We start from the raw sequence: 56309 nt of genomic DNA, 5'->3' as shown, positions 1-56309 counted from the left end.
ATGATCGTCTGCCCGCGAATCATCTCGGCTGCATCCGAGAGCAAAAACAAAACCGCGTTGACGATATCATCGGGTTTGACCGGGCGGCCAGCCGGCGTGTTCGCAGCCGCGTCGGCGAGCAGCTCTTCACGGTTCGGGAAGTGCTTCAGCGCATCGGTATCGACCGCCCCGCCGGAGACGGCGTTGACGGCGATGTTTTTCGGCGCCAGCTCGACAGCCAAGTAGCGGGTCAACGCTTCAAGCGCGGCCTTCGAGACGCCGACCGCCGTATAGTTTTCCAAATAGCGGATCGACCCGAGCGAGCTGATGCTCACAATTTTCCCGCCGCCGACCCGCTCCATTCTTTTGGCCGCTTCCTGGGCGCAAAACAAAAGCGCTTTGCTGTTGATGTTCATCGTCCAGTTCCAATGCGTTTCTTCCAATTCCACCGCCGGGCGCAAGACGCCGGATGCGGCGTTGTTCACGAGCACGTCGACCCGCCCGAACACCTCATCGATTTGGGCAAACATGGCGTGAATTTTCTCAACGTCGCCGACGTTCGCTTTGACGACGAGCGCTTTTCTCCCGAGCGCTTCAATTTCGCGCGCCGTTTCTTCGGCGGCTGTTTTGCTGCGGGCGTAATTGACGACAATATCATATCCTTCCTTGGCCAGCCGCAAAGCGATCGCTTTGCCAATGCCGCGGCTGCTTCCAGTCACCACCGCTACTTTTCCACTCATGTTTTTCTGCTCCTTTACATATAATATAGCCGAATTCCGCAAACGAGGGAGGCGCTGCCTATGTACGTCGGCCGCGATATGACTGAGCTGTCCATGATTCCGAAAACGGAATGGACCGATGACGAGCTCTCTTATTTTCATCATTCGTTCCAACAAATCGCTCCGTATTTAAACTCCGAAGGACAGACGATCCACCGTGAAATCATCGAGGAAATCGAAGCGCGCGGCGGCCTTGGGCGCCGTGAAGCAACGTATACACACGGCACGATGCCGGTGCCTGATTAATCGGGGCGGCGTACTCCGCCCGCCCATTCTTTATATTCGCGCCAAACACGTTGATGGGACACCGGAAAGGCGTACGCTTCGAGCTCATCTTCAGACACAAGCCGAAAAGGCTCCTTGGTGGACTCGCTGCTGATCAGGCGGCCGGGAAACACCGTCAACTGCCAGACTAAATGGGAAAACGCATGCTCAAACGAAGCAATCGGTTCTGTAAGCTCCACTTGCAAACCGTATTGCTCCCCAAACATTTTCTCGAGTTTCTCTTTTCCATCTGCGCCGTCCATTTCGCAGCTGGGGAACTCCCATAAGTTCGCAAGCAAACCGGTGCTGTCGCGCTTGCGGATGAGAATGCGGCCTTCATGGTCGGCCAGCACAGCGACAGCGAGCGGCACTTGTTTGACCGCTGTTTTTTTCGTTTTCACCGGCAGCTCTTCCGCCACCCCTTCGGCGAACGCTTGGCAGTAGGCTTGCACCGGACAAAGAAGGCACGACGGGCGGCGTGGCGTGCAAACAAGGGCGCCGAGCTCAATCAGCGCCTCGTTAAACGCTCCCGGGTTTTCGTACGCCATAATTTCGCGGACGATTTGTTCAAATCGTTTTCGCGTCGACGGTTTGGCAATATCGTCTGTCACGAGAAACAGACGCGACAAGACACGCATCACGTTGCCGTCAACAGCCGGCTCCGGCACGCCATAAGCGAGGCTCAACACCGCCCCGACCGTATACGGTCCGACTCCTTTCAGCTTAGAAAATTTATCCGGATCGTCCGGCACTTTGCCGCCATAGCTCGTTTTCACTTCTTTCACCGCCGCGTGCAAGTTGCGCACGCGCGAGTAATAGCCGAGCCCTTCCCACGCCTTCAGCACCTCGTCCTCATCAGCGTCAGCGAGCACCTCCAGCGTCGGAAATTGCTCGATAAACTGTTCAAAATACGGAATGACCGTCTCGACGCGCGTTTGCTGCAGCATCACTTCCGACACCCATACTTTATATGGGTCGCGGTCTTTCCGCCACGGCAGGTCGCGGCGCTCGCGGGCGAACCAGTCAAGCAAATCGCGCTGAAACTCGCGCGCTGGAAATCGCTCTGTTTCTCTTGTCATTCAACGTTTCCCCCATGATGCCTATGATCCATATCCACCTTATTATATCAAAAAACCCCCGGCGTGGCTTGCCGCACGCCGAGGGAAGACGGAAGGAAATCGTTCTCAACTTTCCTTAGCCGCCGAAACATAGGCGATTTGTTCATGCTGGGCGCGCAATCGGCGAATATCGATGCGCACGAGCAACGAGATGATGAAAGCGATGACAAACAATCCGCCAAAAAAGGCCAAACTTCCTTCATAAGAACCGGTCGTGTCTTTAATATACGCAGCAAACATCGGTCCGACGAGACCAGCCGCGGCCCAAGCGGTCAAAATATAACCATGGATGGCGCCAAGCTGCTTCGTGCCGAACAAATCGCCGATATACGCCGGGATACAGGCGAATCCGCCGCCGTAGCACGTATACACAATCGTCAGCATCACAACAAACAGCCATTTGATGGACACGTTCGGCAACAGGAAGAAAATCAAGATTTGCAAAACGAAAAACGTCGTATACGTATTCGGTCGCCCAATATAATCAGAAGCCGATGCCCAACCGATGCGCCCTAACCCGTTAAACACCCCAATGGCGCCAACTAATGCCGCCGCGGCCGTTTGGCTGATGCCGATGCTTTCCACCGCCAACGGTTTGGCCACCGCTAAAACGGCAATGCCGCACGTCACGTTAATAAACAACATGAACCATAAATACCAAAAACGTCTTGTTTTAACCGCCTCATTGGCCGTCAACTGCGCCAAATCAAGCGAAGGTTTGGCTTTTCCGGCCTTCACTTTTTCCTGAAATCCTTCCGGCAGCCATCCTTCTGGCGGTTTTTCTAAATAAAGAGAAGATAACGTCATAATGACAAAATACGTAATGCCTAAAATGAAAAACGTATTTTGGACGCCGACGGAGGCAATCAAACTGTTCATCACCGGACTCGCGATCGCTGCGGCAAAACCGAATCCCATAATCGCCAGCCCTGTAGCCAACCCGCGCCGGTCTGGAAACCATTTGACAAGCGTTGACACTGGCGCAATATACCCGACGCCGAGCCCGATCCCACCTAAAACGCCATAAAACAGATAAAGCAGATACTTGGAACCGAGAGCAACAGCTAATCCAGAACCAGTCACCCCGAGGCCAAAGAAGATGGCGGCCAATAGTCCGGATTTCCGCGGTCCGTGCTTTTCAACAAAATGGCCAAGGAACGCAGCCGACAATCCTAAAAACAAGATCGCAATGCTGAACGTGAGCGCCACTTCCTGGTCCGACCATCCAAACAATTGTTTTAATGGATTGGTAAAATTGCTCCACGCATAAACAGACCCAATCGAAATATGAATGCCGACAGCCGATAACGCAATGAGCCAACGGTTTTTCACAGCCTCTCCTCCCCTTTTACCCGATGATGATCCGACTCTCATGCGTATACACGTTAAACGCCTGCCCGCGCAAAAAGCCAACGACGGTTATGCCGAGTTCATCCGCCAAATCCAAGGCCAGCGTCGTCGGCGCCGATTTTGAGAGCAGGACGCTCACTCCCATTTTCGCCGCCTTTAACAGCACTTCCGATGAAACGCGGCCGCTGAATACAATGAGCTTGTCTTTCATCGCAACTTGATGACGCAGGCAATAGCCATACAGCTTATCGAGCGCGTTGTGACGCCCGATGTCAGAACGAATCACGACCATCTCATCCGGTGTGGCGAGCGCGGCGTTGTGAAGACCGCCCGTCGCCGCAAAGTCCGTCGACCGCTCGTGCAGCGCTTTCATGAGGCGAATGCAGTCATCCGCCTTCACCGTGATGCCGCCGACGATCGTTTTCGCCGTCTTCATGTCATTGTAAAAATAAAATTGCCGGCTTTTTCCGCAGCACGAGCCGATGAACCGCTTGGCATAAAACTGTTTGGCCGGCAGTCCGCCTGCGGCGAGTTCGACATAAGCAAAGCCCCGCTCACCATCAATGGTCATCCCTTTGATGTCGCTGCACGTCCGAATGGCTCCTTCCGAAGCCAAAAATCCGATTACCAATTCATCTAGATGCGCCGGCGTGCAAACGATCGTCGCAAACTCCTCGCCATTGACCGTTATGGTCAACGGAAACTCGAGCGCGATCTCGTCCTCTTCCTCAACAAAGCGCCCGTTCCGGTATTTCGCAATCGGTCGCCATTTCGCCGCAAACCCGCTCACCTTGCCATTCCCCCTTTCCATGCAAAATAAAACCGCCGCCTTCCGGACAAGAGGACAAACTCGCCCCTGTCAGCGAAAAGCGGCGGTAGTTTGCGCCCAGCACTTCTGCAGCGAAACCAACGCACATCCGTTTCCGAAACCTGCCTGCCAAGCGGCGAAACCGTTTAGCCGGCAAGGCTTCTACTATTTTCATCGTGCTAACTATTCATAAGCATACCACGAACAGTAACGAAAAACAATTGTTTCTGTTCACAAAATCGTCACAATTCAATCGGTTTTTCAAACACGAACACCGATACGGCCATATCTTCTTCCACTTTAATGTCGCTGAACAAATAAAGAAGCTTCGAACCGATGAGCTCTTCCATGCCGTCCGGCACATGTTGGGCGTACACGTCTTGGATCATTTTCGTTCTCGCTGCATGCACCATCTCTCGGCCTTCCGGCGTGCGGGCGATAAATTTTTCTGTCGGCGTCAAATTGCCATGCAAAATCGTAATCGCCAAGTTGTCGACAAAATACGTTTTAATCCGCTCCGGCCCTTTGCCAAACAGCTGTTTGCGCACTTTGCGCACAATATCGTTGAAAGCGGCTTCTTTTTTGGACATTTTTCTTCCCCCTTTCCGAAAGCCACCAGAAAAAGTTCCAGCCCATCCGTTGTGTTCTTCGTTTTGCCGTACTATAATAAACTATAGCAAATGTATACATAGTGGAAAAATAATAAGGCAAGAAGCGGCCTTGTTATTTTTCTACTAAATATAAAAAGTTTGGATTGGTTGTTTAGTATCGTTATGCTAAAGAACTACTCCACCCACGATGAAGCATTCGTCTCGTCGCGGGTGGAGTTTTTTATTTTAACAAAGGGGGAGCGATGATGGGAGCGCAAATGGTGACGGTAACCATCAACGGGCGTACCTACCACGCCAAGCCAGGGATGACCATTTTAGAAGTCGTCAATGAACACGGTCTTCCGCATCCGCAAGTTTGTTATACGCCGGAGCTTGGCGCCATTCAGACATGCGACACGTGCATCGCTGAAGTCAATGGAACGCTGCTTCGTGCCTGTGCGACACCGGTTGAGGACGGCATGGTCGTCGAACTCGGCTCGCCGCGGGCAAAGGCAGCGCAAAAAGAAGCGATGGACCGCCTGTTGGAAAATCATCTCTTGTACTGTACGGTGTGCGACAACAACAACGGCAACTGCAAGCTGCACAACACGGCGGAAATGATGCAAATTGAACATCAAACATATCCGTACCGGCCGAAAGTCAACCCGTCCGAGGTGGACATGTCGCATCCGTTCTACCGCTACGACCCGAATCAATGCATCGCCTGCGGGCAATGCGTCGAGGCCTGCCAAAACTTGCAAGTGAACGAAACGCTTTCGATCGATTGGGAAGCGGAACGGCCGCGCGTCGTTTGGGACGGTGGGGTGCCGATCAACGAATCGTCGTGCGTCAGCTGCGGGCATTGCGTCACCGTCTGTCCGTGCAACGCGTTAATGGAAAAATCGATGCTTGGCGAAGCGGGCTTTCTCACCGGCTTGGACAAAGACGTCCTCAACCCGATGATCGATTTTGTCAAGGAAGTCGAGCCAAACTATACGAGTATTTTCGCCATTTCTGAAATCGAGGCAGCCATGCGCGAACAACGGATCAAAAAAACGAAAACGGTTTGCACGTTCTGCGGCGTCGGCTGTTCATTTGAAGTGTGGACGAAAGGGCGGAAAATTTTAAAAGTCCAGCCGGTATCCGAAGCGCCGGTCAACGCCATTTCGACATGCGTCAAAGGAAAGTTCGGCTGGGATTTCGTCAACAGTGAAGAACGGCTGACGAAACCGCTCATCCGCAAAGGCGACGTCTTCGTCGAATCGACATGGGATGAAGCGCTCTCTTTGGTCGCGGAAAAACTCGGCGCGATCAAACAGCAATACGGCGGCAACGCCATCGGCTTTATTTCATCATCGAAAATTTCCAATGAAGAAAACTATTTAATGCAAAAGTTGGCACGGCAAGTATTTGAAACGAACAATGTCGACAACTGTTCGCGCTACTGCCAGTCGCCGGCGACGGACGGCCTGTTCCGCACGGTCGGCATGGGCGGCGACTCCGGCACGATTCACGACATCGCCACCGCGGGGCTTGTCATCATCATCGGTGCCAATCCAGCTGAGGGGCATCCGGTGCTCGCTACCCGCGTCAAACGGGCGCATAAACTATTCGGGCAAAAACTGATCGTCGCCGACTTGCGCCGCAACGAAATGGCGGAGCGCGCCGATTTGTTCATCCGCCCGAAACAAGGAACCGACCAAGTGTGGCTCATGGCGGTGACAAAATACATCATCGACCAAGGCTGGCATGATGAAGCATTCATTCGCGAGCGCGTCCATTTCTTTGAAGAGTTTAAACAATTGCTCGAAAAATATACGCTCGACTATGCTGAACAAGTGACCGGCATCGCCAAAGCCGATCTCATCCGCATCGCCGAGATGATCCACGAAGCAGACGGCACGTGCGTCCTCTGGGGCATGGGGGTCACGCAAAACACGGGCGGCAGCGATACATCGGCGGCGATTTCCAACTTGCTTTTGGCAACCGGCAACTACGGTCGTCCGGGGGCGGGCGCGTTCCCATTGCGCGGCCATAACAACGTCCAAGGCGCCTGCGACATGGGTTCGCTTCCTGCCTGGCTGCCTGGCTACCAACATGTCACCGATGATGAGGCGCGAGCGAAGTTTGAAAAAGCGTACGGCGTCCGCATCGATGCGAAACCAGGCCTTGACAACATCCAAATGCTCGAAGCGGCCGAGCGCGGCGAGCTGAAAGCGATGTATATCATCGGCGAAGATATGGCGCTTGTCGACTGCAACGCCAACCATGTGCAAGAGACGTTGGCGAAGCTTGACTTTGTTGTCGTTCAAGACATTTTCTTGTCAAAAACAGCGCAATTTGCTGATGTCATCTTGCCAGCAGCGCCAAGTTTGGAAAAGGAAGGAACTTTCACGAATACCGAGCGCCGCATCCAACGGTTTTACCAAGCGCTGGAGCCTCTTGGCGACTCCAAGCCAGACTGGTGGATCATTCAAGAAATCGCGAAGCGGCTTGGCGCCGATTGGAATTACGCCGGTCCGAAAGAAATCATGGATGAAATCGCCAGCCTCGCTCCACTGTACTCACAAGCGCATTACGACCGGCTCGAGGGCTGGAACAGCCTTTGCTGGGGCAGCCACGACGGCGCTGATACGCCGCTGTTGTACAAAGAGCGGTTCAACTTCCCGGACGGCAAAGCCCGCTTTGCGTTAGCCGATTGGGTCGAACCGGTGCAATATCCGGAAGAGTACGATTTGCTTGTGAACAACGGCCGATTGCTCGAACATTTCCATGAAGGAAACTTGACGTACAAATCCAAAGGCATCGAGCATAAATTCCCAGAAGTGTTTGTCGAAGTATCCCCTGAACTCGCCAAAGAACGCGGCATTGAAGATGGGGCGCTCGTTCGGCTCATCTCGCCGTACGGCCGCGTCAAAGTGCGCGTGCTCGTCACCGATCGAGTCAGAGGCAATGAACTGTTCTTGCCGATGCACTCCACAGCCAATGAGAGCGCCATTAACATGCTGACCGGCCCGCAAACCGACCATCGCACGAACACGCCGGCTTACAAACAAGCCCGCGTGCGCATGGAAGTCATTGAACGGTCCGGCAAGACGCCGCTGCCGCGCACAAATCCGCGCTTTAAAAAGCGGCATCCGCAAAACGGCGTCGAGGTGGAGCGGAAGTGGCGGCGAAGCGACTACGTGCCGCTCACCGAGGAAAACAAGGGGGTGACGATCGGTGGCTAAGCCGATTACCACCATTCAAAAGCGCCAAATGACGGAGGAAGAAAAACGAACTGAAGCGCTGGCCAAGCTAAAAGCCGCTGTCGGCGACAGTGAAGAGGCGGTACGCGAGCTCTTGGAGTTCATCGAGCAGCTCCATGAAAGCGGCCTGCTCGAAGCGGCCAACGCCTTGTTAAAAGCGCGGGAAGACGTGGCGAAAATCGTCGTGGGCCAGCTCAACCAAAAACCGGTGACAACGATGATCAACCATGCGTTCGCCATAGCTGGCCTTGCTGCTTCACTTGATCCGGAGAAAACGGCGAAACTGCTTGAGCACATCGCCGCCGGCGCGCTGGAGGCGTACGAACAAAACTCCGCCGAAACAAAAAAAATCGGGTTGTTTGATTTGCTTAAAGCGCTCAATGACCCGGACATCAACCGCGCGATCCGCTTTTTCCTGTCCGCTCTCAAAGCGATCGGCAAACGGTTCAGAAATGACGGCTAATCGATCGGCTGGCAGAGAAAAGGACAGTTGACCAATGAGCCGCCAAAAGAACGGATGGTGAACCGATCTTCCATCAGCATGGAATGCTCCCCACTTACACCTATATAGACGTTGAAGTGGGGAGCTTCTCGGTTCGAGATGATCAACAAAACGTCCCGCCTCATGCGGGGCGCTTTTCGTTTTTGGTTGAAGCGCTTCTTCCCTTTTCGTCTGACGAACGGCTTGCTTCCTGTTTCTTTTTCTCACTCCACTGTCTATCAATCGTTTCCTTTTTTGAATCTTTGTGAAATTGGTCGTTCCGCCTCTCGCCAACGATTGTCGCCCTATGATACACTAGCCATAACCTTGTTTGTCTCTCGCCTCCTTTCGGCCAATGCCTCAAACGGTTATTGGCTGAACACAAGGTGGGGCATACTAATAGTTGCATGAAAAAGAAAGATGTGCTCCGGCCGAGAGACAACAGACAGTTTCCATCCGAACATGCAACGATGCTGCAAGAAGGAGGCGCCTTCACGTTGGATACAGGCACACATGTTTTGATGGGGGTGGCGCTCGGCAGTCTTGCTTCACTTGACCCTGCGATCGCCCACGATCCGCTCTTATCCCACGCTGTGTTGATCGGCGCGCTCGCTGGCTCGCAAGCGCCGGATATCGACACGATTTTCAAATTGCGCAACAACGCCCAATATATTCGCAACCATCGCGGCATCACCCATTCGATTCCCGCCGTCGTTCTTTGGCCGCTGCTCATCGTCAGCGTGATGGCCGCCATCTATCCGAAAACGGATTGGCTTCGCGTTTGGCTTTGGACGTTTGTTGCCGTCGCCTTGCACGTATTTGTTGACATTTTTAACTCTTACGGAACCCAGGCGTTGCGCCCGTTTACAAAAAAATGGATCGCCCTTGGCGTGATTCATACGTTTGATCCGGTCATTTTTGGGCTTCATTTGGTTGGCGTCGGCGGCTTGTTTCTCGGCGCCCATCCCGGTTATACGTTTCTTGTCGTCTACGTGCTTATCGCTGCGTATTATGGGCTTCGCTTCCGCCAGCAGGCCAACATCAAACAGCTCGTGCACGCCTCGATCGCCGGGGTGACCGAGATCATCACCGTACCGACATGGCGGCCGCGCGAATGGCATTTAGCCATTTCAACCTGCGACGAATTTTACATCGCCCGCGTCAAACGCGGCGAGCTCATCATCCTTGACCGCTTCCAAAAGCGTGCGCTTCCCGACCATCCGGTGATGAACGCCGCCAAACGCGACGAAAATATCGCCGCTTTCTTATCTTTTTCCCCGGTTTACCGTTGGGAAATGAACGAATACGATGATTACTATGAAGTGCGCTTTACTGATTTACGCTATCGAAGCAAAGGGTATTACCCGTTTGTCGCTGTCGTCCAGCTCGACCGCGATCTCAATATTGTCAGCTCATACACCGGCTGGATTTTCAGCGAAGGCAAACTGCGCAAAAAGCTCGAACTTGCTCCAAACGGCTGATGGGCTCCGCCCCAATCATTGCCACACATAAGCGCTACAGGGTGTCCCATAATAAAAATACGTGTTGGCCATCCAACACGAGCACGCCGTTAAGGAGGGAATGTGCCGTGCGGAACAAAGCGCACAACTTCCCGAACCAAAACAACAACAAGCTCGAAGGCGAACCGCGCGCCAAGGCCGAGTACGCCTCGAAGCGGGCCGACGGCACGACCAACACCCACCCGCAAGAACGGATGCGCGCCTCCGGCGAACGAAGCGATTTCTTTTAACATGAAGGGGGAGCACGGCATCGTTCGCCGCACTCCCCCGGCACATTCCGCAGCGAGGTGAACAATCATGGGTCACCATCGGCACAAGAAATTTTATGACAACTTTTATTCGAACCCGTTTCAGCAGCCGTGGGCCAATCCAAAACACGCCCACTCGCAAGTGAACGGCGAAACGCAGCAAACGCTTGACCTCATCATTTTAGAGCGGCAGACGCGCAAGCAGTCGTAGCGGAACAACCTAGGGAGACACCCTCCCTAGGTTTTTAGGCTCTCTTTCCGTCCGACTGTGAACTTGTCCCGCCCGTCATGATTGAGGCAAATTCGGTTTACGAAGCAGTGAAATCGGCAGCGCCTCCTCCTCTCCGTTTCCTTTCAACCGCCATCCCCAGGCAAACACTCCTTTTAAATAGCGCACTTTAAAATACTCTCCGGGCGCCCCTTCAATTTCATAAATCTCCCCAGGATGAAAATCAGCTGGATTAAGCATATACGCCTTCGCCATGGCGATTTTCCGCTCGTAGACGGCGTATTCGTTCACCATCCCCATCTGCTCCGCCTTGCGTGCCTTTTCCGTCAACATGGCGATTTCTTGTTGCAGTTCTTCTTTCGTCATTTCGCTGTACCGTTTTTGTTCTCCTTTGATCATAGGCAAGCCTCCTTTTTGAGCATTCCGGATGGATCGTTTTCATCCACATGGAACTCGGCAAAAGGCTCAGAACATCTCTTGATTTATGGAACTGGAACGATTTTGTGATCAACATTCAACGACAAAACTGATAATATCCCCTAATCTTTTCAAATCCTTTCATTCGAGATCACTCGTCATTACCGTGCATGCGCAGCCATTCATTGATCAAGTCAAGTGCGAATCCTTTTCGGTACAGGGCTTGGCGCATCTTTTGCTCATAAAGCGGCCGCGGGTGGTGCGCATAACGGCGGTGCGCTTTCTCCGCCTGAACACTGAGCGCCTCCCGTTCTTCTTGTTCAGTATGAGCGCCGCCATCCGCCAAAACGGCGGCAATCACCTCATGCGGAAACCCTTTGCGCATCAGCTGCTGCCGCACCCGTTCCAAAAACGCGCGAGCCGATTCAGCCCGGCGCTGTTTTTTCGCTTTTTCGTAAAGCGAGCGGGCGATGGCCATCTGTTCATCCAACGTATACTCCGCCAAACTCTGCTCGATCAAGCAGCCCAAAACACCGAGCCGTTCCAGTTCGGCGCGGATGAGAAGCGGCCCTTTCGCCGCCGTCTTTTTTTGCGTGCGTACGTAAGCGGCGGCAAACGCCTCGTCATCGACATACCGCTCGGCGCGAAGTTTTTTGAGCACTTCATCAATCACCGAATCCGGAGCGCCTTTTTTTCGCAAGTGTGCGGCGACCTCATGCTCCGAACGCATCCGGCGCGCCAAAAAGTAAAACGCCTGTTGATACGCCTTTTTCACCTCATCGGCATACACAATATGTTGAAGCAGGTCGTCGCTGATCTCCATCCCTTTTTTCAAGCGGAATTGAAGCAATACATCTTGATCAACTGTCAATCTCAACGACGGTGCGCCGTCACGGTGCACGACAATCCAAAATCGTTCAGCATTTTGTTCGGTTACGACAATGTCGGCAATCGTTCCCATTGTTTGTCCCCCTTATCTTTTATCGTATCATAAGCAGGAACTTCTGACACCAAAAGCGAAGTCATAAAATAAACCAATGGAAGGGGAATCAAGATGCGTATCGCCATCAACGGCGGCACTGGGCTGATCGGCCAGGCGCTCGCCCGCCATTTTTCCAAGCAAGGACATGAGATTTACATTTTCACCCGCTCTCCCAAACCTTCCGAAGGCAACATTCATTACCTTTCCTTCGACGACCACCGAAAGCCGGCAGCTGTCGATGTCGCCATTAATTTAGCCGGGGAGCCGCTCAACCGAAAACGTTGGACATCGAAGCAAAAAGAGATCATCCTTGGCAGCCGTCTTCGCGCCACCGAAGCGATGGGCCGCTACATCGATTCACTGTCCCGTCCCCCGTCGTTGTTTATCAACGCCAGCGCCATCGGCATTTACGGCACTTCGGACTCCGCAACATTTACCGAGCAAACGACCGATTACGGCGGGGACTTTCTCGCCCAGACCGTCCAAGCATGGGAAGCGTCGGTCCGTCCGATCGAGCAGCTTGGCGTCCGCACCGTCTACGCTCGCTTTGGCGTCGTGTTTGCCCGACATGGCGGCGCGTTGCCGATGATGATCAAGCCGTATCGGTTGTTTGTCGGCGGCCCAATCGGCAGCGGGCGGCAATGGCTGTCGTGGATTCATCTTGAGGACGTCGTGCGCGCGGTCTCGTACATCATCGAACACGAGGAGTTGTCCGGCCCCATCAATTTCACCGCGCCCCATCCAGTGCAAATGGACGAGTTCGGCCGCACGGTCTCCCGCCTTCTTCGCCGCCCGCATTGGCTTCCGGTTCCCGTTTGGGCGCTTCGCCTTCTCCTTGGCGAAATGAGCATGCTCGTCACCGAAGGGCAGCACGTCATTCCAGAGAAGCTATTGCAAGCCGGCTTCCGCTTTTCGTTTCCAACGTTGGAAGGCTGTCTCACCGATTTGCTTTTGCCCCATGACCGACAAAAAATATCCAAAAAAAATTAACAAAAAAACAATTCCCTTTTTGCCTCCGATCGTGTATGATAAAGTAGACCTTAGGCTAGTTGTCGTCATAATCGCATACGGACAGGAACAAGGGGAAGGCAAATGGTGCGCCACCAGCGCTCGCGCTGGTCCTAGTGGGTTCGATTCCCACCCCGAAATTTTTTTAATGAAGTTTTAATAAAAAAATTTCGAGGGTGGGTTCCCGCTGGGAGGCTGCCCTCGGCATCCAAAGGAGGGATTGGCCATGTTGAAAAAACGCGAGCTGCAAGACTGCCATGCGCTGTACGAGCTGATGGTGCATCCGGACGTCTTCCCTTTCGTGCGCCAAAAAGCCAGCTCGTACGAAGAGTTTTTATTCATGACAAAACAGCTCATGGAGGCGGAAGAACGTGGCGAATTGATTTCGCGCACGATTTTGGACGAATGGGGAAACCCGATCGGCACAATCAGCCTCTTTGATATCCAAGATGGCGCCGGCTTTTTAGGCACGTGGCTCGGCAAGCCGTATCACGGGCTCGGTTACAATCGGCGCGCCAAAGAAGCGTTTTTCCATGAGCTGTTTTATGAGCTGTCGATCGAAACAGTGTTTTTGCGCATTCGCAAAGTCAACGTCCGCTCGATCAAAGCGGCGGAAAAACTGCCGTACGTCACGCCGGCCAATGAAACGCGGCGGGCGTTGCTCGAGCAAATCGGCGCGGATGTATACAATTTGTACGAAATTACAAAAGACAACTACACGCTCTATACAATGCGCCATCCCTCCTTTGCCCACAATGAAGAACAGCGCAAAGAGGCATAAGCCGCGGGAGAGCGCATCTGATGCAAAAAGAGGCTGTCCAAACGGACATCCTCTTTTTTACGCATAAAAACGGCTGATTTCGCGCAAAATGGAACTAAAGGAATATTGATGCAAAGCGAGGGAACAAGCGATGGCGGAAAAACGAAAACGCGAAAAAGCGAAGCATACGCTGACAAGCGCCCAAGAAGTAAGCTATGCCCGCGATTTTAAAATGGCGGACCAAGCGGGCGGCTATACGGCCAAAAAAGCGCGCCATTAGAAACGATTGCTATTTATACGCTGGCGCCGTCCATGCCATCCTAAATGAATGAATCGTACGATTCACACTTTTGGATAGGGGGCATGGATGATGGGCCGTTCTCGCGGACAACGGACGCGCGACAAAAACAAGGCGACTTTGCCGCAAGTGCCGAAACAGTTGAAATCTGACGGCATCGATGTGGAATACTCGGCAGAATTTGCCGACCATGAAGACCTTGAAGCACAGGCACGCGCTGCGGCAGCCGGCATCCGCCGGCAAGAGCGCAAACAGTAATCGAACATGGCGCCCGCTTTGATGGGGCGCCTTTTTCCTGTGAACCGCTTCCACTTCGCTTTGCTTGAAGTGAGAGACTTTCTTTGTTAAACGCGTCTCCCAAGCCGCGCTACACCGTCGCCTCGCCCTCTAGCTCCAACACTTGGCTGTACCGTTTGTAAAACCGCCCCAACTCCCCTTTGTAATTGTCTTTCCACGGTTTTTCCTTGCCGCAATAATGGATAAAAACGGTGTTTTCCTCAATCCAAGCTAAATCGTGTTTCGGGTTGGGCAAAAGCTGCAAAAAGTCATAATAGCGCGCGTCGTAGTTGTAGCGGTAGCAGTCGACCGGTTTAATTTTGTCCCAGTACAACCCGTTTAACACGTCTTGGTCAGGAAGAACAAGCTTGAACCGGTTGTCGCGAATGAACTGGTAAATGTCCGCAAGCCGAACGTGTTCGCGCATCATCGCAATGTTCATCATCATCACACCCGTGTTGAAATACCCTTTCGCGTTCGGCGTTTTTAACCGCAACTTGTTGAACAAGTTTGCCACCTTCGTCGAATGGGTATGCTCAGCCGCAATGAACAAGTTCCCTTCAAAATCCATGTCATACAGCTCATCCATCGGGTTGATCGCCACAATATCCGGATCAAGGTACAAGACACGGTCGACGTCTGACGGCAAAAACAAATGCGCCGCCAGACGGTAATACATCTCCACCGTATAGTGGCGGAAAACAGGCGCATCATGAAACAGTTGCGGATCAACGTAAATAGGCACCAGCTCATGCCCCTGCCGGCGAACAAACTCGCCAAGCGCCTGAATCTCTTCCTCGGCAATGCGCGAGTAAAGCAAGTAAAACGTAAACGGGCGCCGGTTGTTGCAAAACAGCGAATGCATCAAGACTCTCAGCGGCGGAAGATAATTGGCGTCTGTCGTCACTAACACATGGAACATGCACCATCACTTCCTTTTTTGCGTCATCGATTCCCCTTTCTCTACAATTATATAGAAATTTAGGTGAATGTTGCGCTCTTTTCATGCCAAATTGTCCGACCGCGCGATCGATTTCTTTTCATTACATTTGTATCGAAGAGCTATTCACGCGGCTACGTGCATCTTCTCCTCGCCAGCCGGCTTTGGCGGGCAAATTTTTATCGAACTATTTACAATTATCAAACAAAAATCTATAATAAAATTATCGAGCAGCCGTCTCCTGCCAGCTTGGCCGCTTGTGCAGACCGGACGGCCTCTACCGTCTGTCCAATAGCCCCGTTGCTTGACAGGCAGCATCAACCGTTTGCTTTCATGCACTGACCGCAAAAAGAACTGTGCGGCCTGACGGCATCTCCGCGCCGGAATGCCTTCTCAGTCCGTTCAAGCCGGTTCCTATCTTGCACGCTGTATAGGAACCGGCTTTTTGTATGTGAAACGAAAGGAGGGGAATCGATGCCAGGAGCGCTCGATGGCGTGCGTGTGCTCGACTTGTCGCGCGTGTTGGCCGGCCCGTATGCGACGATGATTTTAGGCGATTTAGGGGCTGATGTCATTAAAATCGAAGCGCCGGGCGGATCGGATGACACCCGGTTTTGGGGGCCGCCGTTCCAAAACGGCATGAGCGCCTACTATACGGCCGTCAATCGCAACAAACGAAGCATGACCGTTAATTTGAAATCCGAGGAAGGACGGGAAACGATTCGCCGCCTCGCAGAAACGGCCGATGTCCTCATCCACAATTTCAAAACCGGAACGATGGATCAATGGGGGCTTGGCTATGAAGCGTTGTCGCTCCTCAACCCACGCCTCATCTACTGTTCCATCACCGGGTTTGGCGAAACAGGACCGCTCGCTCCATTGGCCGGCTACGACTATATCATTCAGGCAATGAGCGGCTGGATGAGCATCAATGGCACCGTGGATACCGGCCCGCTCAAAGTCGGCGTCGCCGTCACGGATGTGTTCACCGGCCTGTATGCCGCCATCGCGATCGAAGCAGCGCTTTTGGCCCGCGAGAAAACGGGGCGCGGGCAAAAAATTGATCTCGCACTGTTTGACTGCGCCGTGAGTGCGCTTGTCAATGTCGCCGCCAATTATTTGTTATCCGGCGACGTCCCGAAGCCGCTCGGCAATGAACACCCGAACATCGTGCCGTACTCAACGTACATGGCAAGCGACGGTCCGATCGTCATCGCCGTCGGCAATGACCGGCAGTTTCAAGCACTTTGCACGCTGCTATCCGACCGCTCGATCGGATCCGACCCGCGTTTTCAGACAAACCCAGGCCGCGTCGCCCATCGCGATGAACTGAACCAGCGGCTGAACGAAGAAATCAAGCGGCGGACGCGGGCGGAGTGGCAGCGCCTTCTCGCTGAAAAAGGCATCCCGTGCGGGCCGGTGCAGACGCTCGATGAACTGTTCCGCCATCCGCAAACGGCGGCGCGCGAGATGACAGTCACGGTGCACCATCCAATCGTCGGTCCGTTAAAGCTTGTCGCCAGCCCGCTGAAACTGTCTGACACGCCGGTGTCTTATCGGCTGCCGCCGCCGCTGGCCGGCGAGCATAACGGCGAGGTCGAAGCTGGATGGCAAGGCAACCCGGCCGCTGAAAACGGTCCGCACGACAAAAGCCAATGAATAAACCGTTGTTCTCCTCAACCGCTTCAGCGCCCGCTGAAACAAGGGAAACGAACGTTGACACGAAAACCATTAAAAACAAACAGTTGCATAGGGGGATGGAAACGATGATGAACTTCGATTTTACACCCGAACAAGAAATGCTGCGGCAAACGGTGCGCAAATTCGTCGATAAAGAAATTATGCCTTATATCAAAGAATGGGATGAGTGCGGCGAATTTGACCGCAACATTTTCAAGCGGCTCGCTGAGCTCAATTTAATGGGCGTCTGCATTCCCGAAGAATATGGCGGCATGGGCATGGATTACAACTCGCTTGCCATCGTCTGCGAAGAGCTCGAACGCGGCGATACGGCGTTTCGCACCGCCGTATCGGTTCACACCGGGCTGAACAGTTTGACGCTGTTGCAATGGGGGACGGAAGAGCAAAAACAAAAATACCTTGTCCCGCAAGCACGCGGGGAAAAAATCGGCGCGTTCGGCCTGACCGAACCGAATGCCGGCTCGGACGTCGCTTCCATCCAAACGACAGCCGTCCGCGACGGAGATGACTACATTTTAAACGGGCAAAAAACATGGATTTCCCTCGCTGACATCGCCGACCATTTTCTTGTATTCGCCTATACGGACAAATCGAAAAAGCATCGCGGCATTTCCGCCTTTATCGTCGAACGGACGATGCCCGGCTTTTCGTCGCGCCCGATTAAAGGGAAGCTTGGCATCCGCTCCGGCAACACAGGGGAGCTGTTTTTTGACAACGTCCGCGTTCCGAAAGAAAACTTGCTCGGCGAAGAAGGGGAAGGATTCAAAATCGCCATGTCGGCGCTTGACAACGGCCGCTTCACTGTCGCCGCCGGCGCGGTCGGCCTCATTATGGCATGTCTTGAGGCGAGCGTCAAATACTGCCACGAGCGAAAAACATTCGGCAAAGAAATCGGACGCCATCAGCTCGTCCAGCAAATGATCGCCCGCATGGAAGCTGGTTTGCAAATCAGCCGCCTGCTCGTTTACAAAGTCGGCTTTCTCAAAAACGAAGGCCGGCGTTGCACGAGAGAAACATCGCTTGCCAAATGGATCGCCTGCGACTACGCGAACCAGGCGGCCGACGATGCCGTGCAAATCCATGGCGCCTACGGCTATTCGAACGAATATCCGGTCGAGCGCTACTTGCGCAACTCGAAAGCGCCGGTCATTTACGAAGGAACGCGGGAAATTCATACGATCATGCAGGCCGAATATGTGCTCGGCTACCGCCAAGACAAACCGCTGCGCAAAACGCTGCCGGCATGGCGGCCGGCTGAAAACTGAAGCACCGACGAAATCATGGGCGGCCAAACCGCTGACCCGCACAAAAACGCAGCTGCCCCCCATCAACCGATGTGGGGCAGCTGCTTATGACTCTTTCTCCTCCATTTTGCAATATTGTTTGTACAAATCTTTTAGCGCCGCGCACAGAGCAGAATGGGCTTTCCCTAAATACCCTTCGTCAAGCTCGGCGAGCAGACCGTCGATGCCATCGCGCAGCGAATGGCCGCGAAGCAGGCGGGCCACGTAATCGCGCCCATGTTCGGTGGCGAGCGTGCACGACGCCTCTACGATCACCCCGTATTTTTTATCAATTTCCGCCGTAATCGTCAGCGTATCGTAAAGGCTTTTCGCCGCCATTCCGGCCGGAAGCCGCGCATGACCAGCGATAAACTGCGTTTTCATCCGCTTTCCCTCTTTCCTCGTCTTTCCTGCTGCTGTTACACCAGCTGCTATCTTATTTCGCGGCGTGCATCCATTTTCCCTGCCTCGTTTGGCGGTCAGCGAAAAAAAGCCGCCTGCCAAACAAACCCGGCAAGCGGCATATCGTTTCTTTTTAGCGTTGCTGTACCGACGCAAGGCGTCCTGCCTCCCAGCTCACCCACGCCCCGCTGTCTGGGTCAATCGAGGCGAGACGGAGCCAGCCGTTTTGGACTTTGCGCCGAAATTCGCTGTTTTCATTGAGCAGTCGCTCGATATAGGAAGATGGCGCTTCAATAATAACAAGCAACCGAAGCGGAGAGTGGAACCACTCACGGTCAGACGCGGCGACGGACTGCCACGGCAAGCCGGCTAGCAAGTCGCTTCCGTTCCCTTGCATGACGCCGATGCCGCCGGTCACCGTCTGGATCGTTTTGTCGCCGCTTCCGTAATGATGCGGCGCCACTGTCGAAGCATAATATTGCAAGTTGATCCACTGCCCAACCGTGGCCGGCCCAGCGATGATGCCGGCCAGCGCCTCACCGGTCGGATCTTCGCGCCAATCGTAGCTGTGCAAAAACACCCGGCCGTCTAAATGAACGCCCTTTGTCAACGCCCGCCGGCCAATCAGGAAAGCGGCGTTCCCCGCCAACCCCCATTCCGGACGAATTTCACTCCAGTCAACGGCGCGGCGTCGGGCTTCGACGACCGGATCGCGCGGCATGACGCCGACATGCGGCAGCTTCGCCATCCGCTCAGCATTGGCTTGGCGGCTGACGCCGGCAAGCGCCTGTTTCAGCTGCTCAAACGACTGTTTCGCTGCTTCGGATAACGGCGGCACTTCCACCCAACGCAGCTCGTCAACGGTTGTGATATGTTCAGCAGCGACGAACACTGTCTCATCCGGTATGACGATTCCCTCTTTCGCCAACCTATCCCGCACGTGCGGCAAGTTGGCCAACGCGGCGAATACGCGGGCGTTGAACGCCCCGGCCGCGCCGCCGCACGCCCCGCAATCGAGCGCCGAGGCATACGGGTTGTTTGTCGTCTCGCTCTCATGGCCGCAGACGACGACAAGCGGGGCAAATGAGGACGTCAAGCCAATGTTGACGAGGAGTTGTTTTACGTATTGCACTTGCTCTTCTTTTGTCAACCCGATCGGCAGCCCAGTCGTTTCGTCATGCCCTTGGCGATCGAGCGACAGCGTCGTCTTCGGTTTTTGTTGCGCCGACATTTCCGCCTGATGAATGGCTTGCCCGGCCCAAGCCGGCGCCGCGCTGCGGGCGATCGTATGCAAACCGAGCCACGGCCCGCTCATTTCCGGAAGCAGCAAACCAGCCAGCAGATGCTGCTTGATTTTTTTAAACGTCCGGCCGACAAAGCGGAACAGATCGCGCCGCCGGCGGTACGGCGCCGCCGTTTCGGGAGAAGCGGTTTCGTTGATTTCGTGCTGCGGCGCGACGATCGCCGGGCAAGACGGATGGGCGTCATCGCCGTCAAGCACGCGCGTTTGAATCGGCAAGCCGAAAAAGCCAGCGCAGCCGTACGTTTCAAACGGGCCGGCCGCCTCTACATGACGGCGGAACGGCTCGGAGCGCACATCAATGCAAAACAATAGCTGCGCTGCCGCCTGCTCTTTTGGCTCCTCAGGTTGACGGGTGAGAACCGCTTCTTTCAGCTTCGCTTCATACGTATCTTCCCACGCCTCAAGCCAAAGATGGCGGCGGCCAATCCGCCAGAACCGATCAGCGAACACCAGACGAGCTTGACGGTCTTTTAGCGACAGGCGCCGCCAGTCGTCCAACGTCATGCCGCCCCAGTGGATCCAGGCGGCCAACAGCGGCCCAACCGCACGATCGTCTTCGTTTTCTTCCTCCTTCAGCGGCAGATGCGGCGCTGTGAACACCCACTCCAGCGACAAACGAACCGCCAAGTAATCAATCAATCCGCCCATTTCGTCACCTGCCTGGCGCGATTGCCAGACCATCATCCCCGCCCAGCCGGGCAGAGCTAATAAATGCGCTTCTAAATAGACCACGGCTTCCTCATCCTGCACTCCGAGCTGTTCAAGCGCCCGTTGCAGCGCCTCCTCTGGATGGTGAGGCCAATCGAAAAGCCGTTTCCGCTCCTCCTTGGACAAGGACGGATCAAGAGGCGCCAACCGGCGCCATGCCCCGTAAAAGCCGCGCTCGCGGTGCGGCAGCGCCCACGCCGCCTCCCCCGGATCGTAAAACAGCTTGCACCATTTGATCATTTGTTGATCCAACCGCTTTTCCAAACCAAGGCGCACAGACCGCGTGCGGATGGAAACAGAGCGCAGCGGCATAGCGGCGGCCAACTCGATCAGTTCCGGCACCTGAAGCGCTTCTTCGGGCACCGCATCGTTCCAAAGGAGGGCGCGGCATAGCCGTTCCGCTTCATGGCGCGGCGCAGGAAGCGGCTCGTCATCCAACCATCGTTGCAGACGCCGCTCGATGAAGGAAACGTCAATCTCCCCTTTGGATAGCGCCGCATGAAAAACGGCCATTGGCGGATACAAGTCGATGCCGTAAGCTTCTTGCAGTCGGTCAGCCGCGTCGACAAACGACTTGTCTTCCATCCCCATCCACGGATGGCGGGCGATAAACGCGGAAATCGGCCAAAGCGGAACGATCACCTTCGCCGCTTCGCTGACGATCGCCTCGAGCGGACAAGCGGCTGCTTTTTTTGCCTCCGTTGACCGTTCAAGTGATATGACGCTTCTACTCATGAACCATCCCCTCCTTTAGATAGGACGCCAAATAACGCGGGTGTGCTTCGGTCGCCGCCGGACGCGGTTCACCAAGGTGAACAAGCCACATGTACAGATGAATGGCAAGCATGGAGCTGCGCCGGTTCGCGATCCATACAGCAACCAGCGCCGCGGCAACAAACAGAGCGCAGACAAGCCATTCGAACGAAGCGGGCGGCAGAAACACGGACGGCATCCCGTTATGAAGCAGCGCCATAAATTGATGGCGCACCGTTTCGGACACCAACGCCAAAGCAACGACAACCGCAAAGCCCAGCCAACGGCCTTCGCGAAAATCCGTAAGCCGTCCCCAGGCAACCGTTGCCGAGGCCGCAAGCAAAAGCGCGCTCAACAGCCGGGCCGGTTCGTGCGGAGCCGCCTGCCAAAAGGCCCACCCAAGCAGCACGCCGAGGATGATGCCGCCCGGCCATGAACTTCCTGTTTTTCGCAATCCTACCCGACCGACTCGCGGCACGACGGACCCGGACTGCAAAAAGAGCGTCGCTTTAAACAACCCGTGCAGCACTAAATGCACTACTGCGGCCCCGTAAGCGCCCAGGGCGCATTGCACAAGCATGACGCCCATTTGCGCCATCGTCGAACCGACGAGCTGGCGCTTGTAGTCAACATGAACAAAGCTAACGCCCGTGCCAATCAAAATCGAGGCAAAAGCGATCAGAAACAGCGCCACATGCGCCCACGTTTCGTTAAAGAGCGGAGAAAAGCGCCAAAGCAAGAGCCCCCCAGCGTTGACAAGACCGGCATGCATCACCGCTGACACCGGCGTCGGCGTCACGGCTGATTCCATCAGCCAGCGATGAAACGGCCATTGCCCAGCTGGAATGACGGCAGCCAACATGAGCAATCCGCTCATCACCGTCCTTTCCCATAGAGCGAGACGAGCCAAACGTTCCGCCGACAACGCCGAGACGAGCGTCCATTCACCGACTCTCGCCCCAAGCCAAACAGCGGTGAGGGCCGCAGCGATCCAACTTGCCAAAAACAGCATGCCCATCTGCCGGGCGACGAACTGAGCCGGCTCCCATTCTTTTTTCAACGCGGTCAACGCCACAAGCCCCGCGAGCGGCAACCCCCAGCACACTGCGATCAACCGCAAGTCGCCGGTCGCCCACGTGAGCGAAGCGGCAAATGACGTCCATGTCAAGAGCGAAAAATACAGCCGATAGCGGCGGTCGCCGTGCAAATAGCGAACCGCAAACCGTTGAATCGCCCAGCTTAGAAGCGAAATATAAACGGCGGACAGCCAGCTCGTCGCATCAAACCGCCACAGGCCGATGTCGACCGCGCCGGCGCTGATCCATCCGAATAGCGCCACCGCCCCCGGCAACAACAGCAGCCAAACGTGCACATGCACATATCGTTCCGACACGCGCGGAGACAGCCACACGATCGCGCTTAGGAAAACGACCGCAACCGCCGCCAGCCATCCCCATGCGAACCATTCGTTCCCCATTGCTATCTCCTCCCCTCATCTGCTTGCACATCGTTCGAGAGAAAAGAAAAAACCGGCTATGTCAATCAGGCAAGACGGCCGAAAAAGGCCGTTCCATTGCCTATCGATTGCCCATAGCCGGTTTATCTCCAACCAATCGTCGCTCGATTGTTTGAAGATCTCCCGTTCGTTGTCGTGCGGCAGACGACGGTCAGTTTCCCTTCAACGAACCTAAGCACGCGTAGGTTTTTTGAAGGGCTCCCGACAGCATCGTCCACTATTTTATTCTATACTTACTATACAAAAGTTGTTTCAATTATACAACAACTTTGTTGATTTGTCATGGAAAAAATTTATTTTGGCAACTGTTTCTCCAAATCGTTGAACAGCTTAAAGACGATAATCCGCTCACCCGTTCGCGTGCTTAAATCGGTATGGAAGCTTTTCACCTGCTCGCCTGTAATCTCGAAAATCATCTCTTTCAAGTCATCAACACCCGATTCCACCAAACTCGTCCGCGACCGTTTCACCGCCAGCATCCCTTCCTTCGATTCACAAAGAGCGTACTCAGCAGGTGTCAGGATGCCGTGCAGGGAAACGATAATCATATCGCGCAAAATATCGGTTTTCACTGACACCGAGCCGCGGCCGAGAAAATCTTTTTCCCATTTCGTTAATGCTTTGCTGATTTCCGATTCCATCCAACCTTTTGACTTGTTCATGCCCTGATCCCCCTAACCAACCCGCGGCTTCCCGCCGCCATCCGCCACGTTGCACTGATAAACATTATTATAGCCATAATCGATGGATGGCGCTAGAGCAAAATCGGCAAGGCGTCGACAGAAAACGGTTTCATTCGTGTTTTGCCGGGGCATGAGGCATCATCTATAGGAACAAGAGCAGCGGCCCCGCACCGGTCGCGCCTAAGCCGACACCGGCATGCGGCCGCCCCTGTTGAAACAAGAGCGTCCGTTGTTCCGTTGGCTAGCAGGGAAAACAAACGTCCTTGCCGCACATCCTGCGCCCCTATTTTTTGTTGCGGTTGGGAAAAACCAAGCCATTTCTCCTCCCAAATAACACCGTAATCCAACCTGCGCGGAAACGTCGCCAAGAACAAGCAAACCGGCTTTCTCCTTTCCAAGATGGCTACTGCTGGGTACACCGGAGCGTCCGCAGCCGGTTCAGCGCCGCCGCCAGCTCGAAGCGGCGCGGGCGAGCAAGCTCACCCGGATGCCCTTTTCGGAACGAAACCGAGCCTAACCCTTGCCGGTCCCATTGTTCTTCGATCGCATCGAGTAGTTGGCGGATGGTTTTCTTCCCGTCGAGCCATCCTTTTCGTTCCATATACAACAGCGCCGCGGCAATCGCCCTCGTTTGGCTGTCATCGACCAGCTGCTCAAGCGCATAAAGCAATAGATCGGTTTGTCCGTACTGAATGACGTGCCGTCCGCGCGCGACGGCTTTTGCTTTTTTTCCTTTTTGGCTGTTCAAACTTTCGGGCAGGGGAATGCGCTCGCGAATGCGGCCGAACGACTCTCCGCCTTCCGCTTTCCGTCCCGACGGCATCTCTGCAGCGATCCGCTTCGCCTCCCCCGTCACATCAAACGGGACGTACTGCTCCATTTTGATCACGCAATCAGCGATATCCAAGTAATCCCCCAACCCGCCGACGACAAGAACCGTCGAAATGCCGTAATCGCGAAATAGTTGACGCGCCTTGTCGATATACGGCGTGATTGGTTCGGCTTCTTTCGCCACGAGCGCCTGCATGCGTCCATCGCGGATGAGCAAATTCGTCGCGCTTGTATCTTCGTCAATCAAAAACGCCGATGCCCCCGCTTCAATCATTTCGATCATGCTCGCGGCCTGTGAGGTGCTGCCGCTCGCGTTTTCCGTTGAAAACTGCGTTGTCTCTTTGCCGTACGGCAGCGTGCCAATGAGCGGCGAAATGTCAACACTGGCGACGCTCCGGCCGTCTTCGGCGCGAATTTTCACCGCCCCGCTATCGGTGATGACAAACTCCCGTCCGTCGCCGGCGATATGGTCATACACGCCGTGCTCTAACGCCTGAAGCAAGGTCGATTTGCCGTGATACCCGCCACCGACAATAAGCGTAACGCCTTTTCGGATGCCCATGCCTTTCACTGGCTCGGCGCGGTGCGGGACAGGGATCGCGATCTCCAGCTCCGGCGGGCTTTGAAACGGCACCGCCCCGCGTTGCATCGGCTTGTCACTCACTCCGCTTTCGCGCGGCAAAATCGCGCCGTTTTTGACAAACGCCACCAAACCATGCTCACGCAAATAGCGGCGAATGGCGTGCTGCTGATCGGCAAGCTCGACCGCCGCACGAATGTCCTCTTCCCGAAGGCCGTACACCGCCCGCTCGATGACGGATGGAATTTGCTCGAAAAAGATGGTCTCGGCTTCTTTCGCCAAAATGCGCCGCCCATTCGCCGGCAACCCGACCGACAAACAAACCGTAATCGTCTCGTCAGCCACTTGCACCGCCGTCCGTTCGAACACTTTTTGCCCCGGGGCATCAATCAAGACGAGTCCGCTTTTTCCCGACCCGCGCGCCCGCAGCGGCCATTGCCGCAATTCACGGTGGACGCGGCGCAAAAGCAAATCCTCACAGCGAATGCGGCGCGGTTTCGTATCGGTCCACTCCGCCGCCAGCGCCGTTTTCACCCGCGGCACGATCACCCGCACCTTGGACGGTTCGGCGAACGGATCGCCTTGCACATGGTCAATTGCGAGCGTAAACGTTGGGAACCGATACGTACCTTCGATCGCTTTATATGCCTTATAGCTTTTTTGGTCCATGGATCGCAGCCGTTGTCTGAGCGTTTCCATGAAATCAGCTCCTTTCCCTCTTCATTTGTTGCCTCAACATGCCCGAGTATGGCGAGACAACCTCTATATTGCCATTTTGAACTGTTCACTCATTGCATTGCAACAACGATCCAATCTCCGCTTCTGACACAGGCTGCCTCCAAAAATACCCTTGCCCTCCGTTGCACCCCATTTCCTTTAATATTTGAATTTGTTTCTCATTTTCAATTCCTTCTGCAACGACATCCATCGACAATTGATGAGCCATCGTGATCACAGCAGCCACAATGGCTTGGTCATCAGCGGATTGCGGTAAGTTTTTGATAAACGAACGATCGATTTTTAAACGGTCCACTTTTAACTTCTTTATATATCCTAATGAACTATACCCTACGCCAAAATCATCAATCGCCAGTTTAACGCCCGCCTCTTTTAACTGGCTTACGTTTTCGTACACGACTGCACTATCCTGCATCATAATATGTTCCGTCACTTCAAATTCCCATCGACATGGATCATCTCCATTGCTTTCAATAATGGAAAGGAGCCGTTTAGCCATGCCTGGTATTTGGAAATGGGAAGCAGACAGGTTGATGGATAAATCCACTTCGAATCCCCCTCTTTGTTTCCACATTTTCCTATGCCGGCATGCCGTAGACAGCACCCACTCATCGAGTTTTGGCATCAATCCTATTTTTTCAGCTAAAGGAATAAACTGATCAGGACGAACCCATCCAAGTTCTGAATTATACCAACGAATCAGCGCTTCTAGGCGGATCAGTTTCCCAGTAGACAGATCGTACTGCGGCTGATAATAGAGCATTAGTTCGTCTCTTTCGATGGCCCGATGCAAATGGCTTTCTAACACCGTTTCCCTAACTAGTCGCTGATTGATCGTCTGATGATAAAATTGATAAAATTTACCTTTCTCTTTCGCATGATACATGGCCATGTCCGCATTGCCGAGCAACGTATTCAAATCTTGCCCGTCAAAAGGAAAGACGCTGATTCCGATATTGGCGGAAAGAACGAACTCTCTTCCTTCAATCATCAAAGGCCGAGCTAACGTTTGTTGAATTGTCCGCAAATATGCAAGGATAGACTGATAATTCACTCGCGGCGCCACAGCGACAAACTCATCACCGCCCACGCGAGTCAAAAACAGCTTTTGATCTAATGCTGTTCGAAAACGAGCAGCCATTTGTCTCAACACTTCGTCTCCCACAGAATGCCCCAATGAATCATTAATGTTTTTAAACCGCGCTAAATCAATAAAATAAACGGCCAGCAGTCGTTCCTCCTCTTTCGTCTCTTTCAGCAACTTAGGAAACTGCTCTCTTAAAAAACGGCGATTGGGGAGACCTGTCAAATCATCATGGTTGACCATATGTTTGATTTGTTCTTCGTACTGCTTCAGGCGAGTAATATCCGTTCGAATCGACACGTATTGATACGGCTTTCCTCGTTCATCCAAAAAGGGGACAATAGTAGACTGAACCCAGTAGTAACTCCCGTCTTTCGCTTTATTTTTGATCTCTCCCCTCCATACCTTCCCTTTCCCAATGGTTTTCCACATATGTTTAAAAAATTCTCGGCTATGGTATCCTGAATTGACAATGCGATGAGTGTTTCCAATCAGTTCCTCACGGCTATATTGAGAGATGCGGCAGAAAGCCTCATTCACATATGTAATTTTTCCCGTGTGGTCGGTAATCGCAACAATCGTTGATTCATCCAACGCTTTTTGAATTGACTCGAATTCTCTTAATGTATGTAACAATTTTGACTCTAGATCTTTCAACTCTCCAGAGAAAGGAAACATAACATTCACCTCATTCTATTTTGCATCTTTATGCCCTCAATTGTAATGACAACGTATAACAATTGCAATGGCATATCGCTGGATTACGTCATCGTCCCAATTGTGTTGCATGAAGCGTTTCTGTATTGAAAACACGGCTTTCTAACCGTTGACGAGATGCCGCACAGAAAGGATTCGATGGTGCAATCTTGAGGAAGAGGCAATATTATCAAGGGCAGGCATACAAAAACACTCAGCCTGCCTTCGAACAAGGCAAGCAGCCGATCGATTAGCTGTTTTTCACCCTGCAAAATCAACCCCGAGCTCGCAGTAAAAGAGGATTTGCTGCAAAAGATCGACTTCACCGCGGCCCGTACAGCCGATACCCGGCTTCGCTCAACCGCGCCGGTTTCAACAAACCAATCTCATCATAATACCGGAGCGTCCGGCTCGTTATCCTCGCCAGTTTCGCCAGCTCATGCACCGTATATTCCATGTTCCTCACCTCCCTATTCATGACGGTATTGTCAAAAGTGTATCCTCCACACTCACGGTTTTCCCTTGAGTTTCAACGGTTGAACGAAAAAAAGCTTGCCACCCCCGTTGTTTTCGGCCATCATTGAGGTAACGACACCCAACAGCCAAAACAAAGGAGTGACAAGCTTTGTTACCTCAATTATTAGCCTATTTGCTCGAAATAATCAAGACCCAATATCAAATCATTGTGTATTTGATGGGTGTGATATTGGGAAAATCCTTGAATCTCGAGGACTTGGACGAACCCATCCAAAAGCCGTACCGGAAACTCCAGGTCGATGACCTTCCGATCATCGATGTGCCGGAAACCCTTGATTACCGGAAGCTGTTGGCAGACTATGAAGCCCAGCACGGACGTCCTTTACGGCCCATCCAGCGCCGGGCAACGGCGAAACACCGTGTTCCGGATTCGTTGACCTGCCCTCGCTGCCAGGCTCCCTCTTCTTACCTGTACGCCAATAACGGCGGAAAAGGGCAATACCAATGCAAAGTGTGCCAATGCCGGTTCAACCACCGAAACCGGTTCACCAAGCAAGCGGTCTTTCGCTGCCCGCACTGCAAAAAGACGCTGGAAAAGATCAAGGAACGCAAAGAATACAACATCTATAAGTGCAAGAACAACGATTGCCCGTTTTACCAGGCCAACCTTCGCCGGATGACCAAGAAGGAGCGCCAACAGTTTCAACAGGATCCTCAAGCCTTCAAGGTGCGGTATTTGTTTCGAGAGTTCTTGTTTGACTTTCTCCCGTTGGCTTCCTCGTCGCCCATCCAACCGAAGGTCGATTTGTCCCGGCTGGCTGCGTCGCCGCACGTATTGGGGCTCGTGTTGACGTACTACGTCAACTTTGGGATGTCCTCGAGGGAGACCGCCGCCGCCATGAAGGACATCCATGGCGTCTCGATCTCCCATCAGACGGTGCTCAACTACGCCAACAGCGCCGCGCTTTGGATCAAGCCCTTTGTCGACCGGTTCCCGTATGAGCTGTCCGGTTCGTTTTGCGGGGACGAGACGTATATTCGCGTCAAAGGGCGCTGGCATTACCTGTTCTTTATGTTTGATGCCGTCAAAAAGATCGTGCTGTCGTATCGCGTCTCGCCCAAGCGGGACACGCTCTCGGCCATCCAGGCCATCGATGATGTCCTGCGAAAGCTGCCGTCCCTCCCAGACGACTTGTCGTTTGTCGTGGATGGCAACCCGATTTACCTGCTGGCGCAACACTTCTTTGCCCAGCACGGGATTTCGTTTGACGTCCGCCAGGTGATCGGCCTGACCAACGAAGATCCGGTCTCGGAAGAGTTTCGCCCTCTCAAGCAGATCATCGAGCGATTCAACCGGACCTTTAAAGGCAACTATCGCCCGACCCATGGGTTCGGTGCGGAAGAAGGCTCGGTGTCCTTTGTGACGCTGTTTGTGGCGTATTTCAACTTTCTGCGCCCGCATGGCGCGCTCGAAGGCCGGGTGCCGGTCGTCATCTCGGAGCTCGCTGAGCTGCCGCATATGCCGGCCCGGTGGACGAAGCTGATCGCCATGGCCCAAGCGTTTCTCCTACAAGAGGAGCCCTGACTTTTTTGTCCTCCGGAGCCCGTTGAACAGAACTCCTGCCGGATTCGGCGAAGCGAACCCTTGACCAACCGAACACCGCCAAAGGTAAAATTCGGTCATGGCAAGGGCGGCTTTCCTATTGCCTTCTTTTTGTCCCCGTCGCCCTTGACGACTCTTTCCCACCTTTGGCGGGTGTTGGTCAAGGGCGAATCCGGCCCTCCGCATGCCCCACGATGCTCAATGGGATGATCTGTGTGGAGTTTTCATAGAACTTTTGACGCTACCTTCATGACGATACACCTTGACGCAACGCGAAAGTAAAGAGGAAAAAGAAAAAAGGGGCTCCTGCCCAGCCCCTTTTCCCCTGCCGCATGATCGATTTTCGGTTGTGGAAAACCATGCACGCCAATCAAGGCACCTTCATTGCGTCGACATGTGGCATTTTCGTGATTACGACCGGATCGCCCAAATCGACGTTAGGCAACGGTTGCGGCTCTCTGTTTGTTTCCATCGCCCCTGCTTGTTTCACACTAGGCAAAAGCGGCTCATCGGCCGAATTGCGGATGATGATGTGCTGGTGAAACGATGTGGATGCCTTTGGCTCTCTCGTTTTGTCTGGCTCAAACGGCTTGAGATGCAGGATGGCGGCACACACAAACAGCATCCCCGCCGCGGCGAAAAGCAGAACATTTCGCTTCATTGGCAACACCTCTATGGAAATTAGGCGATGCAAAGGAGGATTCGTTTCACCTTTGCCGCTAAACCAAAGCGCCCCAGTAAAAAAGGAGCCGCAAATCCCCCCTCTTCATCACGTCCCGCAAAACGTCCGGTACGGGCGGTCAGACGGTGGCGGCAGCTCGGCGTATTTCTCTTGCTCCGGCGAGTAGGCGTACGGGTCGGCCAACGCTTCAAGGAAACGCTCCATCACGCTGTAATCGCCGCAGTTGACCGCAGCAGCAAGCGCCTCTTCGACCCGATGGTTGCGTGGGATCACAGCCGGATTATGGCGGCGCATCCGCTCATACGCTTCTTTCTTTGACACCGGTTCGTGGCTGAGCCTTGTTTGCCAGCGCTCGTGCCACTCGCGGAACTCAGAGGAATCAAACAGCGCCATCCCCGTATACTCACCTAACGTCAACGCCCGGAACGTGTTCGTATAGTCAGCGCGGTGCACCTCCATCAGCCGCAATAAATCCGCAATAAGCTCCTGATCCCCCTCCTGCTCTTCGGCAAAGCCAAGTTTCGCTCTCATCCCGTCAAGCCAATGGCGGTGGTACCGCTTCGGATATTGGTCAAGCGCCCCTTGGGCAAGCGCGATCGCTTTTTCTTCATTCTCATCAAGCAGCGGCAACAAGCTTTCCGCAAACCTTGCCAAATTCCAGCCCCCGATGTACGGCTGGTTTCCGTACGCATACCGCCCTTCCGTATCAATCGAACTGAACACCGTCGCCAGGCTATACGTGTCCATAAACGCGCACGGCCCATAGTCGATCGTTTCCCCGCTGATCGTCATATTGTCGGTGTTCATCACCCCGTGGACAAAGCCGACAAGCTGCCATTTCGCGATCAATTCCGCTTGGCGTTCGATCACTTGTTCAAGCAAAAACAAATAGCGGTTTTCGGCCTCCTCAAAGCCAGGAAAATGGCGCCAGAGCGCATAATCGGCCAGAGCGCGCAACTCCTCTATCGTCCCCCATTGCGCCGCGTATTGAAACGTCCCGACGCGCAGATGGCTCGAGGCGACGCGGGTTAAAATCGCCCCAGGCAGCTCGGTTTCGCGCATAATGGTCTCTCCCGTTGTGACGACCGCAAGACTTCGCGTTGTCGGGATGCCAAGCGCGTGCATCGCCTCGCTCACAATGTACTCCCTCAGCATCGGCCCAAGCGCCGCCCGCCCATCGCCGCCGCGCGAATACGGCGTCCGGCCCGATCCTTTCAGCTGGATGTCCACCCGCTCGCCGCTTGGGGTGACGTGCTCGCCAAGCAACACCGCCCGTCCGTCGCCAAGCATCGTAAAATAACCGAACTGATGCCCTGCATACGCCTGCGCCAGCGGCTCAGCTCCGTCTGGAATTTGGTTTCCAGCGAACACAGCCACCCCATCTTCACTTCGCAACGCTTCCTCATTCAACCCAAGCTTGACAGCCAACGAACGATTGAACACCGCAAGCTTCGGCGCGCGCACCGGCGTGGGGAGGACTTCGCTGAAAAAGCGCTCCGGCAGCCTTGCATAACTGTTGTCGAACTTCCATCCTGCATCCAATATCGTCATCTCCTTTGCGGCCAAAACAGCCTTTTTATATGAGTTTATTGTACAGCAAAGCGGGCGACATGATAAACCGAAAACGCGCGATCCTAAACCAAAAACGAACCGTCAACGTTCGACGAAAACCACCATATTTTCTCTTTCTTTCTCGCCCCGTTTCTTTGTATAATACTTGTGAGGAGGTGAGAAAAAGTGGAAGAGAAAACAATCATTCAAGCGGTGCTTCAAGCGCTCGAACAGCATTCTGACAAAATTAGCTCGAAAATGCAGGAAATGGAGCAACGACTGCACCATGAAATGCAAGAGATGGGACAACAGCTCCGCAACGAGATGCAAGAAATGGGACAACAACTCCGCAGCGAGATGCAAGAAATGGGGCAACAGCTCCGGGCAGAAATCCGCGCTGTTGAGACCCGGCTTGAGGCCAAAATCGACTCCCTTCGTGAGGAAATGCAACAGATGAACAGACAACTGAACGAACGAATCGATCACCTTGAAGAAGAACTAGCAGACACTCAAGCCTCGGTCGAAGTGTTGACAACAAAAGTGCTCCACCACGACCGAAAACTTCGCCAACTGACCAAGCAAGCGTAACCCCTCTCAGTTAGCCAGCCATTTTCCCTGTCCACCGCACGTCAAAAACCGCTTCCGTTTCATCTTCCATGTTCATCTTGATGAAACGGAGCGGTTTTGGTGTTCACAGAACACCTACTCCCTATCAAAAAATGAATCGCGTTCGACATAGCACACTCTCAATGCATAGCGCTTGTACCAATCCGTTGAGAGAACACACTCATCATCGATTCGCTCCTTTTCCATTGATTTCATGAATAATGCTTTTGCAGCTCAGCCCACTGTTTTTCAAAGTTGACAAACGGGTCGTCTGCTTCTGGAACGGCGCGCTCGTCTTTCACCCCATTCCATTTTTTATACACGACATACAACACATACGCCGCGACAAGCGCGATGAGCGCCGGCACATTCGAAGCGCTGACAACTAACGCTGCACAGCCAATCAATGCCCACACGATTTTCCCGAACGTCGATGGGGCTTTCAAGTATTTCTTGAACGCATAGTACAATACCGCCAGCGTGATCGCTAGCCCGACAAGCGGCCCAAGATGAAACAGCAAAACAAGCGCAGCAATGGCTCCGGCGAGCAGCATCCCGATTTTTTTTCCCATCCTTTTTGCCTCCTTTCGTCTTCCATCGTACCGCAGACAACCTGCTTTCCTTCATGTTCTGTAGATATATTTTGTCTACGACTGGAGGCGTATTTTTGACCAAGATATCATGACCCAGCTTCCCTTGTGCTAAATCAGAAGCGACCAGCGTTCTATTTTTTCAATAAAAAATCCCTTCTAACGGCGAGCCCCTGTTAGAAGGGATTCTTATTTAGTAATGGGCTAGGCAAACGTTTCACTTGATGAGTACGATCGTCCTCTCTCAACAACCCCAACTTTATTTCGATTCCTGAAAAAAGGAAGAACGGATGATTTCTCCCGCTTCTTCCCTTTTATTTGTTCCCCATTCCTATTCGATTTTCCTTGATATTTCAATGATTTCACTGCTTTTTCTCTCCCACTTCTTTTCCCATAAGGAGCGGGGGATGGCCGATGTTTTTTTCCAGTAAAAATCATCCAAAGTTCAACTTTATTTTTCTTCATGAACGAGTATTTTCTGAGTGGAACGAGTTTATTTTGGGTTTACACACTCAGCCACAACTTCGCCACCGCTTCCACATGCGCCGTGTGCGGAAACATGTCCACCGGTTGGATGTAATCGACGCGGTATTGTGCGGCCAAGGCATCGAGATCGCGGGCGAGGCTGGACGGGTTGCATGAGACGTAGACGACCGTTTTCGGGCGGACGCGGAGAATCGTTTCAAGCAGCGCCCGGTCGCAGCCGACGCGGGGCGGGTCGACGATGATGACGTCCGGCTTCCAGCCTTCTTTCACCCATTTTGGCAGCCAATATTCGGCTTTGCCGACGACATAGTGCGTGTTGGTGAAACCATGCTTTTTGGCGTTGTTTTGTGCGTCTTCGATCGCTTCCGGAATCGTGTCCATGCCGCGCACTTCTTTGGCATCGCGAGCAAGCCACAAACCGATCGTGCCGACGCCGCAGTAAGCGTCAACGATCCGCTCCGTTCCGGTGAGGGCGGCCGCTTTTTTCACTTCGTCGTACAATTTCACCGTCTGCAACGGGTTGAGCTGGAAAAAGGCGCGCGCCGACAGTTCAAACGACAAATCGCCGAGCGTTTCTTGAATGTATTCGTCGCCGGCGAGCACTTCTGTCTCGTCGCCGAAAATGAGCGATGTTTTTTCGCCATTGATGTTTTGCACGATCGATTTCACTTCTGGAAGACGGCGGCGGATTTCCTCGATCAACAGCTCTTTGCGCGGAATGTCTTTTGTCGCCGTCACAAGCACAAGCTGAATGTCGCCCGTATGGAAGCCGGCGCGGACGACGATCGTCCGCACGACGCCCGTTCTTGTCCGCTCGTTGTAAATCGGGATGCGCAAGTCTTGCAAAATCGTTTTCACGATGTTCGTGACGCGCGTCGTTTGCGGATGCTGGATGCGGCATTCCGATAGATCGATGAGCCGGTGGGAGTTGATGCCGTACAGCCCGGCGAGCACCTTCCCTTCCTTCATTCCAACTTGAAACTGGCTTTTGTTTCGGTAATGCCACGGGTTGTCCATGCCGATCGTCGGGCGGATGTCAAGCTTGTCGACATCGAGGCGCCGAGCATGGCGGCGGAGCGCCTGGATGACAATGTCGCGCTTCGCCTCGAGCTGCGCCTCGTACGCCAAGTGCTGCAACTGGCAGCCGCCGCACTGGTCATAGAGCGGGCATGGCGGCTTGATGCGGTTTGGCGAGCGCTTGCGGATCCGTTTGATTTTCGCCTCGGCGTAGGTTGGGTGGATGTCCGTCGCTTCGACGACAACTTCCTCGCCCGGCAACGCGCCGGGGACGAAGACGACTTGTTTTTGAAAATAGCCGACCCCTTCGCCGTTAATGCCGATCCTCTGAATGGTCAGGGGAAATTGCTCGCCTTTTTTGATTTTGATGTTTGTTTGTTGCTTTGCCATATCGGTCCCTCTCATTCAATGCTTCGCCATAAATAAAGCGCCGCATAGCTGGCGTACGGCTTCCATCGTTCGCCAAGCGCCGCCATCTCTTTGACAGTCGGCCGCTTTTGCAGCCCGAACCATTTTTCGACCGCCCGCTGCAAGCCGATATCCGCCGGCGGGAAGACGTTTGGGCGGCCGAGGCCGAAGAGGAGGAAATTTTGCACCGTCCACGGACCAATGCCGCGCACGGCGGTCAGCCTCTCCATCACCTCGCCATCTTCCATCTGCCCGAGTTCGTCAAGCCGCAGCTCCCCCTCGGCAATGAGGCGCGACACATCGACGATATATTCGGCTTTCCGCCCGCTCAGCTGCAAGGCGCGCAAGTCATCGTACGAACGGGCGGCCACCTCTTCCGGGCGCGGGTAAAACCAAACGCCGTCCCGCTCCTCACCGAACGTTTTCACAAACCGTTCCGTCAGCCGATAGCCGACTTTTAAATGCAGCTGCTGGTGGATCAAACATTTCATTAGGCAAAAATACAAGTCAAAATCGAGCACAAGCGGCAGCCCCTCATACTCGGCAAACAGCGGCGCCAGCTCGGTCGCGCGAAAATGATCATACACCGGAGCGAGCGGCGTCCGCCATTGAAATAAATGAGAGACGCGCTCGATGATGTCTTCCTGCCGCTCCGGATGCGGTGCGGAGACGACAAAGCGAGGATCATCTTTTGTGCCGATGCTTTCAATCACGACCGGCACCTTTAAACCATCGAGATGAAGCGGCACGGTGATGCGCCGCTGCTTCAAATCAACTGACAGGAGCGGATCCAGCGCAAGCCGTTCAAGCGCGTGGGCGAAATCATACGGCGCCGGCACGGTGATCGTTCGTTTCCACATCGTTCTCACCTTTCTCATTTGTCCGTGCCCCTATTATAACGAAAAACGCCCCGTCGAACCAACTTGTTGGCAGGACGAGGCAGCGGCATATGGTTCGGTTGACAGAACGAGGCGGGTTTTCGAATGGTCCAACACACAACGTTTCGTACCGCTTTTGTGCTCAAGTGATGAAAGCGGCTTATGGGCGAAACAGCCACGGATGAAGGCCGGTCTTTTTAGCCATAAGGTCATCAAGGCTGGCGAACGTGTACCCTTGTTTGCGTAAATCGTCGATCACTTTCGGCAGCGCTTCGGCATTGTCTTTGGACACGGAATGCAACAGCAAAATCGCCCCCGGATGGATTTGTTTCATGATTTGGTCGTAAGCATATTGCCAGCCGCGCTGGCGGTCGGTTTGCCAGTCGACGAACGCAAGCGACCAAAAGACGTGATAATAGCCAAGGTCGCGGGCGAGAGATAACGTCCGTTCGCTGAAAATGCCGCGCGGCGGGCGAAGGTACATCATTCCTTTTTGTCCAGTCAGCTCTTTTGTCTTTTCCCTTACCTTTTCCAGCTCTTCCCGCAGCCGTTCATCGCTCACCACCGTCAAATCGGGATGGTGCCATGAATGGTTGCCGATGATGTGCCCTTCCGCTGCCATCCGCTTGACTAAATCGGGGGCCGTTTGCAAATAATGACCAGTGACAAAAAAGGCGGCTGGCACATGTTTTTCCTTTAACACGTCCAAAATTTGCGCCGTATAGCCGTTTTCATACCCGTTGTCAAATGTTAAATAGATCGTTTTTTTACTCGTGTCGCCTAAATAAAAGGCGTCATATTTGGCGAGCAGCTCATCGAGCTTTTTTCCCGCCGATGGGGGTTCGTGATTTTCGCTTCGCTTAAATCCCCAATGGATCGGCGCATTGCTTATGGCAAAAGCAGGGGCGGGAAAAAGCGCGAGCGCTAAAACGAGAGAAATGAGCCATCTCATGCCTAGTTCCTCCTTAGCCGCCATCTTTTCCTCTTTCTTATTGTTTTCACCCCTGACCGCTTTACGCGCGCCATTTTTTGCAAAAAAAAGCCCCAAAAGCGAGCGCTTTGGGGACAGAGAAGAAAACGGGATCAGCTTGTGAATACCAATAGCCATGTGCTTGAAATTCAGCTCTCCCTCTTACTTGAACACCGGCTCTTTGAACTGGGCCAGCTTTTCAAGCGACGATTTTTCCACATCTTCATGCAAGCTGTTGCCGTGCGAATCCATCGTGACAACAGCAGTGAAGTTTTCGACGCGCAAATGCCACATCGCTTCGGGGATGCCAAACTCCAGCAAATCAACGCCTTCCACGGATTTGATGCAATCGGCGTAATATTGCGCTGCGCCGCCGATGGCGTTTAGGTACACGCCGCCGTGTTCTTTTAACGCTTGCAGCGTCTTCGCGCCCATGCCGCCTTTGCCGATGACAGCACGGACGCCGAATTTTTTCATGATGTCGCCTTGGTACGGCTCTTCACGGATGCTTGTCGTCGGGCCGGCTGCTTTGGCGTGCCAGCGGCCTTCTTCATCTTTTAACATGACCGGACCGCAATGATAAATGATTTGCCCGTTCAAGTCGACCGGCGCGTCATGGTCCATCAAATATTTATGAATGGCATCGCGGCCGGTGTAAATGACGCCGCTGATGCGGACGACGTCGCCGACGCGAAGCTGGCGCACTTGTTCTTCCGACAGCGGCGGAACAAGGTCGATGACGCGTGTGTCGCCTTGTTCAAGCGCCGCGGCTGCTTCCGCTTTTTCCAACTCTTTTGCAAAATCGACGTCTTCGCCGTCTTGGTACAGCCATTCGATGATCTCACCAGTCGCCGGATCGATTTTCACGCCCATGCGCCGGAACGCCCAGCAGTTGTAGGCGACCGAAACGAAGAAGCTCGCCGGGATGCGGTGCATAACGCCGATTTTACAGCCAAGCAGCGTCGATTCGCCGCCAAACCCCATCGTGCCGATGCCAAGTTTGTTGGCGTTTTCCATAATGTATTCTTCGAGTTGGCGCAATTCTTCAATCGGATTGACATCATCGACCGGACGGAACAGCTGCTCTTTCGCCAACTCATAGCCAGACGAGCGGTCGCCGCCGATGCCGACGCCGATAAAGCCGGCGCTGCACCCTTGCCCTTGCGCTTGGTACACCGCGTGCAAAATGCATTTGCGGATGCCGTCCAAATCGCGGCCGGCGCGGCCGAGCCCTTCGAGTTCGCACGGCAGGCTGTACTGAATGTTTTTGTTTTCACAGCCGCCGCCTTTTAAAATGAGGCGAACGTCAATGTAATCGTTTTCCCATTGTTCAAATTTGATGACCGGCACACCTTCTCCCAAGTTGTCGCCGCTGTTTTTGCCGGTGAGCGAATCGACCGAGTTCGGGCGCAGTTTGCCGTTTTTCGTCGCTTCGGCAATGGCGGCCCGAATCGCTTTTTTCATTTCGATTTGGTTGACGCCGACCGGCACTTTGATTTTAAACGTCGGCAAGCCGGTGTCTTGGCAAATGGGAGACACGTTTTCATCCGCCATCTGAATGTTCTCGACGATCGTATTGAGCGCCATGGCCGCCCGCGTGCCAGCGTTTTCGCGCACTTTCGCCCGAGCGATCGCTCGACGGACATCCTTTGGCAGCTTCGTAGATGTTTCCACAATCAAGTCATACATGCTTTGCTGGAATTTTTCCATTTGTGCAAACGCCCCTTCCCCTGTTTATCGTCCAGATGCGGTTGTCCCATCTTTTTCTATTATACTCCGTTTTCCAGCGTTGTGTAAAAAATCTTTCTTTTTGACCTCATCATGGTTTTATTCTCATCATACGAATAGGGTAGATGCAAAGCAGCTAAAACGATTGACAAGCGTTGCTAAGGCGGCTAATAATGAACCATAGGACTTTGTCATGGAGAGAGGAGAAAGCGATGCGTTCATCCACCATGCCAGCCATTACGCCGGCGTATGACCCTTGGGAAGCGTACGTCGATATTGAAGAATATGGAAAACTACAACTAACGAATATTGAGTTTACCACAACGACGCTTTGCAATATGCGCTGCGAGCATTGTGCTGTTGGCTATACGTTGACAATGAAAGATCCCGAGGCGCTGCCGCTTGACATGTTGCTCCGCCGGCTCGAGGAAATTCCGCATTTGCGGTCATTAAGCATCACCGGCGGCGAGCCGATGCTGTCATTAAAATCCGTCGAACAATACGTCGTTCCCCTTCTCCGCTACGCGCACGAGCGCGGGGTGCGGACGCAGCTTAATTCGAACTTGACGTTGGATTTGTCTCGCTATGAACCAGTCATTCCGTATTTGGATGTGCTCCATATCTCGCACAACTGGGGGACGGTCGACGACTTTGTCGAAGGTGGTTTTGCCATGATGGAGCGGAAGCCGACGCGCACCCAACGCGAGAAATACTTCCAGCGCATGCTTGACAATGCAAAAGCGCTGGCAAATGCCGGCGTGATGGTATCCGCGGAAACGATGTTAAACAAACGGACCGTCCGCCATTTGGAAACAATCCACCGCCAAGTTGTCGAGGAAATGGGCTGCCGGCGCCATGAAATCCATCCGATGTATCCGAGCGATTTTGCCAGCGCTTTAGAGACATTGAGCTTGGACGAATTGCGCGAAGCGATTCACCATTTGCTTGACATTCGCGACGAAAACGTCTGGATGCTGTTTGGCACGCTGCCGTTTTACCCGTGCAGCGACAACGAAGAAGATGTGCGCCTATTGAAGCGGCTGTATGAAAGCAAAAACGTCACCGTGCGCAACGATCCGGACGGACGTTCACGGCTCAATGTCAATATTTTCACCGGCGATGTCATCGTCACCGATTTCGGTGATGAACCGCCGCTTGGCAACATCATTCACGATTCGCTGCCAGACGTGTATGACAAATGGCGGCGCTCAAAGCTTGCTAGGGAGCTTCTTTGCCACTGCCCGTCGGCACGCTGCCTCGGACCGAACGTCCTTGTGAAGCAGACGTATTACCGCGGCGTCGATTTTACGAAGCGGTCCGCGCGCATTGGCCGATAAAAAACGTCAAGGAGCTTTTCCTTGACGTTTTATCTTGGCTGTTCACTCACCACATACGACATGTACAGGCGATCCTGCACCGGAATCCACGCCCCAACCCCTCTTGTCGTCACGTTTTTGACGACAATTTTCTTTTTGTTTCCTTTGAGCACGACGTACACTTCCCCGTATGTTACTTTCCCTTTTTCATTCACCGCCGGAGCGTACGCGTACAAATAACCTATTTTTTTCGCCGGTACGTTGTACGGTTGGTCTTTTTTCGTGCCAAGGCCGACGACCGTGCTGAAAGAGAGCGGCAAGTTCGTCTTTTCCATCGCTTTGTTTAACATCATCCGCTTAACCGCGTCTTCATTCGGCACTTTCACCGTCAACCCGCCGCGGACGTATTTTTGCATTTCTTGTTTATAGTACAACTTTTGCGCCGTATCGCCGCCGCGGTTATCAAGGAAATTCGTGTTGACCTTTTGATATTCCCAGTTCGTCGACGTTTCGATCGACTGATAATTGAGCGGCCATTGGCCTAAATAAATCGTCGCCCTGAAGCCAACGGCCCATGGCGTGTCGGTCGCCGAAGATTCATTAAAGAGATGGATCAATTCGGGATTCTCAATTTTCACATTCGCCGATCTTAACAGCTGTTTTGTAAACGAGCTTGGTTCCAAATGCGGCAAATCTTGCGTCGGGTTCGGATACGTATTTTCTTTCGATATATCAATCACCGCACCGGGCGCCGGTTTGCCGGCAGCCGCCAGCGCCGAAAACGCCGCCGCATAAAGAAGAAGCACGCTCACGAACAGCGAAACAGCCCACTTTTTCATCGTCTTCACTCCTTTCTTCCCACGTTATTCACTGTTAGTTTCTTTCAAAATGCGCCGTTTATCCGCGGCGGCGAAAATTTTCCCCGTTTGGCGCTCCATTTCCCGCGCCCGCAAAAAAAAAAACACCCGGACGGCGAACGCCCGGATGCAGTCACTTACAGCAAGTAAAAACCGATGCCCATGATCGTATAGGCAGCGAGCAACGTCGCCCCTTCAAACCAGTTCGTATCACCATCATTTGACAGCACGATCATCAAAAGCACGGAAGCAGCCATCGCCACCAGCTCAGGAAGTGAAAAGACAAGCGGCATTTTTTCCGGAAACAAAAGCGAAACGAGCACAAGCACCGGCGCAACGAACATGGCGATTTGCAATGTCGAGCCGACGGCAATTTCCACCGCGACATTCATTTTGTTTTTGTACGCCATAATAACCGCGGAAGCGTGCTCCGCCGCATTGCCGACGATGGCCACGATGATGATCCCGATAAACAGCTCGCTCCAGCCGAATGACTCGGCGACCGTTTCAAACGTGTGAACGAGCCGTTCCGATAAATAGGCGACCGCAACCGTCGCCAGCGCCAAAATGGCGGTCGCTTTCCCTTTGCCCCATTCGGGCTCTTCATCTTCTTCCACTTCTTCTGATTTATGCTGATATACGCCGCGATGGGTGACAAGCCGGAAATAAAGGGCGGCGGCGTAAAGCAAGATCATGATGATCGAAATGCCAACGCTCAACGCAACTTGTTCGCTGTGATTCATATGCATGGTAAACACTTCCGGAATGACAAAGGCGATGAAGATGGCAAAAGTCAGCAGCCCGGCATTATGACGAGCATCATAAATGTTGAATTCTTGCCGCTTATATTTTAGTCCGCCGACAAAAAACGATAGCCCAGCCACCAAAAGCAAGTTCCCGAGCACCGAACCGGTTAAGGAAGCGAGCACGACGTCAACGAGTCCAGCCTGCAAGGCAAAAATGGAAATGATCAGCTCGACCGCGTTGCCAAACGTCGCGTTCAACAGCCCGCCAATGCGCGGTCCGGCGACGATCGCCAAGCTTTCCGTCGCTCGCCCCATATAGCTGGCGAGCGCAATGATCGTCAAACAGTACAGCACAAACATCAAGACAGTCGGCCAATGAAGAAACCCGCCGATGACCGACACCGGCACGCCGATCCATGTCATCCAAGCAAACACCTTGTTCATTTCTCTTCCACCTTTCCTCTTGATTGTTTTCGTTGCATTGACCGCCGTTTCTATGTACGATGGATAAGGGCATTCATTCGCCCTGGGAAACATCCGGCCTCGCTTGTTTGATCGGCCGGCGATTTCAACTGAAATGGGGATGCACGATGCGTTTTGCCATCTTAACCGGGATTGTCGCCGTCTCTGGTCTGTCGCAAGGGATGTTGCTGCCGCTTTTGGCGATGCTTCTTGATGAAAACGGCGTCTCTTCGTCCGTTAACGGGGCGCACGCCGCCGCCCTGTATATCGGCGTCTTGGCCATTTCGCCATTTTTGGAACGGCCGCTGAGACGCTATGGCTATCGGCTCCTCATTCTCCTTGGTGGTTTCATTGTAATATGTTCGCTTATTCTTTTTCCACTTTTTCCTTCACTTTTCTTTTGGCTTGTTCTTCGCTTTGCCATCGGCATCGGCGATCATATGCTTCATTTTGCGACACAAACGTGGATTACTGACTTTTCGCCGCCGGCTGAGCGCGGACGGCGATTGTCGCTGTATGGATGGGCGTTCGGCCTCGGCTTCACCATCGGCCCGCTGTTAGCTTCACTCGCTTCGGTCGAGAAGGCGCTTCCGTTTTATTTAGCCGCTCTCCTTAGTTTCGCCGGTTGGATCGGCGTCTTTTGGCTGCCGAACGAAAAACCAAAGCCGCTTGAACGTTCTTCGTCGACGGCCGGTCGGTTTATTGGCGCTTGGAAACAGGCGTGGCCAGCGCTTTTGTTGCCGTTTACCTACGGTTTTTTGGAAGCGGCCGTTCATTCCATCTTTCCGTTGTACGCCTTGCGCGAGGGGATGAGCGCAGAACAAATCGCCTTCATTTTGCCTTGTTTCTCATTCGGCGGCATCATCTTTCAGCTTCCGCTCGGAGCGCTCAGCGATCGGTTCGGGCGGCGCGAGATCATCACCGGTGCACTCTTGGCCGGCGCCGGTTGTTTTTTGATTGCCCTCACTGTCGGTGCGTCCACGGTTGGGTTGGCTGCCTGTTTGTTCACCGCTGGCATGTTTACCGGCTCGCTCTTCTCGCTCGGCATCGCCTATATGACCGACCTGTTGCCGAAAGAGCTGCTTCCCGCCGGCAATCTGTTGTGCGGGATGCTATACAGTCTCGGCAGCATGACAGGCCCGCCGCTTTCCGGCAGCGTGGTTGATCTCTCTGCTCACGCCTTTTTCCTTGCGGTCAGCGCTGTCCTCCTCGTTCCGGCCATTTGCCTCGTCAGCCGCCGGGAACAGGAAACAGCAGCTTGACCGTTTTCTTGTTTTTTATTTTTTATTTTTTTCAAAAAAATCGTTGACCATTTTGTTCTTTCTGTTATATAATAAGATCAAGATATCAAGTTTCTGTTTTAAAACAGTATAAAGGAGTGGCGATCATGAGCAGAACGGAACGGAAAAATATGATTGAGTTTATCGAAAAAGTGCGGGGATTGTCGCGCGAGGAACTCGCCTATATGACCGATGCAGAAATTGAATACATTTATGAGCGCTATTACCACCATCACGAAGAAATCGTTGAATAAAGCGGCGGCGGCTCGATGTGCCTGCGTTTGCATGAAAGAAGGTGTCCCCAAAGGGGAGGGACACCTTTTTTGATTGCCGTATATACGCATTAAAACAACTGCCGGAACACGATATGTTGTGCTATGTTGAACGAAGAACCACCTTTTGAGACAGTTTCTTTCAATGATAGCCGTTTTGGCCGTTGGCGCTGCCACTCGTCTTATGCTTTGGTCTGTTTTTTCCTTTTTGCTTCGTGCCCCCGTCTTTTTTCGTATGTTTCGTCACCTTGATCCCCCCTATGCCAAGATCCCCTGCATTGTTACGATATCCCGTCTCGGCACCGTTTATGCATGCTAACGCTGCCATCTTTTCCCTTCGCGCTCACAGTCAAACATGGCGTTGAGTTCCCCCCCTAAGACAAGAATCATGCCGGACAAATAAAACCAAACCATCAACACGATCATCCCGCCAAGGCTGCCATACATCGCCGTGTAGTTGGCAAAGTTGTTGACATAATACGCGAACGCCAGCGACGTCGCAATCCAGCCGGCAGTGGCAAACAGCGCGCCGCGCACGACGTTGACGCAGCGAAGCTGTTTGTTCGGCGCGAAATAATAAAGGGCAGTAAAGACGGCAAACAGTAACAGCGAGCTCGTCACCCAGCGGAACGCATTCCAAACATCCAAAAACTGTTGCGACAACCCGAGAGCAGAGAACAAAAACAGTCCGATCATCCGCCCGAAGACCGGAAGCACGAGGGCGACAACAATAACGACGATCATGCCGAGCGTCAACACGACCGACAAGCTGCGGGCCACCCAAAATGGGCGGTCTTCCTCCACATCATAGGCACGGTTGAACGCCCGCATAATGGCGCTCATGCCGTTGGAGGCCGACCAGATGGCGCCGATGATGCTTAACGACAGCAACTCCCCGTTTTGCTCGTCCATGAGGCGGCGAACGTTCGCCTCAATCAGGTGAAGCGCCTCTTTCGGCGCATATTGTCGCACAACTTCGAGAACATCTTCGTGCGGAATCGGCAAATACGCTAATAGCGTCATTAAAAACAGCAAAAACGGAAAGAGCGACAGAAGAAAGTAATACGCCAATTCCGCCGACAAGCGCGGGATTTCATCTTCCGTAAAACGGCGGGCCAACTCACGGATGAACGCCAAATTTACGACCATCGGCCGCCCTCCTTCCCCGTTTTTCCCAAGACAGGTGCACCGCCCTCAAAGTCATTTTGTTTCCTCCGCACCAAGCCGATGGTCGCGGATGATCCTCTCAAGCAAATACTCGCACCCCGAGCGGACGAGGCGATACACTTCGGCAAAATTCCCGGTATAATACGGATCAGGCACATCGTCTTTTTCCCGGTCGGGAACAAAGTCAAGCAACCGGGCGAGCACCGCTTTCGAACGGGAGCCAGCCAATCGGCGCAAATCGTTCAAGTTGGCTGCGTCCATGGCGATGATGTAATCAAATTCTTCCAAGTCACGGTGGTTCACTTGCCGGGCGCGGATGCCGGAGTAGTCGATCTTGTTTTCAGTCAAAACCCTTCTTGTCCCCACATGCGGCGGCTCACCGACATGCCAGCTGCCTGTTCCCGCCGAATCAACGACAATCAGCCCGTCAAGCCCCCGCTCTTTCACCAAATGGCGGAAGACCGCTTCCGCCATCGGCGATCGGCAAATGTTTCCAAGACAAACAAACAGCACTTTAATCATCCAAACAGCCACCCCTCTCGCTATGTCCACGGTGCTTTCCACCGTTAGTTTTCCTTCTTTCCTTTTCATCTAGCCCCTTTTTGGCCCTAGAAGGAAGGTCGGTGATGTAACGAAAAAACACTCCAGGGGGGAGCTTTCGCGAATGGATCAACAACTCTTCCGCGCGTTCACGACAACCATTTTGAAGAAAACGCGGTGTTTCACCAACCTTCTACACTGGCACTATGCATGTGCACCTACATTTTACCACATCATCCGTTTTTCATCAGAAAAGCAAGCCATGCAATCTCTCCCCATTCTTCCTGCACCTATGGTACAATACATAGTAACTTGCCATGAAAGGAGCAAACCAATGGATTTATCAAAACGGTCGGCGGAAAACGTCGCCTACATGATCGAACAGCTGAAGCAAAAGTTGAAAGTGCTGAACTTGGATGCCATCAAGCCGTCCCATTTTTCCGAGGAATGGTACGATGAATTGAGAGACATTTACGAGATGGTGATGAAACGCGAGACGTTCAGCCCAAGCGAAATGCAGGCGATTGTCGAAGAGCTCGGAAGCCTGCGCAAAAAATAACGTTCCCATCTGCTGCTAGGCAGGCAATGCAGCTGTTTCGCATAAAAACAATTCCTATCGAAAAACTATGATTGACATTATCGTCAATTGTGCTAAAATTTTAATCAATTAAATGACATGCGTTGCATACGTTGCTCGGGAGTGAGGGAGGAATTGGCTCAATGAACTCCGACAACCTGCCACCTATAGCAAAGTGCCAATTCCAGCTAAAGAAGATCTTTAGTAAAATAAGGGGCGCCCTTTCTCCCGCTCTTTCTGGTTAATGCAAGGAAGGATTTTTGCCGCCGAATTGCCGTTTGGCCGCTATATATCCGACTAATTATGTGGATTTTCTTTGATTTTATGAGGAGGAGAAACCGATGCTCACGTATGATCAGTGGGAAACGGCGGAAAAACCGTCTTTTCCGTTCGATAATGAAACAAAAGGGGCTCTTGACGTCCTCGCTTGGGCGTATCGCGAATACGGCGATGAGATCGTATACGCGTGCAGCTTCGGTGTTGAGGGGATCGTGCTTATTGATCTCATCTCCCAAGTCAAGCCGGATGCGGAAATCGTATTTTTGGACACTGGTCTGCATTTCCGGGAGACGTATGATACGATCGCAAAAGTGAAAGAGAAATATCCGGCGCTTCGCATCGTGATGAAACAGCCGCGCCTAACGTTAGAAGAACAAAAGGCGCAATTTGGCGACGAGCTTTGGAAACGCGACCCGAACAAATGCTGTGAGCTGCGCAAAGTCATTCCGCTGCGCGAGGTGCTGACCGGGGTGACGGCGTGGATTTCCGGCTTGCGCCGCGAACAATCGCCGACGCGGCGGCATGTCGAGTACATCAACAAAGACGACAAATTCCGTTCTATTAAAGTTTGTCCGCTCATTCACTGGACGTGGAAGGATGTATGGAATTACGTGTATCAACACAACCTTCCGTACAATGTACTTCATGACCACGGCTACCCGAGCATCGGCTGCGCCCCGTGCACGACGCCGGCTACAGATCCGAACGACTTGCGCTCCGGGCGCTGGGCCGGCCAAGGGAAGACGGAATGCGGTCTTCATCTCGCTTAAGGAGAGAAAAACGATATGCTCCTTGCCATTGCTTTGATCGCATCCTTTTTCTTCGCCATGAACATCGAGGCGAGCGGCGCGGCGGCCTCGATGGGCGTCGCTGATGAATCGGACGCCATTCCGATTCGTCAAGCTGCTGTTTGACAGCGACGTCTATACGGTCATCGCCATCTTGAGCGTCTGCTTGGCGACGCTTGGCGTCATCAGCTTAAAAAAACGGTCGCCGAAGAAGAACGTTCGCTTCACGAACATGGCGGCGGCATTTAATTAACATCTATCAATCTAGGAGGTTATGAACATGAGCTTAAGCACCCCGCATGGCGGTACATTAATCAATCGTTGGAATCCGGACTATCCACTTGATGAGGCGACCAAAACGATCGAGCTCTCCAAAGCCGAACTGAGCGACTTGGAGCTAATCGGAACGGGCGCCTACAGCCCCCTCACTGGTTTTTTAACGAAAACGGATTACGACGCGGTTGTTGAAACAATGCGTCTTTCTGACGGCACCGTCTGGAGCATTCCGATCACGCTCGCGGTAACAGAAGAAAAAGCGAAAGAGCTCGCCGTCGGCGATAAGGCGAAACTCGTTTATCATGGCGACGTCTACGGCGTCATTGAGATTGCTGACATTTACCGCCCAGACAAAACGAAAGAAGCGAAGCTCGTTTATAAAACGGATGAACTTGCTCACCCAGGTGTGCGCAAACTGTTTGAAAAGCCGGATGTGTATGTCGGCGGGGAGATTACGCTTGTCAAACGGACCGACAAAGGCCAATTCGCCGCGTTTTATTTTGATCCAGCGGAAACGCGGAAAAAGTTTGCTGAGTTTGGCTGGAACACCGTTGTCGGCTTCCAAACGCGCAATCCGGTTCACCGCGCCCATGAATACATTCAAAAATGCGCGCTCGAGATCGTTGATGGCCTGTTTTTAAACCCACTCGTCGGCGAAACGAAAGCGGACGATATTCCGGCTGACATCCGGATGGAAAGCTATCAAGTGCTGCTGGAAAACTATTACCCGAAAGACCGCGTTTTCCTCGGCGTCTTCCAAGCAGCGATGCGCTATGCCGGTCCGCGTGAAGCCATTTTCCACGCGATGGTGCGCAAAAATTTCGGCTGCACGCACTTCATCGTCGGCCGCGACCACGCTGGTGTCGGCAATTATTACGGTACGTATGATGCGCAAAAAATCTTCTTGAACTTTACGGCTGAAGAGCTTGGCATTACGCCGCTCTTTTTCGAACATAGCTTTTACTGCACGAAATGCGAAGGGATGGCATCGACAAAAACGTGTCCGCATGACGCGAAATACCATGTCGTCCTTTCCGGCACGAAAGTTCGTGAAATGCTGCGCAACGGCCAAGTGCCGCCGAGCACGTTCAGCCGTCCGGAAGTGGCCGCCGTCTTGATCAAAGGGCTGCAAGAACGCGAAACGGTCGCCCCGTCAGCGCGCTAAAGGAGGATCGCGATGAGCACGAACATCGTTTGGCATCACACATCGGTCACAAAAGAAGACCGGCGCAAGCGCAACGGCCATCATAGCGCCATCCTTTGGTTCACCGGGCTGTCCGGCTCCGGCAAATCGACGGTGGCCAACGCCGTCTCCAGACGACTGTTTGAGCTCGGCATTCAGAATTACGTCTTAGACGGCGACAACATCCGGCACGGGCTCAATAAAGATCTCGGCTTTTCCGCCGCCGACCGGACGGAAAACATCCGCCGCATCGGCGAAGTGGCGAAGCTGTTTGTCGACAGCGGCCAGTTTGTGCTGACGGCGTTCATCTCGCCGTTTGCCGAAGACCGGGCGCTCGTCCGCCGCTTAGTCGAAGAAGACGAGTTCATCGAAATTTACGTCAACTGCCCGCTTGAAGAATGCGAAAAACGCGACCCGAAAGGGCTGTATCAAAAAGCCCGCCGCGGGGAAATCCGTGAATTTACGGGCATCGACTCGCCGTACGAAGCGCCGGAAGCACCGGAGCTGACGATCGAAACACACCGTTATTCGGTTGACGAATGTGCCGAGCAAGTGCTCGCCTACCTGCGCAAGCGAGGAATGATCCCGGCCGCGAAAACAGACTAATTCCCTCATCCCCTGCCAAAAAAGAACGGGAGGTCATTTGACAAGGTCGTTTTCATCCCAAGGCAGACCATTTACAATAAAAGCAGCCGAGCATCCATGCCGCTTTCCGGCGGCTGGCTGAATCATGCACGAAGGGGCTGAAACAACGATGGGCAAAGTGTATCTTGTCGGCGCCGGCCCCGGCGACCCGGAACTCATTACCGTCAAAGGATTAAAATGCATCCAGCAGGCGGATGTCATTTTGTACGACCGTCTCATCAATGAAGAGTTGCTTTCATATGCCAAGCCGGACGCCGAACTCATCTTTTGCGGCAAGCTGCCCGGCTTCCATGCCATGCAGCAGGAAACGATCAACCATGCGCTCGTCTGGCATGCCAAAAAAGGAAAAACGGTCGTCCGCTTAAAGGGCGGCGATCCGTTCGTGTTCGGGCGCGGCGGCGAAGAGGCCGAGGCGCTGGCCAAACATGGGATCGAATTTGAGATCGTTCCCGGCATCACCTCCGCCATCGCGGCGGCGGCTTATGCCGGCATCCCTGTCACCCATCGCGCGTTCAGCTCAAGCGTCGCCTTTGTCACCGGGCATCGGCGCGACGGAAGTCGTGACGAGATCAAATGGGAAAGCCTCGCCAAAGGCATCGATACGATCTCCATTTACATGGGGGTTCATCACTTGCCATACATTTGCGGCCAGCTGATGAAATATGGAAAAGCGCCGGAGACGCCGGCGGCGGTCATCGAATGGGGAACGACAACTGCTCAGCGCACCGTCACCGGCACGCTCGCGACGATCGCGGCCGTCGTCGCCAAAGAAAACATCCAAAATCCGAGCATGATCATTATCGGAGACGTCGTCCGGCTGCGGGCCAACATTCAATGGTTTGAGCAGTTGCTCGCGTCATCCGCAGCCGCTGGCGCAACATCGTGAGGCGATGGCGATGGAAGCTGTTTTGTACGTCAGCCACGGCAGCCGCATTGCCGCTGCGCGCCATGAAGCGGCGCGTTTCGTCGAACAGTGCCGGAGGACCATCGATATTCCGATTCAAGAGCTATGCTTTGTCGAGCTCGCGGAACCGGACATTGTCACCGGCGTTGACCGTTGTGTCGCCCAAGGGGCGACACGCGTCATCGTCGTTCCGCTTCTCCTTCTTTCCGCAGGGCATGCCAAACACGATATTCCAGCGGCATTGGACATCGCGAGACGGCGCCATCCGTCCGTTGATATCCTCTGCGGCGCTCCGTTCGGCGTCCATGAAACAATGATCGACATCATTATCGACCGCATCAGCGAACAGTCCGCACCGCTTGACGGCGAATCGATGATCCTTCTTGTCGGCCGCGGCAGCAGCGATCCCGACACGAAACGCGACATGTCCGCCATCGCCGCACTTTTAAAAGAAAAAACAAACGTGCCGCACGTGGACGTTTGTTTTCTCGCTGCCATCCGCCCGACGCTTGATGAAGGGCTCGAACGAGCCCATGCATCGGCGTATCGGCGTGTGTTTGTCGTCCCGTACTTATTGTTTACCGGCGTCTTAATGAAAACGATCGAACGGAAGTTGCAAGGGTTCTCTGTTTCCGACAAGCAGTGGCGTTTATGCTCTTACCTAGGCTATCACCCGCGGCTTGTGCTGCACATTCAACAACAAGTATCATCGCTATCATCCGTAAAAAAAGGAGCTTGAACCATCAAGCTCCTTTTTTCATGTACTTTCGACCTCATCTATTATATGATAGAAGCAGAACAACCGTGATAAAGGAGGACTCATCGGCGTGAAAAGAGTTCATGTCATCGTGGAAGGGCGCGTGCAAGGCGTCGGGTTTCGATACTTCGTCCAACACGAAGCATTGAAGCGCCAGCTGACCGGTTGGGTGAAAAACAATGATGACGGAACAGTGGAAATGGAAGTTCAGGGGAATGAAAGCGCCCTTCAACTCTTTTTGAACACCATTGAAGCCGGAACGATGTTTGCCAAAGTCGCCCGCATGCACATCGAGCCGCACGATGTCCGCCCCGATGAAAAACAATTTCGCATTATGTACGGGAGCGGCTTTTGACAACTAGGCTCATCCCCTCAAGCAGCGGCCTTCCCGGCTTTTTCAGCCATCGAGCCGACAGAAGCGCCGGCCCGCTCGCCAAAATCCGAAGGGACAGCGTCTCCCTTGCTTTTCTGACCGCCAAACCAAAAACGGTGCTGCCTTTCCCGCTCTTCTCGCCGCTCGATTACGCCGGCCGCAAATGCGGCGCTGCATAATGGAAACATGTTTCCAAAATGGCCATGTTCGCCTGTTCATTTTTTCGCCGCGCTTCGCGACAAAGCGGGTCGAACACGTCGACAGCGGATGGCGGGTACTCGCCGCATATGTCTACGCCGAGCACTTTTTTATGGAATAAGAGCAATCGGAGGCAGGCGAGCAGCCGGGATAGCGGAATCACTCCTTGATCCCAGTTCGTGACCGCGTCTTCGCGGCGAAGAGCGTCTTTATCGATGCTGATATAGATGCTTCCGGTCGGGATGGTCTCGATGAGCGCTTTTGGCCATTCATCATGATCATCAAATGGAAGAACAGTCATGTTCGGAGATAAACGGAGTTGATGCGAAGAAGCAGTTGGGCCAACGATAACGACTTTTTGCAGCCGCGGATGCTTAAGTGCATAGGAGACCCATGAGCCGCACGAAATGACATCATCTCCTTCTTCAGCATCCGTATGGCGGTCAAAAAGAACGAGCGTAAACGGTTCGTTGATCTCTTTAAGCAATAAATATGTGACATAATGGTAGTTTCCGCTGCCGATCAGCACCGCCCCGCGCTTCCGCCGCCGCTCAAGCCGCCGCTCAATTTCAGCAAGCGCCACTTCGCTGCAATACAAATTCGTCTCCGGTACATCAGTGAGATCGACCCATTCGTGCGGAAACTGAAACAGCCGCTTTTGCGGCCGGTACACGCCGTCAAAATTAAGCATCGTGACACCATTGCCTTGAAACCCCATCGATCATCACCTTTCTTTCGTTGAATCAGCATTCAACGCTTTGTAGGTGCGGATGAGTCCAAGATGTGTCTCTATTTTGATTATACAATAGAAGTCGAAATATTTCCGCTCACACGCCTCGGTCATGTACAATAATAGAAAAACAAACAGCAAGGAGGGAGCCGCTTGCAACCGATCGACACGGCCGCCGTGCAAGAGGCGCTGAATCGTTTTGCCAATCGTGACGTGTATATTCATTTGGAAACGACGAACGGAGCATACGCCTCCCATCATAACGAAGGCTTTTATTCCGTCGGCGCCTACATCCGCAACGCCTGCATCCGCTTCACCCGCGGCAAGATCACCGGCCCCGGGCCATACCGCGTCGGACTGAAGCTTGATCTTGGCTGGGTGTACGCAGAAGGGCTGACCCATTGGGAATGGACAGAAAAAGGACAATTACTGTTGGCAGGCCATGATGATCAAGGGAAATTGGCCGTCGCCCTCGAACTAAGCGACGAACCGTTTGTGTAAGGAGGGAGTTCCGTTGAACGAACGACATGTGCTCGTTGTTTTTCCCCACCCAGACGATGAAGCGTTCGGCGTGTCGGGAACGATTGCCGAGCATGCGCAAAACGGCACGCCGGTGACGTACGCTTGCTTGACGCTCGGAGAAATGGGGCGCAATATGGGCGTGCCTCCGTTTGCCAACCGCGAAACGCTTCCACACATCCGCAAGCAAGAACTGGAGGAAGCATGCCGCATTCTCGGCATTCATGATTTGCGCCTGCTCGGCTATCGCGACAAGACGGTCGAGTTTGAGGATGAAGAAGAGCTGGCTGACCGGATCGCCGCCATCGTGGCGGAAACGAATCCATCGCTTGTCATTACGTTTTACCCCGGCTACAGCGTCCACCCCGACCATGATGCGTGTGGAGCCGCTGTCATCCGCGCCTTAAAGCGCTGGCCGAAAGAAGAACGGCCAACCGTCCATTGCGTTGCGTTTGCGAAAAACTGCGAACAAGACCTTGGCCAGCCGGATGTCGTGCGCGATGTCAGCTCGGTGATCGATACGAAGCTGGCCGCCATTCGCGCCCACCGTTCGCAAACCGAAGGACTGATGCAGGCGGCATCCAAACGCGGCGATGCGCTTGCTTGGCTCAAAACGGAACGGTTTTGGACGTATCGGTGGGATGACTAAACGTATACAGGCGCCGGCCGCACCTCCAAGCTGGCTGAACCGGCACGGCCGGCCCGCCGCCGAAAAAAGGAAGCCCGCCTTTCACGTGAGGCTTGGGCGCCTTTTTCGTTGGCATAGGCAGTGAAGAAAACACCAGCCCGCCCAACCGAATCCGGAACAGGCATTGTTTCCGCTGGAATGTTTCAGATGGGTTGCAATCCGAAAGCGGCCTCGGCGGCCAGATCCCCTTTCAGCACGGTGACGGCTTTTCCTTCGAGCTGAACCCTCTCGCCTGCCACCATCACCCGCACAATGCCGCCTCGGGCTGAAGCTTGGTAGCCGACTAACGTCGTTTTCCCAAGCTTGTCCGCCCAATACGGCCCGAGGCAACAGTGAGCGGAGCCGGTAACCGGGTCTTCCGGCACACCGAGAGCTGGAAAAAAGGCCCGCGATACAAAATCCATTTCTTCTGCCGTTGAACGGCTTGTCACAATGATGCCGCGCGCATCTACTTCTTGAAGCAGGCGGAAATCCGGGGTCAGTCTGCGTACCTCCTGTTCTGAGCCGATTTCCACCAAATAATCGAACCGGTTGCGCCCGATAAACAGCGGTTCAGCTGGCAAGGCACCAACAAGCGCAGCAGGAGGCGACTCAACCCGCACTGGCGTTTCGTTCGGAAAATCGAGCCGAATCCAACCATCGTTGTTTATAGCCGTCAATACTCCGCTGTTCGTGAAAAAGGCAATCGCTTCATCTCGGCGGTGTTCCCCGCGCTCCCACAGCACATGGGCACTCGCCAAAGTTGCATGGCCGCACAAATCAACCTCTGCTTTAGGGGTAAACCAGCGCAGACGATAGCCGCCCTCATGTGGAACTAAAAAGGCCGTCTCAGACAAATTCATTTCTGCGGCAACACGCTGCATCCACTCATCCCCAACCGGCTGCGGCAACAAGCAGACGGCTGCCGGGTTGCCGGCAAACGGCCGGTCGGTGAACGCATCGACAATATACATCGGAATGTTCATTGCTCTTCCCCTCTTTCCCCGTTTCGTTTTTTTTCGTTCGCCAATAGCTGAGCCAACTCTTCATCCCATCGGCCGCGCTGCCGGAAGGAATCAGCAGCGAGCGCCTGAAACAGCCGCTTCCGTCCCTCAGCGTCCTCCACTTCGCGCAATACGATGCCGCGGGCCCGCTGCAAAAACTCAAGATACGGCCTGTACTCTTCGCCATACTGCTCCTCAAGCTCGCGGCGAATGCGGCGAGCAACCGCCGGACTTGCCCCCCCGGTCGACACGGCAATTGTGAGCGGACCGCGGCGGACAACAGCGGGAACGTGAAAATCACACCGCTCCGGATCATCCACGACATTTACGAGTTGACCGGGTGCTGCTGCTTGCGTCACCGCTTCATTCACCTTGCGATCGTTCGTCGCGGCAATCACCAAAAAGGCCCCCGCCAAATCGTCTCGGTCAAACCGCTTTTTCTTCCAAACGATCATCCCCCCCGCGGCCAACGCTTGAAGCTCCGGCTCCGCTTCAGGCGCAATCATCACGATTTCCGCCCCTGCCTCTAACAATCCATGAATTTTCCTTGCCGCCACCTTCCCGCCGCCGACAACGACCGCCCGGCGGCCGCGAAGCTGAAGAATCACTGGATATCCCATCGCTTTCTCCTCCCGCAATACAGACGCTCCTTTGGCCGGTTTTGGGCCCGATCCTCTCGACCAACGAACACGGCTCTTTTCCTTGATCGCTTGCACTCGAGCTGTGAACTGTTGACGAAGCCATTGTCCGCCGCAACATTCGCTGAAAAGCAAGATGAAGAAAAAAAGAAGCCGTGCATCGAACACGGCCTTTTTCTTCATTATATCATCCTTGTTTCACTTCCTGAAGCCATTTCGCCAACCGTTCATTTTTCTTTTTCATATGATCGAGCCATTGCGGGAGCAGTTTTTTCATGGCCTCCTGATCATTGTTCTCCATAGCCTGTCTCGTTTGTTCATGAAGCAGATGAAGCTGCTGTTTTTCTTCTTTCGTCATCCACTGTTTCTTTTTATGTAACTGTTTCCATTCTTTCTTAAACTGTTCTTTTGTGATTTTTTTATCGACTAGCTGATCGATGAGCCGGTCAAGCGCTGCTTCGCGCTCTTTTTTCATCTTTTTGCACTTTTCTTTGATGGCCTGTTTCACATTTTCATCGTTCAACTGCTGACGCAACGCGTTCCGCTCATCCAGCACTTTTTTCCATTCTTCTTCCTGCTCAGGCGTATATTTTTGGACCATCTCCATCCACTTTTGCTCGTCAAGTCCCTCATGCTTCCACATATGGCCGACCGGCAAATGCACATCGCCCCCCCCGCCTGCATGGCTTCGAGCAGACACCCATGACGGCATCGCCAGAACGAGCGAAGCAAAAAAGGCAACCCATAATTTTCTCATCATGTGCACTCCTTTTTTCATTTCATTCACGATCCATCAACGACTAGACAGCTGGGATCAATCATTCTTTATTTTCCCTCCTTTGCGCTGCCTCCTTTCCGATCATTTACTCCTTCCTTATTTTCCCCGTTTTTTGGACATCTTTGCATAAAAAATGAGGAAACCCGCAAAAAAATCGTGTTTCCTCAGGATATTAAGGAATCGTCTAGCGAAATTTCTCTTCAATGCGCCGCCCGTAGTCGCGCAATGCCTTCGAGTTTGTCTGCCCCCGTTTCTTCATCAGTTCCGCAAACCGAAGCTGCTTTTCCGTCCGCTTTTTCTCCAGCTCCCGTTTTTCCTCATCATCCTCGCAGCAACGAAGCAAGTCCTCGAGCGTCAAAAGCTCTTTGCGCAACTCCGCTTCTTCCCTCACATAGCCGGCGTTTTTCAGCAACAAATACCCGAGTCGCAACTCCTCTGGAATGCGGGAAAGGTCTTCAATCTCAAGCGGTTTGCCGAAGCCGGGCAAGTTGTCGAACTCGCCGTTTTTCATCGCCTCGCGAATTTTCTCCTCGGCGATGCGCCAAAATCCGTCCATGTTACGTCAACTCCTGTGCCTGCCGCCTCACGCGCTGCTCGTTTAAAAACCGGACGAGCTCGTCATACGGAAGCGGCGGGGAAAAATAATAGCCTTGCGCCTCGTCGCACCGTTTTCCTTGCAAATAAGCCGCTTCGGTCTCCGTTTCGACCCCTTCAGCCAGCACCTTTACACCTATATTATGCCCGAGGCGGATGATCGCCGGCAAGATGACATCTTTTTTTCCTT

The 56309-nt window shown here is 53.5% G+C and carries 59 protein-coding genes, 1 pseudogene and 1 riboswitch (2 of these 61 cut by a window edge); of the genes and pseudogenes, 28 read left to right on the top strand and 32 right to left on the bottom strand.

The genetic code is table 11. The features are described from left to right. Positions 1–719, bottom strand: the 5' portion of a protein-coding gene (gene fabL, locus DI44_RS13665; RefSeq protein ID WP_033024732.1) for an enoyl-[acyl-carrier-protein] reductase FabL. The gene continues 31 nt to the left of window position 1, outside the view; 719 of the gene's 750 nt are visible here — the first part of the coding sequence; its start codon is at positions 717–719; the stop codon falls past the left edge of the window. 60 nt (positions 720–779) lie between these two features. Between fabL and DI44_RS13670 the strand changes: the two genes are divergently transcribed. Next, a complete protein-coding gene (locus tag DI44_RS13670; RefSeq protein ID WP_033024730.1) occupies positions 780–1004 on the top strand; it encodes a hypothetical protein in 225 nt (74 codons plus the stop codon). Here the strand turns inward: DI44_RS13670 and mutY are convergent. From mutY to DI44_RS13690, 4 genes are all read right to left on the bottom strand, one after another. After that, positions 1001–2101 (bottom strand): A/G-specific adenine glycosylase, encoded by a 1101-nt coding sequence (gene mutY / locus DI44_RS13675; protein WP_033024729.1) that lies wholly within the window; start codon positions 2099–2101, stop codon positions 1001–1003. The genes DI44_RS13670 and mutY overlap by 4 nt on opposite strands. Positions 2102–2206: 105 nt before the next feature. Next, positions 2207–3472 carry an OFA family MFS transporter gene (locus DI44_RS13680; RefSeq protein ID WP_014194917.1) on the bottom strand — a complete coding sequence of 422 codons (1266 nt, stop codon included), beginning with the start codon at positions 3470–3472 and terminating at the stop codon, positions 2207–2209. Positions 3473–3488: 16 nt separating this feature from the next. Next, the gene (fdhD, locus tag DI44_RS13685; protein WP_033024728.1) at positions 3489–4280 is read right to left on the bottom strand and encodes a formate dehydrogenase accessory sulfurtransferase FdhD; all 792 of its coding nucleotides are present in this window, start codon (positions 4278–4280) and stop codon (positions 3489–3491) included. Between the two features lie 260 nt (positions 4281–4540). Next, positions 4541–4888, bottom strand: a complete 348-nt coding sequence (locus DI44_RS13690) for a DUF2294 domain-containing protein (protein WP_011229964.1) — start codon at positions 4886–4888, stop codon at positions 4541–4543. A gap of 266 nt (positions 4889–5154) precedes the next feature. Here DI44_RS13690 and fdhF point away from each other — a divergent pair, with 266 nt between their 5' ends. From fdhF to DI44_RS17740, 5 genes are all read left to right on the top strand, one after another. After that, complete coding sequence (gene fdhF / locus DI44_RS13695) at positions 5155–8118, top strand: formate dehydrogenase subunit alpha (RefSeq protein ID WP_033024726.1); 2964 nt, start codon at positions 5155–5157, stop codon at positions 8116–8118. Further along, the gene (locus DI44_RS13700; protein ID WP_025949112.1) at positions 8111–8599 is read left to right on the top strand and encodes a DUF1641 domain-containing protein; all 489 of its coding nucleotides are present in this window, start codon (positions 8111–8113) and stop codon (positions 8597–8599) included. Before fdhF ends, DI44_RS13700 begins: the two co-directional genes overlap by 8 nt. Before the next feature lie 515 nt (positions 8600–9114). Further along, entirely contained in the window at positions 9115–10098 is a 984-nt protein-coding gene (locus DI44_RS13705; protein WP_033024746.1) for a metal-dependent hydrolase, read from the top strand. Between the two features lie 107 nt (positions 10099–10205). After that, positions 10206–10367, top strand: a complete 162-nt coding sequence (locus DI44_RS13710) for a small, acid-soluble spore protein K (protein ID WP_011229959.1) — start codon at positions 10206–10208, stop codon at positions 10365–10367. A gap of 67 nt (positions 10368–10434) precedes the next feature. Beyond that, positions 10435–10596 (top strand): YpzG family protein, encoded by a 162-nt coding sequence (locus DI44_RS17740; protein ID WP_011229958.1) that lies wholly within the window; start codon positions 10435–10437, stop codon positions 10594–10596. A 75-nt stretch (positions 10597–10671) separates the two neighbouring features. Here DI44_RS17740 and DI44_RS13715 read toward each other — a convergent pair whose 3' ends face one another. Next, positions 10672–11013: a YfhH family protein gene (locus DI44_RS13715; protein WP_011229957.1), complete on the bottom strand. Its 342-nt coding sequence runs from the start codon at positions 11011–11013 to the stop codon at positions 10672–10674. Positions 11014–11182: 169 nt separating this feature from the next. Further along, positions 11183–11992, bottom strand: coding sequence for a recombination regulator RecX (gene recX / locus DI44_RS13720; RefSeq protein ID WP_033024724.1), 810 nt, complete (start codon positions 11990–11992; stop codon positions 11183–11185). A gap of 93 nt (positions 11993–12085) precedes the next feature. On the opposite strand from recX, the gene DI44_RS13725 reads away from it, so the two are divergent. The 4 genes from DI44_RS13725 to DI44_RS13735 all read left to right on the top strand — a co-directional run bounded on the left by DI44_RS13725 (position 12086) and on the right by DI44_RS13735 (position 14337). Beyond that, on the top strand, positions 12086–13003 hold the full coding sequence (locus tag DI44_RS13725; RefSeq protein WP_033024723.1) for a TIGR01777 family oxidoreductase: 918 nt from the start codon (positions 12086–12088) through the stop codon (positions 13001–13003). A 244-nt stretch (positions 13004–13247) separates the two neighbouring features. Next, positions 13248–13802: a GNAT family protein gene (locus DI44_RS13730; RefSeq protein WP_011229954.1), complete on the top strand. Its 555-nt coding sequence runs from the start codon at positions 13248–13250 to the stop codon at positions 13800–13802. Positions 13803–13932: 130 nt separating this feature from the next. After that, a complete protein-coding gene (locus tag DI44_RS17735) occupies positions 13933–14061 on the top strand; it encodes a YfhE family protein (protein ID WP_013146323.1) in 129 nt (42 codons plus the stop codon). 90 nt (positions 14062–14151) lie between these two features. After that, a complete protein-coding gene (locus tag DI44_RS13735; protein WP_011229952.1) occupies positions 14152–14337 on the top strand; it encodes a YfhD family protein in 186 nt (61 codons plus the stop codon). 109 nt (positions 14338–14446) lie between these two features. Here DI44_RS13735 and DI44_RS13740 read toward each other — a convergent pair whose 3' ends face one another. Beyond that, positions 14447–15277 (bottom strand): glycosyltransferase family 8 protein, encoded by an 831-nt coding sequence (locus DI44_RS13740; protein WP_033024721.1) that lies wholly within the window; start codon positions 15275–15277, stop codon positions 14447–14449. A 492-nt stretch (positions 15278–15769) separates the two neighbouring features. On the opposite strand from DI44_RS13740, the gene DI44_RS13745 reads away from it, so the two are divergent. Then, entirely contained in the window at positions 15770–16954 is a 1185-nt protein-coding gene (locus DI44_RS13745) for a CoA transferase (protein ID WP_033024720.1), read from the top strand. 107 nt (positions 16955–17061) lie between these two features. Continuing rightward, positions 17062–18261 (top strand): acyl-CoA dehydrogenase family protein, encoded by a 1200-nt coding sequence (locus DI44_RS13750; RefSeq protein ID WP_033024719.1) that lies wholly within the window; start codon positions 17062–17064, stop codon positions 18259–18261. Positions 18262–18345: 84 nt separating this feature from the next. On the opposite strand, the gene DI44_RS13755 is transcribed toward DI44_RS13750, so the two are convergent. From DI44_RS13755 to DI44_RS17730, 7 genes and pseudogenes are all read right to left on the bottom strand, one after another. After that, positions 18346–18663 carry a DUF3870 domain-containing protein gene (locus tag DI44_RS13755; protein WP_033024718.1) on the bottom strand — a complete coding sequence of 106 codons (318 nt, stop codon included), beginning with the start codon at positions 18661–18663 and terminating at the stop codon, positions 18346–18348. Between the two features lie 151 nt (positions 18664–18814). After that, positions 18815–21427, bottom strand: a complete 2613-nt coding sequence (locus DI44_RS13760) for a DUF2309 domain-containing protein (protein WP_033024717.1) — start codon at positions 21425–21427, stop codon at positions 18815–18817. Continuing rightward, positions 21420–22922, bottom strand: a complete 1503-nt coding sequence (locus tag DI44_RS13765; RefSeq protein ID WP_033024716.1) for an NADH dehydrogenase subunit 5 — start codon at positions 22920–22922, stop codon at positions 21420–21422. The genes DI44_RS13760 and DI44_RS13765 overlap by 8 nt, the downstream gene beginning before the upstream one ends. Before the next feature lie 332 nt (positions 22923–23254). Further along, positions 23255–23623, bottom strand: a complete 369-nt coding sequence (locus DI44_RS13770; RefSeq protein WP_033024715.1) for a DUF2294 domain-containing protein — start codon at positions 23621–23623, stop codon at positions 23255–23257. Positions 23624–24047: 424 nt separating this feature from the next. Next, positions 24048–25754: an ABC-ATPase domain-containing protein gene (locus DI44_RS13775; RefSeq protein ID WP_033024714.1), complete on the bottom strand. Its 1707-nt coding sequence runs from the start codon at positions 25752–25754 to the stop codon at positions 24048–24050. Between the two features lie 85 nt (positions 25755–25839). Next, positions 25840–27555: an EAL domain-containing protein gene (locus DI44_RS13780; RefSeq protein ID WP_050483818.1), complete on the bottom strand. Its 1716-nt coding sequence runs from the start codon at positions 27553–27555 to the stop codon at positions 25840–25842. Between the two features lie 291 nt (positions 27556–27846). Continuing rightward, positions 27847–28051 (bottom strand): annotated as a pseudogene (locus DI44_RS17730) (MerR family transcriptional regulator); the annotation flags it as partial. Between the two features lie 147 nt (positions 28052–28198). On the opposite strand from DI44_RS17730, the gene DI44_RS13785 reads away from it, so the two are divergent. Further along, positions 28199–29635, top strand: a complete 1437-nt coding sequence (locus tag DI44_RS13785; protein WP_033024713.1) for a DDE-type integrase/transposase/recombinase — start codon at positions 28199–28201, stop codon at positions 29633–29635. A gap of 388 nt (positions 29636–30023) precedes the next feature. On the opposite strand, the gene DI44_RS13790 is transcribed toward DI44_RS13785, so the two are convergent. Both DI44_RS13790 and DI44_RS13795 read right to left on the bottom strand, forming a co-directional pair. Next, positions 30024–30314: a hypothetical protein gene (locus tag DI44_RS13790; RefSeq protein ID WP_033024711.1), complete on the bottom strand. Its 291-nt coding sequence runs from the start codon at positions 30312–30314 to the stop codon at positions 30024–30026. 108 nt (positions 30315–30422) lie between these two features. Continuing rightward, positions 30423–31886, bottom strand: coding sequence for a protein adenylyltransferase SelO (locus tag DI44_RS13795; RefSeq protein ID WP_176202396.1), 1464 nt, complete (start codon positions 31884–31886; stop codon positions 30423–30425). A gap of 186 nt (positions 31887–32072) precedes the next feature. Between DI44_RS13795 and DI44_RS13800 the strand changes: the two genes are divergently transcribed. Next, positions 32073–32474 carry a hypothetical protein gene (locus DI44_RS13800; protein WP_033024710.1) on the top strand — a complete coding sequence of 134 codons (402 nt, stop codon included), beginning with the start codon at positions 32073–32075 and terminating at the stop codon, positions 32472–32474. A 230-nt stretch (positions 32475–32704) separates the two neighbouring features. On the opposite strand, the gene DI44_RS13805 is transcribed toward DI44_RS13800, so the two are convergent. The 5 genes from DI44_RS13805 to DI44_RS13825 all read right to left on the bottom strand — a co-directional run bounded on the left by DI44_RS13805 (position 32705) and on the right by DI44_RS13825 (position 38551). After that, on the bottom strand, positions 32705–33064 hold the full coding sequence (locus DI44_RS13805) for a hypothetical protein (RefSeq protein WP_033024709.1): 360 nt from the start codon (positions 33062–33064) through the stop codon (positions 32705–32707). Between the two features lie 522 nt (positions 33065–33586). Then, the gene (rlmD, locus tag DI44_RS13810) at positions 33587–34990 is read right to left on the bottom strand and encodes a 23S rRNA (uracil(1939)-C(5))-methyltransferase RlmD (protein WP_033024708.1); all 1404 of its coding nucleotides are present in this window, start codon (positions 34988–34990) and stop codon (positions 33587–33589) included. Beyond that, complete coding sequence (locus DI44_RS13815) at positions 34987–35853, bottom strand: DNA-3-methyladenine glycosylase (protein WP_033024707.1); 867 nt, start codon at positions 35851–35853, stop codon at positions 34987–34989. The genes rlmD and DI44_RS13815 overlap by 4 nt, the downstream gene beginning before the upstream one ends. 178 nt (positions 35854–36031) lie before the next feature. Further along, a complete protein-coding gene (gene pdaA / locus DI44_RS13820) occupies positions 36032–36823 on the bottom strand; it encodes a delta-lactam-biosynthetic de-N-acetylase (protein ID WP_033024706.1) in 792 nt (263 codons plus the stop codon). Positions 36824–37003: 180 nt separating this feature from the next. After that, positions 37004–38551, bottom strand: coding sequence for a fumarate hydratase (locus DI44_RS13825; RefSeq protein ID WP_033024705.1), 1548 nt, complete (start codon positions 38549–38551; stop codon positions 37004–37006). A 230-nt stretch (positions 38552–38781) separates the two neighbouring features. On the opposite strand from DI44_RS13825, the gene yfkAB reads away from it, so the two are divergent. Continuing rightward, positions 38782–39906, top strand: a complete 1125-nt coding sequence (gene yfkAB, locus DI44_RS13830) for a radical SAM/CxCxxxxC motif protein YfkAB (protein WP_033024704.1) — start codon at positions 38782–38784, stop codon at positions 39904–39906. 29 nt (positions 39907–39935) lie between these two features. Here the strand turns inward: yfkAB and DI44_RS13835 are convergent, their stop codons facing one another. Together DI44_RS13835 and cax are read right to left on the bottom strand one after the other, a co-directional pair. Next, positions 39936–40724 (bottom strand): YfkD famly protein, encoded by a 789-nt coding sequence (locus DI44_RS13835; RefSeq protein ID WP_033024703.1) that lies wholly within the window; start codon positions 40722–40724, stop codon positions 39936–39938. 155 nt (positions 40725–40879) lie between these two features. Further along, positions 40880–41932 (bottom strand): calcium/proton exchanger, encoded by a 1053-nt coding sequence (gene cax / locus DI44_RS13840; RefSeq protein WP_033024702.1) that lies wholly within the window; start codon positions 41930–41932, stop codon positions 40880–40882. Positions 41933–42078: 146 nt separating this feature from the next. On the opposite strand from cax, the gene DI44_RS13845 reads away from it, so the two are divergent. Continuing rightward, complete coding sequence (locus DI44_RS13845; protein WP_033024701.1) at positions 42079–43212, top strand: MFS transporter; 1134 nt, start codon at positions 42079–42081, stop codon at positions 43210–43212. 125 nt (positions 43213–43337) lie between these two features. Further along, complete coding sequence (locus DI44_RS0116905) at positions 43338–43484, top strand: BH0509 family protein (RefSeq protein ID WP_011229925.1); 147 nt, start codon at positions 43338–43340, stop codon at positions 43482–43484. A gap of 333 nt (positions 43485–43817) precedes the next feature. Here the strand turns inward: DI44_RS0116905 and DI44_RS13850 are convergent, their stop codons facing one another. Together DI44_RS13850 and DI44_RS13855 are read right to left on the bottom strand one after the other, a co-directional pair. Beyond that, positions 43818–44651, bottom strand: a complete 834-nt coding sequence (locus DI44_RS13850) for a YihY/virulence factor BrkB family protein (protein ID WP_033024700.1) — start codon at positions 44649–44651, stop codon at positions 43818–43820. 51 nt (positions 44652–44702) lie between these two features. Continuing rightward, complete coding sequence (locus DI44_RS13855; protein WP_033024743.1) at positions 44703–45191, bottom strand: low molecular weight protein-tyrosine-phosphatase; 489 nt, start codon at positions 45189–45191, stop codon at positions 44703–44705. Positions 45192–45543: 352 nt separating this feature from the next. On the opposite strand from DI44_RS13855, the gene DI44_RS13860 reads away from it, so the two are divergent. From DI44_RS13860 to DI44_RS13895, 9 genes are all read left to right on the top strand, one after another. Next, positions 45544–45768, top strand: coding sequence for a DUF1128 domain-containing protein (locus tag DI44_RS13860; protein WP_011229922.1), 225 nt, complete (start codon positions 45544–45546; stop codon positions 45766–45768). Between the two features lie 129 nt (positions 45769–45897). After that, a riboswitch (SAM riboswitch) is annotated at positions 45898–46002 on the top strand. Positions 46003–46127: 125 nt separating this feature from the next. Beyond that, positions 46128–46835, top strand: coding sequence for a phosphoadenylyl-sulfate reductase (locus tag DI44_RS13865; protein WP_033024699.1), 708 nt, complete (start codon positions 46128–46130; stop codon positions 46833–46835). 15 nt (positions 46836–46850) lie between these two features. Beyond that, a complete protein-coding gene (locus tag DI44_RS13870; RefSeq protein ID WP_033024698.1) occupies positions 46851–46979 on the top strand; it encodes a phosphate transporter in 129 nt (42 codons plus the stop codon). Next, a complete protein-coding gene (locus DI44_RS18585; RefSeq protein WP_239691195.1) occupies positions 46939–47106 on the top strand; it encodes a hypothetical protein in 168 nt (55 codons plus the stop codon). The genes DI44_RS13870 and DI44_RS18585 overlap by 41 nt, the downstream gene beginning before the upstream one ends. A gap of 27 nt (positions 47107–47133) precedes the next feature. Next, a complete protein-coding gene (sat, locus tag DI44_RS13875; protein WP_033024697.1) occupies positions 47134–48294 on the top strand; it encodes a sulfate adenylyltransferase in 1161 nt (386 codons plus the stop codon). A 12-nt stretch (positions 48295–48306) separates the two neighbouring features. Continuing rightward, positions 48307–48918 carry an adenylyl-sulfate kinase gene (gene cysC, locus DI44_RS13880; RefSeq protein WP_033024696.1) on the top strand — a complete coding sequence of 204 codons (612 nt, stop codon included), beginning with the start codon at positions 48307–48309 and terminating at the stop codon, positions 48916–48918. A 148-nt stretch (positions 48919–49066) separates the two neighbouring features. Beyond that, entirely contained in the window at positions 49067–49843 is a 777-nt protein-coding gene (gene cobA / locus DI44_RS13885) for a uroporphyrinogen-III C-methyltransferase (RefSeq protein ID WP_033024694.1), read from the top strand. Positions 49844–49853: 10 nt separating this feature from the next. Then, a complete protein-coding gene (locus DI44_RS13890) occupies positions 49854–50600 on the top strand; it encodes a sirohydrochlorin chelatase (RefSeq protein WP_033024693.1) in 747 nt (248 codons plus the stop codon). Between the two features lie 88 nt (positions 50601–50688). Continuing rightward, positions 50689–50973: an acylphosphatase gene (locus DI44_RS13895; protein WP_033024692.1), complete on the top strand. Its 285-nt coding sequence runs from the start codon at positions 50689–50691 to the stop codon at positions 50971–50973. Between the two features lie 166 nt (positions 50974–51139). On the opposite strand, the gene DI44_RS13905 is transcribed toward DI44_RS13895, so the two are convergent. After that, positions 51140–51907: an arginase family protein gene (locus DI44_RS13905; RefSeq protein ID WP_033024688.1), complete on the bottom strand. Its 768-nt coding sequence runs from the start codon at positions 51905–51907 to the stop codon at positions 51140–51142. Positions 51908–52072: 165 nt separating this feature from the next. On the opposite strand from DI44_RS13905, the gene DI44_RS13910 reads away from it, so the two are divergent. Together DI44_RS13910 and bshB2 are read left to right on the top strand one after the other, a co-directional pair. After that, positions 52073–52420, top strand: coding sequence for a YojF family protein (locus DI44_RS13910; RefSeq protein ID WP_033024687.1), 348 nt, complete (start codon positions 52073–52075; stop codon positions 52418–52420). A 13-nt stretch (positions 52421–52433) separates the two neighbouring features. Beyond that, on the top strand, positions 52434–53087 hold the full coding sequence (bshB2, locus tag DI44_RS13915) for a bacillithiol biosynthesis deacetylase BshB2 (protein WP_023633711.1): 654 nt from the start codon (positions 52434–52436) through the stop codon (positions 53085–53087). A gap of 182 nt (positions 53088–53269) precedes the next feature. Here the strand turns inward: bshB2 and DI44_RS13920 are convergent, their stop codons facing one another. The 5 genes from DI44_RS13920 to DI44_RS13940 all read right to left on the bottom strand — a co-directional run. Next, a complete protein-coding gene (locus tag DI44_RS13920; RefSeq protein ID WP_033024686.1) occupies positions 53270–54091 on the bottom strand; it encodes a PhzF family phenazine biosynthesis protein in 822 nt (273 codons plus the stop codon). Further along, a complete protein-coding gene (locus DI44_RS13925) occupies positions 54088–54729 on the bottom strand; it encodes a bifunctional precorrin-2 dehydrogenase/sirohydrochlorin ferrochelatase (protein WP_033024742.1) in 642 nt (213 codons plus the stop codon). Before DI44_RS13925 ends, DI44_RS13920 begins: the two co-directional genes overlap by 4 nt. Before the next feature lie 205 nt (positions 54730–54934). Then, a complete protein-coding gene (locus DI44_RS13930) occupies positions 54935–55504 on the bottom strand; it encodes a hypothetical protein (RefSeq protein ID WP_033024685.1) in 570 nt (189 codons plus the stop codon). Between the two features lie 205 nt (positions 55505–55709). After that, positions 55710–56081 (bottom strand): DnaJ family domain-containing protein, encoded by a 372-nt coding sequence (locus DI44_RS13935; protein WP_013144260.1) that lies wholly within the window; start codon positions 56079–56081, stop codon positions 55710–55712. Between the two features lies 1 nt (position 56082). Further along, positions 56083–56309, bottom strand: partial view of a bifunctional diguanylate cyclase/phosphodiesterase gene (locus DI44_RS13940; protein WP_033024684.1) — the 3' end only. Its footprint extends 2230 nt past the window's final position; 227 of the gene's 2457 nt are visible here — the last part of the coding sequence; the start codon falls outside the window, past its right edge — the gene reads right to left on this strand; the stop codon is at positions 56083–56085.

Source organism: Geobacillus sp. CAMR5420 (assembly GCF_000691465.1).
Taxonomy (GTDB): Bacteria; Bacillota; Bacilli; order Bacillales; family Anoxybacillaceae; genus Geobacillus; species Geobacillus thermoleovorans.
Note: the sequence above shows the minus strand (reverse complement) of the source record. Positions and strands in the feature narration are given on the sequence as shown.

Excerpts from the sequence above, each read along its gene's own strand:
- DI44_RS13935 (WP_013144260.1), bottom strand. The coding sequence starts at position 56,081 with ATGGACGGATTTTGGCGCATCGCCGAGGAGAAAATTCGCGAGGCGATG.
- DI44_RS13775 (WP_033024714.1), bottom strand. The coding sequence starts at position 25,754 with ATGGAAACGCTCAGACAACGGCTGCGATCCATGGACCAAAAAAGCTAT.
- DI44_RS13815 (WP_033024707.1), bottom strand. The coding sequence starts at position 35,853 with ATGTGGAAACGAACGATCACCGTGCCGGCGCCGTATGATTTCGCCCAC.
- cobA (WP_033024694.1), top strand. The coding sequence starts at position 49,067 with ATGGGCAAAGTGTATCTTGTCGGCGCCGGCCCCGGCGACCCGGAACTC.
- DI44_RS13925 (WP_033024742.1), bottom strand. The coding sequence starts at position 54,729 with ATGGGATATCCAGTGATTCTTCAGCTTCGCGGCCGCCGGGCGGTCGTT.
- DI44_RS17735 (WP_013146323.1), top strand. The coding sequence starts at position 13,933 with ATGGCGGAAAAACGAAAACGCGAAAAAGCGAAGCATACGCTGACAAGC.
- DI44_RS13855 (WP_033024743.1), bottom strand. The coding sequence starts at position 45,191 with ATGATTAAAGTGCTGTTTGTTTGTCTTGGAAACATTTGCCGATCGCCG.
- cysC (WP_033024696.1), top strand. The coding sequence starts at position 48,307 with ATGAGCACGAACATCGTTTGGCATCACACATCGGTCACAAAAGAAGAC.
- DI44_RS13805 (WP_033024709.1), bottom strand. The coding sequence starts at position 33,064 with ATGGGAAAAAAAATCGGGATGCTGCTCGCCGGAGCCATTGCTGCGCTT.
- DI44_RS13845 (WP_033024701.1), top strand. The coding sequence starts at position 42,079 with ATGCGTTTTGCCATCTTAACCGGGATTGTCGCCGTCTCTGGTCTGTCG.
- DI44_RS13870 (WP_033024698.1), top strand. The coding sequence starts at position 46,851 with ATGCTCCTTGCCATTGCTTTGATCGCATCCTTTTTCTTCGCCATGAAC.
- pdaA (WP_033024706.1), bottom strand. The coding sequence starts at position 36,823 with ATGAGATGGCTCATTTCTCTCGTTTTAGCGCTCGCGCTTTTTCCCGCC.
- DI44_RS13735 (WP_011229952.1), top strand. The coding sequence starts at position 14,152 with ATGGGCCGTTCTCGCGGACAACGGACGCGCGACAAAAACAAGGCGACT.
- DI44_RS13920 (WP_033024686.1), bottom strand. The coding sequence starts at position 54,091 with ATGAACATTCCGATGTATATTGTCGATGCGTTCACCGACCGGCCGTTT.
- DI44_RS13825 (WP_033024705.1), bottom strand. The coding sequence starts at position 38,551 with ATGGAAAAATTCCAGCAAAGCATGTATGACTTGATTGTGGAAACATCT.
- DI44_RS13755 (WP_033024718.1), bottom strand. The coding sequence starts at position 18,663 with ATGAAAACGCAGTTTATCGCTGGTCATGCGCGGCTTCCGGCCGGAATG.
- DI44_RS13780 (WP_050483818.1), bottom strand. The coding sequence starts at position 27,555 with ATGTTTCCTTTCTCTGGAGAGTTGAAAGATCTAGAGTCAAAATTGTTA.
- DI44_RS13850 (WP_033024700.1), bottom strand. The coding sequence starts at position 44,651 with ATGGTCGTAAATTTGGCGTTCATCCGTGAGTTGGCCCGCCGTTTTACG.
- DI44_RS13745 (WP_033024720.1), top strand. The coding sequence starts at position 15,770 with ATGCCAGGAGCGCTCGATGGCGTGCGTGTGCTCGACTTGTCGCGCGTG.
- DI44_RS13715 (WP_011229957.1), bottom strand. The coding sequence starts at position 11,013 with ATGATCAAAGGAGAACAAAAACGGTACAGCGAAATGACGAAAGAAGAA.
- yfkAB (WP_033024704.1), top strand. The coding sequence starts at position 38,782 with ATGCGTTCATCCACCATGCCAGCCATTACGCCGGCGTATGACCCTTGG.
- rlmD (WP_033024708.1), bottom strand. The coding sequence starts at position 34,990 with ATGAGAGGGACCGATATGGCAAAGCAACAAACAAACATCAAAATCAAA.
- DI44_RS17740 (WP_011229958.1), top strand. The coding sequence starts at position 10,435 with ATGGGTCACCATCGGCACAAGAAATTTTATGACAACTTTTATTCGAAC.
- DI44_RS13740 (WP_033024721.1), bottom strand. The coding sequence starts at position 15,277 with ATGTTCCATGTGTTAGTGACGACAGACGCCAATTATCTTCCGCCGCTG.
- DI44_RS13765 (WP_033024716.1), bottom strand. The coding sequence starts at position 22,922 with ATGGGGAACGAATGGTTCGCATGGGGATGGCTGGCGGCGGTTGCGGTC.
- DI44_RS13690 (WP_011229964.1), bottom strand. The coding sequence starts at position 4,888 with ATGTCCAAAAAAGAAGCCGCTTTCAACGATATTGTGCGCAAAGTGCGC.
- recX (WP_033024724.1), bottom strand. The coding sequence starts at position 11,992 with ATGGGAACGATTGCCGACATTGTCGTAACCGAACAAAATGCTGAACGA.
- DI44_RS13860 (WP_011229922.1), top strand. The coding sequence starts at position 45,544 with ATGGATTTATCAAAACGGTCGGCGGAAAACGTCGCCTACATGATCGAA.
- DI44_RS13790 (WP_033024711.1), bottom strand. The coding sequence starts at position 30,314 with ATGAAGCGAAATGTTCTGCTTTTCGCCGCGGCGGGGATGCTGTTTGTG.
- DI44_RS13890 (WP_033024693.1), top strand. The coding sequence starts at position 49,854 with ATGGAAGCTGTTTTGTACGTCAGCCACGGCAGCCGCATTGCCGCTGCG.
- DI44_RS13725 (WP_033024723.1), top strand. The coding sequence starts at position 12,086 with ATGCGTATCGCCATCAACGGCGGCACTGGGCTGATCGGCCAGGCGCTC.
- mutY (WP_033024729.1), bottom strand. The coding sequence starts at position 2,101 with ATGACAAGAGAAACAGAGCGATTTCCAGCGCGCGAGTTTCAGCGCGAT.
- DI44_RS13930 (WP_033024685.1), bottom strand. The coding sequence starts at position 55,504 with ATGAGAAAATTATGGGTTGCCTTTTTTGCTTCGCTCGTTCTGGCGATG.
- DI44_RS13670 (WP_033024730.1), top strand. The coding sequence starts at position 780 with ATGTACGTCGGCCGCGATATGACTGAGCTGTCCATGATTCCGAAAACG.
- DI44_RS13795 (WP_176202396.1), bottom strand. The coding sequence starts at position 31,886 with ATGACGATATTGGATGCAGGATGGAAGTTCGACAACAGTTATGCAAGG.
- DI44_RS0116905 (WP_011229925.1), top strand. The coding sequence starts at position 43,338 with ATGAGCAGAACGGAACGGAAAAATATGATTGAGTTTATCGAAAAAGTG.
- DI44_RS13835 (WP_033024703.1), bottom strand. The coding sequence starts at position 40,724 with ATGAAAAAGTGGGCTGTTTCGCTGTTCGTGAGCGTGCTTCTTCTTTAT.
- DI44_RS13760 (WP_033024717.1), bottom strand. The coding sequence starts at position 21,427 with ATGAGTAGAAGCGTCATATCACTTGAACGGTCAACGGAGGCAAAAAAA.
- DI44_RS18585 (WP_239691195.1), top strand. The coding sequence starts at position 46,939 with ATGAATCGGACGCCATTCCGATTCGTCAAGCTGCTGTTTGACAGCGAC.
- DI44_RS13770 (WP_033024715.1), bottom strand. The coding sequence starts at position 23,623 with ATGAACAAGTCAAAAGGTTGGATGGAATCGGAAATCAGCAAAGCATTA.
- cax (WP_033024702.1), bottom strand. The coding sequence starts at position 41,932 with ATGAACAAGGTGTTTGCTTGGATGACATGGATCGGCGTGCCGGTGTCG.
- DI44_RS13865 (WP_033024699.1), top strand. The coding sequence starts at position 46,128 with ATGCTCACGTATGATCAGTGGGAAACGGCGGAAAAACCGTCTTTTCCG.
- DI44_RS13750 (WP_033024719.1), top strand. The coding sequence starts at position 17,062 with ATGATGAACTTCGATTTTACACCCGAACAAGAAATGCTGCGGCAAACG.
- fdhF (WP_033024726.1), top strand. The coding sequence starts at position 5,155 with ATGGGAGCGCAAATGGTGACGGTAACCATCAACGGGCGTACCTACCAC.
- sat (WP_033024697.1), top strand. The coding sequence starts at position 47,134 with ATGAGCTTAAGCACCCCGCATGGCGGTACATTAATCAATCGTTGGAAT.
- DI44_RS13730 (WP_011229954.1), top strand. The coding sequence starts at position 13,248 with ATGTTGAAAAAACGCGAGCTGCAAGACTGCCATGCGCTGTACGAGCTG.
- DI44_RS13905 (WP_033024688.1), bottom strand. The coding sequence starts at position 51,907 with ATGGGGTTTCAAGGCAATGGTGTCACGATGCTTAATTTTGACGGCGTG.